The organism is Nocardia sp. NPDC056064 (assembly GCF_042266925.1).
Lineage (GTDB): Bacteria > Actinomycetota > Actinomycetes > Mycobacteriales > Mycobacteriaceae > Nocardia.
This window is the reverse complement of the sequence record NZ_JBHJWO010000001.1, coordinates 4871626-4928266: the sequence shown is the minus strand read 5'-3', so window position 1 is coordinate 4928266 and position 56641 is coordinate 4871626. Positions and strand designations below refer to the sequence as shown.

At 67.1% G+C, this 56641-nt stretch carries 58 protein-coding genes (2 of these 58 running past the window's edge); 28 read left to right on the top strand and 30 right to left on the bottom strand.

Going from position 1 to position 56641, the window contains the following annotated elements:
• Nucleotides 1–663, bottom strand: partial view of a glutamine-hydrolyzing GMP synthase gene (guaA, locus tag ACFC06_RS22815; protein WP_375934583.1) — the start only. 912 nt of this gene lie to the left of the window's left edge; only the first 663 of its 1575 coding nucleotides appear in the window; its start codon is at nt 661–663; the stop codon falls past the left edge of the window.
• Nucleotides 664–744: 81 nt separating this feature from the next.
• Here guaA and ACFC06_RS22810 point away from each other — a divergent pair, with 81 nt between their 5' ends.
• On the top strand, nt 745–1545 hold the full coding sequence (locus tag ACFC06_RS22810) for an alpha/beta fold hydrolase (RefSeq protein ID WP_375934581.1): 801 nt from the start codon (nt 745–747) through the stop codon (nt 1543–1545).
• On the opposite strand, the gene ACFC06_RS22805 is transcribed toward ACFC06_RS22810, so the two are convergent.
• Nucleotides 1542–2696, bottom strand: a complete 1155-nt coding sequence (locus ACFC06_RS22805) for a GuaB3 family IMP dehydrogenase-related protein (protein WP_375934578.1) — start codon at nt 2694–2696, stop codon at nt 1542–1544. The two genes, ACFC06_RS22810 and ACFC06_RS22805, sit on opposite strands and share 4 nt — an antisense overlap.
• A gap of 111 nt (nt 2697–2807) precedes the next feature.
• The gene (guaB, locus tag ACFC06_RS22800; RefSeq protein WP_278264994.1) at nt 2808–4352 is read right to left on the bottom strand and encodes an IMP dehydrogenase; all 1545 of its coding nucleotides are present in this window, start codon (nt 4350–4352) and stop codon (nt 2808–2810) included.
• A 219-nt stretch (nt 4353–4571) separates the two neighbouring features.
• Here guaB and ACFC06_RS22795 point away from each other — a divergent pair, with 219 nt between their 5' ends.
• Nucleotides 4572–4985, top strand: coding sequence for a DUF5319 domain-containing protein (locus ACFC06_RS22795; protein ID WP_022567296.1), 414 nt, complete (start codon nt 4572–4574; stop codon nt 4983–4985).
• A 120-nt stretch (nt 4986–5105) separates the two neighbouring features.
• Here the strand turns inward: ACFC06_RS22795 and ACFC06_RS22790 are convergent, their stop codons facing one another.
• From ACFC06_RS22790 to ACFC06_RS22780, 3 genes are all read right to left on the bottom strand, one after another.
• Complete coding sequence (locus tag ACFC06_RS22790) at nt 5106–6095, bottom strand: anti-sigma-D factor RsdA (RefSeq protein WP_375934574.1); 990 nt, start codon at nt 6093–6095, stop codon at nt 5106–5108.
• Nucleotides 6096–6204: 109 nt separating this feature from the next.
• Nucleotides 6205–6783 carry a sigma-70 family RNA polymerase sigma factor gene (locus ACFC06_RS22785; protein WP_278264992.1) on the bottom strand — a complete coding sequence of 193 codons (579 nt, stop codon included), beginning with the start codon at nt 6781–6783 and terminating at the stop codon, nt 6205–6207.
• A gap of 157 nt (nt 6784–6940) precedes the next feature.
• Nucleotides 6941–7684: a hypothetical protein gene (locus tag ACFC06_RS22780; RefSeq protein ID WP_375934571.1), complete on the bottom strand. Its 744-nt coding sequence runs from the start codon at nt 7682–7684 to the stop codon at nt 6941–6943.
• A 711-nt stretch (nt 7685–8395) separates the two neighbouring features.
• Between ACFC06_RS22780 and ACFC06_RS22775 the strand changes: the two genes are divergently transcribed.
• The 3 genes from ACFC06_RS22775 (at nt 8396) to ACFC06_RS22765 (ending at nt 9682) form a co-directional block, all read left to right on the top strand.
• Entirely contained in the window at nt 8396–8689 is a 294-nt protein-coding gene (locus ACFC06_RS22775; protein ID WP_278264990.1) for a WhiB family transcriptional regulator, read from the top strand.
• 125 nt (nt 8690–8814) lie between these two features.
• Complete coding sequence (locus tag ACFC06_RS22770; RefSeq protein ID WP_278264989.1) at nt 8815–9432, top strand: sigma-70 family RNA polymerase sigma factor; 618 nt, start codon at nt 8815–8817, stop codon at nt 9430–9432.
• A 1-nt stretch (nt 9433) separates the two neighbouring features.
• Entirely contained in the window at nt 9434–9682 is a 249-nt protein-coding gene (locus tag ACFC06_RS22765; RefSeq protein WP_375934567.1) for a hypothetical protein, read from the top strand.
• A gap of 63 nt (nt 9683–9745) precedes the next feature.
• Here the strand turns inward: ACFC06_RS22765 and groL are convergent, their stop codons facing one another.
• Complete coding sequence (groL, locus tag ACFC06_RS22760; RefSeq protein ID WP_375934564.1) at nt 9746–11353, bottom strand: chaperonin GroEL; 1608 nt, start codon at nt 11351–11353, stop codon at nt 9746–9748.
• 84 nt (nt 11354–11437) lie between these two features.
• Nucleotides 11438–11737: a co-chaperone GroES gene (gene groES / locus ACFC06_RS22755; RefSeq protein ID WP_110037083.1), complete on the bottom strand. Its 300-nt coding sequence runs from the start codon at nt 11735–11737 to the stop codon at nt 11438–11440.
• A gap of 361 nt (nt 11738–12098) precedes the next feature.
• Between groES and ACFC06_RS22750 the strand changes: the two genes are divergently transcribed.
• A complete protein-coding gene (locus ACFC06_RS22750) occupies nt 12099–13622 on the top strand; it encodes an Hsp70 family protein (protein ID WP_375934561.1) in 1524 nt (507 codons plus the stop codon).
• Nucleotides 13623–13679: 57 nt separating this feature from the next.
• On the opposite strand, the gene tsaD is transcribed toward ACFC06_RS22750, so the two are convergent.
• The 6 genes from tsaD to alr form a co-directional block, all read right to left on the bottom strand.
• On the bottom strand, nt 13680–14726 hold the full coding sequence (tsaD, locus tag ACFC06_RS22745; RefSeq protein ID WP_375934558.1) for a tRNA (adenosine(37)-N6)-threonylcarbamoyltransferase complex transferase subunit TsaD: 1047 nt from the start codon (nt 14724–14726) through the stop codon (nt 13680–13682).
• A 40-nt stretch (nt 14727–14766) separates the two neighbouring features.
• On the bottom strand, nt 14767–15261 hold the full coding sequence (gene rimI / locus ACFC06_RS22740; RefSeq protein ID WP_375935704.1) for a ribosomal protein S18-alanine N-acetyltransferase: 495 nt from the start codon (nt 15259–15261) through the stop codon (nt 14767–14769).
• 29 nt (nt 15262–15290) lie between these two features.
• Nucleotides 15291–15983, bottom strand: coding sequence for a tRNA (adenosine(37)-N6)-threonylcarbamoyltransferase complex dimerization subunit type 1 TsaB (tsaB, locus tag ACFC06_RS22735; RefSeq protein WP_375934555.1), 693 nt, complete (start codon nt 15981–15983; stop codon nt 15291–15293).
• Between the two features lie 65 nt (nt 15984–16048).
• Nucleotides 16049–16504, bottom strand: a complete 456-nt coding sequence (tsaE, locus tag ACFC06_RS22730; protein ID WP_278264982.1) for a tRNA (adenosine(37)-N6)-threonylcarbamoyltransferase complex ATPase subunit type 1 TsaE — start codon at nt 16502–16504, stop codon at nt 16049–16051.
• Nucleotides 16497–17555: an alpha/beta fold hydrolase gene (locus tag ACFC06_RS22725; RefSeq protein ID WP_375935701.1), complete on the bottom strand. Its 1059-nt coding sequence runs from the start codon at nt 17553–17555 to the stop codon at nt 16497–16499. Before ACFC06_RS22725 ends, tsaE begins: the two co-directional genes overlap by 8 nt.
• A gap of 11 nt (nt 17556–17566) precedes the next feature.
• Nucleotides 17567–18730 (bottom strand): alanine racemase, encoded by a 1164-nt coding sequence (alr, locus tag ACFC06_RS22720; RefSeq protein WP_375934551.1) that lies wholly within the window; start codon nt 18728–18730, stop codon nt 17567–17569.
• Nucleotides 18731–18793: 63 nt separating this feature from the next.
• On the opposite strand from alr, the gene ACFC06_RS22715 reads away from it, so the two are divergent.
• Genes ACFC06_RS22715 through ACFC06_RS22705 form a run of 3 tightly spaced genes read left to right on the top strand, consistent with a single transcriptional unit; the run spans nt 18794 to nt 20849 of the window.
• Nucleotides 18794–19105 (top strand): hypothetical protein, encoded by a 312-nt coding sequence (locus ACFC06_RS22715; protein WP_375934548.1) that lies wholly within the window; start codon nt 18794–18796, stop codon nt 19103–19105.
• On the top strand, nt 19102–20298 hold the full coding sequence (locus ACFC06_RS22710; RefSeq protein WP_375934545.1) for a WXG100 family type VII secretion target: 1197 nt from the start codon (nt 19102–19104) through the stop codon (nt 20296–20298). Before ACFC06_RS22715 ends, ACFC06_RS22710 begins: the two co-directional genes overlap by 4 nt.
• Nucleotides 20295–20849 carry a hypothetical protein gene (locus ACFC06_RS22705; protein WP_375934542.1) on the top strand — a complete coding sequence of 185 codons (555 nt, stop codon included), beginning with the start codon at nt 20295–20297 and terminating at the stop codon, nt 20847–20849. The genes ACFC06_RS22710 and ACFC06_RS22705 overlap by 4 nt, the downstream gene beginning before the upstream one ends.
• A 6-nt stretch (nt 20850–20855) precedes the next feature.
• Here ACFC06_RS22705 and ACFC06_RS22700 read toward each other — a convergent pair whose 3' ends face one another.
• Nucleotides 20856–22328, bottom strand: a complete 1473-nt coding sequence (locus ACFC06_RS22700) for an NAD(P)H-hydrate dehydratase (protein ID WP_375934539.1) — start codon at nt 22326–22328, stop codon at nt 20856–20858.
• 69 nt (nt 22329–22397) lie between these two features.
• Here ACFC06_RS22700 and ACFC06_RS22695 point away from each other — a divergent pair, with 69 nt between their 5' ends.
• The gene (locus ACFC06_RS22695) at nt 22398–22820 is read left to right on the top strand and encodes a cupredoxin family copper-binding protein (protein WP_375934536.1); all 423 of its coding nucleotides are present in this window, start codon (nt 22398–22400) and stop codon (nt 22818–22820) included.
• Nucleotides 22821–22856: 36 nt separating this feature from the next.
• Here ACFC06_RS22695 and glmS read toward each other — a convergent pair whose 3' ends face one another.
• Nucleotides 22857–24737, bottom strand: coding sequence for a glutamine--fructose-6-phosphate transaminase (isomerizing) (gene glmS, locus ACFC06_RS22690; protein WP_375934533.1), 1881 nt, complete (start codon nt 24735–24737; stop codon nt 22857–22859).
• Nucleotides 24738–24773: 36 nt separating this feature from the next.
• Between glmS and ACFC06_RS22685 the strand changes: the two genes are divergently transcribed.
• The 6 genes from ACFC06_RS22685 (at nt 24774) to ACFC06_RS22660 (ending at nt 33191) form a co-directional block, all read left to right on the top strand.
• Nucleotides 24774–25628: a dienelactone hydrolase family protein gene (locus ACFC06_RS22685; RefSeq protein WP_375934530.1), complete on the top strand. Its 855-nt coding sequence runs from the start codon at nt 24774–24776 to the stop codon at nt 25626–25628.
• Nucleotides 25629–25635: 7 nt separating this feature from the next.
• Nucleotides 25636–26724, top strand: a complete 1089-nt coding sequence (locus ACFC06_RS22680; protein WP_375934527.1) for a hypothetical protein — start codon at nt 25636–25638, stop codon at nt 26722–26724.
• Nucleotides 26725–26860: 136 nt separating this feature from the next.
• Complete coding sequence (locus ACFC06_RS22675) at nt 26861–27370, top strand: YbaB/EbfC family nucleoid-associated protein (protein WP_375934524.1); 510 nt, start codon at nt 26861–26863, stop codon at nt 27368–27370.
• On the top strand, nt 27367–27687 hold the full coding sequence (locus ACFC06_RS22670) for a hypothetical protein (RefSeq protein WP_375934521.1): 321 nt from the start codon (nt 27367–27369) through the stop codon (nt 27685–27687). The genes ACFC06_RS22675 and ACFC06_RS22670 overlap by 4 nt, the downstream gene beginning before the upstream one ends.
• A complete protein-coding gene (locus ACFC06_RS22665; RefSeq protein WP_375934518.1) occupies nt 27688–32079 on the top strand; it encodes a hypothetical protein in 4392 nt (1463 codons plus the stop codon). It abuts the gene before it with no gap.
• Nucleotides 32080–32153: 74 nt separating this feature from the next.
• Nucleotides 32154–33191 (top strand): hypothetical protein, encoded by a 1038-nt coding sequence (locus ACFC06_RS22660; RefSeq protein ID WP_375934515.1) that lies wholly within the window; start codon nt 32154–32156, stop codon nt 33189–33191.
• A 397-nt stretch (nt 33192–33588) separates the two neighbouring features.
• Here the strand turns inward: ACFC06_RS22660 and ACFC06_RS22655 are convergent, their stop codons facing one another.
• Both ACFC06_RS22655 and ACFC06_RS22650 read right to left on the bottom strand, forming a co-directional pair.
• Nucleotides 33589–33939, bottom strand: coding sequence for a hypothetical protein (locus tag ACFC06_RS22655; RefSeq protein WP_375934512.1), 351 nt, complete (start codon nt 33937–33939; stop codon nt 33589–33591).
• On the bottom strand, nt 33927–34205 hold the full coding sequence (locus tag ACFC06_RS22650) for a hypothetical protein (protein WP_375934510.1): 279 nt from the start codon (nt 34203–34205) through the stop codon (nt 33927–33929). Before ACFC06_RS22650 ends, ACFC06_RS22655 begins: the two co-directional genes overlap by 13 nt.
• 132 nt (nt 34206–34337) lie before the next feature.
• Between ACFC06_RS22650 and ACFC06_RS22645 the strand changes: the two genes are divergently transcribed.
• The 10 genes from ACFC06_RS22645 (at nt 34338) to ACFC06_RS22600 (ending at nt 45360) form a co-directional block, all read left to right on the top strand.
• Nucleotides 34338–37847, top strand: a complete 3510-nt coding sequence (locus tag ACFC06_RS22645; RefSeq protein ID WP_375934507.1) for a Helicase associated domain protein — start codon at nt 34338–34340, stop codon at nt 37845–37847.
• Between the two features lie 151 nt (nt 37848–37998).
• Entirely contained in the window at nt 37999–38541 is a 543-nt protein-coding gene (locus ACFC06_RS22640) for a DUF3558 domain-containing protein (protein WP_375934504.1), read from the top strand.
• A gap of 45 nt (nt 38542–38586) precedes the next feature.
• Entirely contained in the window at nt 38587–39093 is a 507-nt protein-coding gene (locus tag ACFC06_RS22635) for a hypothetical protein (protein ID WP_375934501.1), read from the top strand.
• Complete coding sequence (locus tag ACFC06_RS22630) at nt 39090–40256, top strand: hypothetical protein (RefSeq protein ID WP_375934498.1); 1167 nt, start codon at nt 39090–39092, stop codon at nt 40254–40256. The genes ACFC06_RS22635 and ACFC06_RS22630 overlap by 4 nt, the downstream gene beginning before the upstream one ends.
• Nucleotides 40253–41035: an ESX secretion-associated protein EspG gene (locus ACFC06_RS22625; RefSeq protein WP_375934495.1), complete on the top strand. Its 783-nt coding sequence runs from the start codon at nt 40253–40255 to the stop codon at nt 41033–41035. Before ACFC06_RS22630 ends, ACFC06_RS22625 begins: the two co-directional genes overlap by 4 nt.
• Nucleotides 41036–41240: 205 nt before the next feature.
• Complete coding sequence (locus tag ACFC06_RS22620; protein WP_375934492.1) at nt 41241–41582, top strand: hypothetical protein; 342 nt, start codon at nt 41241–41243, stop codon at nt 41580–41582.
• Nucleotides 41583–41603: 21 nt separating this feature from the next.
• Nucleotides 41604–41942 carry a hypothetical protein gene (locus tag ACFC06_RS22615; protein WP_375934489.1) on the top strand — a complete coding sequence of 113 codons (339 nt, stop codon included), beginning with the start codon at nt 41604–41606 and terminating at the stop codon, nt 41940–41942.
• A 4-nt stretch (nt 41943–41946) separates the two neighbouring features.
• Nucleotides 41947–43893, top strand: coding sequence for a hypothetical protein (locus ACFC06_RS22610; protein ID WP_375934486.1), 1947 nt, complete (start codon nt 41947–41949; stop codon nt 43891–43893).
• A 329-nt stretch (nt 43894–44222) separates the two neighbouring features.
• Nucleotides 44223–44999, top strand: a complete 777-nt coding sequence (locus ACFC06_RS22605) for a transposase family protein (protein WP_375934483.1) — start codon at nt 44223–44225, stop codon at nt 44997–44999.
• A 37-nt stretch (nt 45000–45036) separates the two neighbouring features.
• Nucleotides 45037–45360 carry an integrase core domain-containing protein gene (locus ACFC06_RS22600; RefSeq protein ID WP_375934480.1) on the top strand — a complete coding sequence of 108 codons (324 nt, stop codon included), beginning with the start codon at nt 45037–45039 and terminating at the stop codon, nt 45358–45360.
• A gap of 275 nt (nt 45361–45635) precedes the next feature.
• Here ACFC06_RS22600 and ACFC06_RS22595 read toward each other — a convergent pair whose 3' ends face one another.
• The 6 genes from ACFC06_RS22595 to ACFC06_RS22570 form a co-directional block, all read right to left on the bottom strand.
• Entirely contained in the window at nt 45636–46166 is a 531-nt protein-coding gene (locus tag ACFC06_RS22595) for a hypothetical protein (protein WP_375934477.1), read from the bottom strand.
• A 50-nt stretch (nt 46167–46216) separates the two neighbouring features.
• Complete coding sequence (locus ACFC06_RS22590; RefSeq protein WP_375934474.1) at nt 46217–46681, bottom strand: hypothetical protein; 465 nt, start codon at nt 46679–46681, stop codon at nt 46217–46219.
• A 20-nt stretch (nt 46682–46701) separates the two neighbouring features.
• The gene (locus ACFC06_RS22585; RefSeq protein ID WP_375934471.1) at nt 46702–47967 is read right to left on the bottom strand and encodes a type VII secretion target; all 1266 of its coding nucleotides are present in this window, start codon (nt 47965–47967) and stop codon (nt 46702–46704) included.
• A 102-nt stretch (nt 47968–48069) separates the two neighbouring features.
• On the bottom strand, nt 48070–48687 hold the full coding sequence (locus tag ACFC06_RS22580; RefSeq protein WP_375934468.1) for a DUF3558 domain-containing protein: 618 nt from the start codon (nt 48685–48687) through the stop codon (nt 48070–48072).
• A gap of 186 nt (nt 48688–48873) precedes the next feature.
• Nucleotides 48874–49182: a DUF6802 family protein gene (locus ACFC06_RS22575; RefSeq protein WP_375934465.1), complete on the bottom strand. Its 309-nt coding sequence runs from the start codon at nt 49180–49182 to the stop codon at nt 48874–48876.
• Nucleotides 49183–49272: 90 nt separating this feature from the next.
• Nucleotides 49273–49464: a PspC domain-containing protein gene (locus ACFC06_RS22570; protein ID WP_375934462.1), complete on the bottom strand. Its 192-nt coding sequence runs from the start codon at nt 49462–49464 to the stop codon at nt 49273–49275.
• A 146-nt stretch (nt 49465–49610) separates the two neighbouring features.
• On the opposite strand from ACFC06_RS22570, the gene ACFC06_RS22565 reads away from it, so the two are divergent.
• Together ACFC06_RS22565 and ACFC06_RS22560 are read left to right on the top strand one after the other, a co-directional pair.
• Nucleotides 49611–51251, top strand: a complete 1641-nt coding sequence (locus ACFC06_RS22565; RefSeq protein WP_375934459.1) for an ABC-F family ATP-binding cassette domain-containing protein — start codon at nt 49611–49613, stop codon at nt 51249–51251.
• 4 nt (nt 51252–51255) lie between these two features.
• Entirely contained in the window at nt 51256–51681 is a 426-nt protein-coding gene (locus ACFC06_RS22560; RefSeq protein ID WP_375934456.1) for a hypothetical protein, read from the top strand.
• Nucleotides 51682–51736: 55 nt separating this feature from the next.
• Here the strand turns inward: ACFC06_RS22560 and ACFC06_RS22555 are convergent, their stop codons facing one another.
• The 6 genes from ACFC06_RS22555 to ACFC06_RS22530 all read right to left on the bottom strand — a co-directional run.
• Nucleotides 51737–52087 (bottom strand): hypothetical protein, encoded by a 351-nt coding sequence (locus tag ACFC06_RS22555; protein ID WP_375934453.1) that lies wholly within the window; start codon nt 52085–52087, stop codon nt 51737–51739.
• 221 nt (nt 52088–52308) lie between these two features.
• Nucleotides 52309–53646: a phosphoglucosamine mutase gene (gene glmM / locus ACFC06_RS22550; protein ID WP_375934450.1), complete on the bottom strand. Its 1338-nt coding sequence runs from the start codon at nt 53644–53646 to the stop codon at nt 52309–52311.
• A gap of 164 nt (nt 53647–53810) precedes the next feature.
• A complete protein-coding gene (gene rpsI, locus ACFC06_RS22545; protein WP_375934447.1) occupies nt 53811–54329 on the bottom strand; it encodes a 30S ribosomal protein S9 in 519 nt (172 codons plus the stop codon).
• Nucleotides 54326–54769: a 50S ribosomal protein L13 gene (rplM, locus tag ACFC06_RS22540; protein WP_022567307.1), complete on the bottom strand. Its 444-nt coding sequence runs from the start codon at nt 54767–54769 to the stop codon at nt 54326–54328. The genes rpsI and rplM overlap by 4 nt, the downstream gene beginning before the upstream one ends.
• Nucleotides 54770–54946: 177 nt before the next feature.
• Nucleotides 54947–56263 (bottom strand): hypothetical protein, encoded by a 1317-nt coding sequence (locus ACFC06_RS22535; RefSeq protein ID WP_375934443.1) that lies wholly within the window; start codon nt 56261–56263, stop codon nt 54947–54949.
• An 82-nt stretch (nt 56264–56345) separates the two neighbouring features.
• Nucleotides 56346–56641 carry the end of an FHA domain-containing protein gene (locus ACFC06_RS22530; RefSeq protein ID WP_375934440.1) on the bottom strand. The gene runs 2248 nt beyond the window's last position, so the window shows 296 of its 2544 coding nt (coding positions 2249–2544); its start codon lies off the right edge, out of view; its stop codon occupies nt 56346–56348.

Sequence of the window (56641 nt, the reverse complement as noted above, 5' to 3'; positions counted from 1 at the left end):
CGCGTGCCCGTCGCCGATCTGCTCGCGCACACTCGCGATGAGCGACTCGGCGATATTGGCGGGGGTCCACTGCGGCGGGATGCCTGCCAGGTCGTGCAGGAAGCGGCTGAGCACCTGCTGGCCGTGCGGGGAGTGCAGCACCTCGGGGTGGTACTGGACACCGGCCAGGCGGCGCGCGCGGTCCTCGAACGCGGCGACCGGAGCGCCGGCGGTGGTGCCGGTGACCTCGAAGCCCGCGGGGGCGTCGGTGACGGCGTCGCCGTGGCTCATCCAGACCGGCTGGATGGTCGGCAGGCCGCCGTGCAGCACGCCGCCGTCGATATTGAGTTCGGTGCGGCCGTATTCGCGGGTGCCGGTGTGCGCGACGGTGCCGCCCAGGGCCTGCGCCATCGCCTGGAAGCCGTAGCAGATGCCGAACACGGGCACGTCCAGCTCGAACAGCCGGGCGTCGAGTTGCGGTGCGCCCTCGGCGTACACGCTCGACGGGCCGCCGGACAGGATCACGGCCAGAGGCTGCTTCTCGGCGATCTCCTCCACCGTGGTGGTGTGCGGAATGACCTCGGAGAACACCCGCGCCTCACGCACCCGGCGGGCGATCAGCTGGGCGTACTGTGCGCCGAAGTCGACGACGAGGACCGGTCTCTGAGTTTCTGCCACCGCCACAGTTTAGTGACGGCACACGACAGCCGAGCTGGCGGCCCATTCCTTGCGCGCGGGCCGGTGGGGCTGGCTATCCTCGTGCACGTGCCATTCGCCCGCGCGATCGATGCCGACATCTACTACGAGGACAGCGGTGGCACGGGGCCGGTGGTGTTGCTGGCCCACGAATTCTTCATGGACCGCACGATGTTCGCCTCCCAGCAGGCCGCGCTGGCACCGGAATTCCGCATCGTGGCCTGGGACGCGCGCGGGCACGGGCGCACCAGGGATCAGCGGCTGCCGTTCACCTACTGGACCGCCGCGCGCGACGCGCTCACCGTGCTCGACACCCTCGGGGTGGAACGCGCCGTCGTCGGCGGCACCGCGCAGGGTGGGTTCACCGCGCTGCGCACGGCGCTGGTCGCGCCGGAACGGGTCGCCGCGCTCATCCTGATCAGCACCGAGGCCCACGGCCCCACCCGGGAACAGTCGCGCGCCACCCAGCGCTTCCTCGACGAATGGCACGACCGAGGGTCGCGCAGAGAAGCCGCGGGCAGGCTCGCGGACTGGCTGATCGGCGACGACGACTGGTATCGCGGCATCTGGACCCGCCGCTGGGTCGGCGACGCCCACAACGGCCTCGACGCCGCCGTGGGCTGCCTGCTCGGGCGCGATTCGGTGCTCGACCGGTTGCGCGAGATCACCTGCCCCGCGCTGATCATCCACGCCACCCACAGCGGCATCACCGGGGACCGGGCGCGCACGCTGGCCGACGGGCTCACCGCCTCCACCTACGTGGAGATCGACGGAGCCCGCCTGGCCGTCACGATGACCCACCCGGAACCGGTGAACACCGCGATCGCGCGGTTCCTGCGCGACCGGGTCTCGCTGACGCCCGCGCGCTAGCGGACGCTGAGCCCGACCTTCTGGAATTCCTTGAGGTCGGAGTAGCCCGCCTTGGCCATCGACCGGCGCAGGCCGCCGACCAGGTTCAGCGAACCGAACGGGTCGTCGGAGGGGCCGTAGAGCACGCGCTCGAGGCTCGGGCGCGCGGCGGCGCCGTCGGGACCGTCCAGCCAGGACTCGTCGACCGGCAGGAACGAGCCGCGCGGCACCGAGGGGTGCGCGGTGGCCGAGGGCCAGTACCAGCCGCGACCGGGCGCCTCGGCGGCGGCCGAGAGCGGCACACCCAGCATCACGGCGTCGGCGCCGCAGGCGATGGCCTTGGCCAGCTGACCGGAGGTGGCCACGTCACCGTCGGCGATGACGTGCACGTAGCGGCCGCCGGTCTCGTCGAGGTAGTCGCGGCGCGCGGCGGCGGCGTCGGCGATGGCGGTGGCCATGGGCACGCCGATGCCGAGCACCTCACCGGTGGTGGTGGCGCCGGGGAAGGAGCCGTAGCCCACGATGACGCCCGCGGCGCCGGTGCGCATCAGGTGCAGCGCGGTGCGGTGATCGCTGACGCCACCGGCCACGACCGGCACATCCAGCTCGGCGATGAAGGTCTTGAGGTTGAGCGGCTCGCCGTCGCCCACGTGCTCGGCGGAGATGATGGTGCCCTGCACCACCAGCAGGTCCACGCCCGCCTGCACCAGCGCGGGGGTCAGCGCGCGGGCGTTCTGCGGGCTCACCCGCACCGCGGTGGTGACCCCGGCCGCGCGCACCTCGGCGACGGCGGCGGCCAGCAGATCGGGCTGCATCGGCGCGGCGTGCAGTTCCTGCAGCAGCGCGATCGCCTTCTCGTAACCCCCCTTGTCGACCAGATCGATGAGCTGGTCGATCTTGGACTGCACGTCGGCGTGCCGGGCCCACAGGCCCTCGCCGTTGATCACACCGAGGCCACCGCGGCGGCCCAGCTCGATCGCGAACTGCGGGGAGACGAGCGCGTCGGTGGGGTGCGCGAGCACCGGGATCTCGAAGCGGTAGGCGTCGAGCTGCCAGGCCAGCGAGACCTGCTTGGACGAGCGGGTCCGCCGCGAAGGCACGATGTCTACGTCATCGAGCTCGTAGGTACGACGGGCGACCCGCCCCATCCCGATTTCCACCATGTCACGCACAGTTGCTCCCTGTGTTCGGGCGCGCGTGTGCGCGCGTTTTCACGATCCTGAACGACCGCATGGCTGTGCGCCGGGAGCGTACCTCCCGGCGCACAAACGCATCTATTGTACTCAGCCGCGGCCGGTGTAGTTCGGGGCCTCGACGGTCATGGTGATGTCGTGCGGGTGGCTCTCCTTGAGGCCCGCGGCGGTGATCTGCACGAACTGGGCGTTCTGCAGGTGCTCGATGTTCTGCGAGCCGGTGTAGCCCATCGCGGCGCGCAGGCCACCGACGAGCTGGTGGATCACCTGGTTGACCGGGCCGCGGAACGGCACACGGCCCTCGATGCCCTCGGGGACCAGCTTGTCCTCGGCGAGCACGTCGTCCTGGAAGTAGCGGTCCTTGGAGTAGGACTTGGCCTGGCCGCGGCCCTGCATGGCGCCGAGAGAGCCCATGCCGCGGTAGCTCTTGAACTGCTTGCCGTTGACAAGGATCAGGTCGCCGGGGGCCTCGGCGGTGCCGGCGAGCAGCGAGCCGAGCATCACGGTGGAGGCACCGGCGGCGATGGCCTTGGCGACGTCACCGGAGTACTGCACGCCACCGTCGGCGATCACGGGCACACCGGCCGGCTTGCACGCGGCCACGGCCTCGAGGATGGCGGTGATCTGCGGCGCGCCGACACCGGCGACCACGCGGGTGGTGCAGATGGAGCCGGGACCGACACCCACCTTGACAGCGTCGACGCCCGCCTCGACCAGCGCCGCGGCGCCCGCCCGGGTGGCGACATTGCCGCCGACGATCTGGATGCGGTCGCCGACCTCGGCCTTGACCTTGGACACCATCTGCAGCACCTGCGACTGGTGGCCGTGCGCGGTGTCGACGATCAGCACGTCGACCCCGGCGTCGGCCAGCGTCATCGCGCGCGACCAGGAGTCCTCGCCGACACCGATCGCGGCACCGACCAGCAGGCGGCCGTCGCGGTCCTTGGTGGCGTTGGGGTACTGGTCGGTCTTGACGAAGTCCTTGACGGTGATCAGGCCACGCAGGCGGCCGTTGCCGTCGACGATCGGCAGCTTCTCGATCTTGTGGCGGCGTAGCAGGCCGAGGGCGGCCTCGGCGGTGACACCCTCCTGGGCGGTGATCAGCGGCGCCTTGGTCATCACCTCGTCGACGCGGCGGTCCTGGTCGACCTCGAAGCGCATGTCGCGGTTGGTGATGATGCCGACCAGCGCGCCGGTCTCGTCCACCACGGGCAGACCCGAGATGCGGAAGCGCGCGCACATGGCGTCGACCTCGGCGAGGGTGTCGGTGGGACGACAGGTGACCGGATCGGTCACCATGCCCGCCTCGGACCGCTTGACCGTCTCCACCTGGGCCGCCTGATCGGCGCCCGAGAGGTTGCGGTGCAGCACACCCATACCGCCGGCGCGGGCCATGGCGATGGCCATGCGCGCCTCGGTGACGGTGTCCATCGCCGAACTCACCAGCGGGGTGCGCAGGGTGATGTCACGGGTGAGCCTGCTCGAAGTCTCGACGGAGCTGGGGATGAGATCCGAGGCCGCGGGCAGCAGCAGCACGTCGTCGAACGTGAGGCCCAGCATGGCGATCTTGGTCGGATCGTCGCCACCCGTAGGAGGGCGCACCGCGATTCGTTCGCCCGGCACGGGATTACTCATTCGGATCGACCCCTCCTGGTCGTCGGAGCCACCGACGCTGGAGATGCAACGCGACGACAGCTGGAACGGGAACGCTTGGATGGTCGGTGAGAACAAAGTCGCCGACGCCTGCATTCCATGGTATCCGGCGGGTGTTTCGCCCTGCGAAGTGAGCCCTTCCGCAAAACTTGCCCGGTGCATCGCTGGCGCAGACCACCGAGTACTGCGTACCGTGGGGATGTGCGTGACCATCTACCACCTGGCCTGCCGCCGGATCCCTTCGCCGGAGACCCCTCCGACCCGTCTGCCGCGCTCGACGCTATCGAGCCCGGTGAGCCGCTGGATCCTCATGAGCGCCTCGCGGTCGAGGAAGATCTCGCGGACCTCGCCGTCTACGAAGCCCTGCTGGCCCATCGCGGGATCCGCGGGCTCGTCGTGAGCTGTGAGGATTGTCGGCAAGATCACTACCACGACTGGGACATGCTGCGGGCGAACCTGCTGCAGCTACTCGTCGACGGCACCGTCCGTCCGCACGAGCCCGCCTACGATCCCACCCCCGAGGCCTACGTCACGTGGGACTACTGCCGCGGCTACGCGGACGCGTCCATGAACGAGGCGTTCCACGGCGACGGATTCGACGGCTTCGACAACTGAGCACGCCGCTCGCGGCATCGCTCCCCCGCTCCGGTCACGCGTGCGCGGGGGACGATGCGCCGGGCACCCGGACACACGACGAAGGCCCCGAACCAGTGGTTCGGGGCCTTCGTCGTCGATTCAGGAAACCGGGACCGAGGGCGGCACCGGCAGATTGGTCACCGCGGGCGGTGTCTGCAGGGTCGGTGGCACCGTGGGCTGCGACGGCCGGGAGGTCGGGACCGCGGTCGGCACGGTGACCGGCGGCTCGACGACGGTCGTCGGCGGGTTGGTCGTCGCCGGGGCGGTCGGTTCGACCGTCGCCGGCGGCGGGGTGGTCACCGGGGGTTGCGTCGGCTCGACCGGCTTGGTCTCCGGGGCGGGCGTCTGCATGATCACCGGCGGCTCCGGATCAGTGGTGCCGGGCTCCGGCGAGGTGCCGGGACCGGTCGGCGCGACCGGGGCCGTGGTGGCCGGGTTGGGCGAGGGTTGCGGCTGCGCCGGCGACGGTGAGGTCGGCTTGGTCTCGCCGGGGCTCGACGGCACCGTGGTCGGCAACTGCGCGCCGATCTCCGGCGCCATCCGGACCAGCTGATCGCGCAGGATGTTCCACAGCGCGATCATCTCGTCGCGCTTGGCCTTGTCGTCGATCTGGCCCGCGGTGGCCGAGGCCTGCTCGAGGCGGGCCCGCGCCTGCTCCGCGTTGCCCGTGTCCAGCAGGCTCTGCGCGGCGGCCAGGTCGTCGCCGGCGTACTTCACGACCGTCGACTGGGCCTGTTCGCTGAACACGACCTCCTTGACCCGCCACAGCGGATCACCGGGAGCGGCATTGTAGGAGAACGCCGTGATACCGCCGAAGACCACGGCCAGCGCCGCGGCGGCTCCGAGGAGCGGGCGTACCAGACGTAGACGTCCGCGCGAGGATGCACCGACTCGAACCTGCCGCGCGCCGATCTCCTGGTTGACCGCCGCGAAGACGGTGTCCAGATCGGGGCCCGCGGGCATCGGTTCGGCCAACAGGTCGGCTCGCCAATCCGCGAGCAGCGACGCCAGCTGGAATTCTTCGGGGCTGTCGGTACGGACCGGTCCGTCGCTCGCGATCGCGTCGATCAGCGCATCGTCGCTGCGCACCGCCGCGATGTCGACCGGACCGGAATCACCGGCTTCCTCGGCGGCTGAGGGACCGCTGTCGTGCGACCCACGCCAAACCTTCCGGTCGCCTCGACCGCGCTCGCCATCCCTAGCCATACATTTCACCTGCCCTCGCCACTTGTGACTTCAGTTTCGCGAGTGCCCTGTGCTGGGCTACTCGTATCGCCCCCGCCGTGCTGCCCACAGCGGTTGCGGTCTCTTCTGCCGACAGACCCATGACCAAGCGCAGGATCAGGATTTCCCGATGTTTCTCGGGGAGCGTGGCCAGCAGAGTGTTCATCTGCCTGCTCGTCTCCGAGTCGAGAGCTCGCTGCTCCGGTCCCTGGTCGGTGGATATGACATCTGGTACTTCGGCCATCGCCTCCGCCTTGTTACGGGCGGCGTTGCGATGGGCGTCGGCGACCTTGTGCGAAGCGATGCCGTACACGAAGGCCATGAAGGGCCGACCCTGATCCTGATAGCGGGGCAGGGCGGTCATCACAGCCAGACAGACCTCTTGCGCAACATCATCCGCGGAGAGCTGCCCGCGCTCCGCGGCACCGATCCGAGCACGGCAGTAGCGAACCACCAACGGCCGGATCAGTTCCAGTACCTGAGCTAAAGCGGCCCTGTCGCCCTGCGCAGCCGCAGCGACGGCGAGGTCCAACTCTTCGCCCATATGCGTCATCGTCAGAGATTTTCCTGGCGTTACGAGTGGCGCGGTCAGATGTGACCGAGCTTCCACCGAAGTGGTGGAACGGAACTAACAATAGCGACCCTTCGATCCGTCGCCAGCCACCCTGCACCCTTCTGCGAAACCTCTCAGCAAGATCACCGGCGGCGCATCAGCGAGTCGGCAGGATGAAATCCCCGCCGAGCTCGCGGATTCGTGCCGCATGATCAGCGGCTTCGGCCGCGGCGGCCGCCGCGACGGGCGGTTCGGCGACACCGGCGCGCAGCATCGCGCAGGCCCAGCGCAGGGGCAGCAGGCCGTGGGCGGCGCAGTCGCGGTCGACCCGCGCGGCCTGCTCCGCCGCCGCGGCGAGGTCGCCGGCGGCGGCGGTGGACGCGGCCAGCAGCAGGGCCGATTTCACCCGGTGCCGGACCGAGGGCAGCGCCTCGGCGAGCTCGACGGCCCGCTCGGCGTCGGCCAGTGCGGGCGCCGCGGCACCGCCGGCGAGGGCGGTCTCGGCGCGCACCCAGTGCCAGCGCACCCGCGCGCGGGGCGGGGCCGCGGCCAGCAGGGGTTCGACGCGGCCGAGCAGGCGGTGGGCCAGGGCGAGTCGGCCGGTGCCGAGCGCGTCGGCGGCCAGGCCGGTGTAGGCGTCGGCCAGCGCTTCGGCGCGGGCGGGGCCGGTGGCACCGAGCGCGAGCGTGGCGGCGCGGCCGTCGAAGGCGGCGGCCGCGGCGTGTCCACCGAGCTGACGCAGCAGCGAACCGCGGGTGCTCTCGACCAGCGAGCGCGGGCCCGGATCGAGGGGGGTGCGGGCGAGCCACAGGAGGTCGGCCCTGGCGGCGGCGTAGCGCCCCTGCGCGCCCAGCGCGACGGCGCGGTGCCAGCGCGCGAGGGGGCCGGGCGGGTCCGGCAACTCCGCAGCGCCGCGACCGGGGGTCGCCCCGAAAGCCGTCGCAGCGAGTATTTCGGATCCGATATCCCCGGGTGAAGCCGTTGTCCGCACGCCGAGACTCTAGCCGCCGCCCCCGGCCGCGCGTTCCCGTGATATGCCCGGGTGGCCGCCGATCAGCTACCGGTCAGCTTTTCTTTCGTGGATCGATGTTGCCATCAGGTAAATCTCCGCCGGTGGCCGCCGCTGCCGCAAAGTCTCGAATTCACATGCGTTTCGCGCAATTAACCTCGGCGCCCCGTTTCGGCCATGTCGGCGGACCCCGCGCGGCGGGTCCACTGTGACCCGAGCCACTGGGTCCGGCCGTGCCGTCACGGACGAAACCCGGCCCTGACCGGCGCGACCTGGGGAAACGTCAGATTCCGCGGCCCGCGCGCCCGGATCGATCCATAGCCAACCGAACAGTATGGACGGAGTGAGTGTGAAATGTAAACAGTGCGCAGGTTAAATTTCAGCGATGCCGATTTGTGGAACCAATGCGCCGAACTATTGACGGAAATTCCCGCCTGCCCCTAACGTAGCTCACCGTCACGGTAGGCGCCGCGCGAAATTACAGCGACCCACACCGGGTGACACCGTCAGGCACCGTCGAGCCGGCCACCGCGAGGTGGCACCGAGACCTGCCGCACCACTCGCTCGACAACGCTGACGAGCTCGCACCACAAGGAGTTCACCATGCCCATGCCCACTCACCTTCCCGGCCCGAACGCCGACGTCTGGGATTGGCAGATGCGAGGCTCGTGCCGCGGCCAGGACTCCGCCGTCTTCTTCCATCCCGACGGCGAACGCGGCCGCGCCCGCACCGCGCGCGAGATGCGCGCCAAGGAGATCTGCCGGGCCTGCCCGGTGCTCATGCAGTGCCGCGCGCACGCCCTCAAAGTCAGCGAGCCCTACGGCATCTGGGGCGGGATGTCGGAGACCGAACGCGAGATGCACGCGCGCCGCAACCGGCGTCGTATGGCCGTCTAGATACTTCGGCAAATCAACTCCCATCCTCCCGGCCCGGCGCGCCGAATCTCTAGCAAACAGCTGGCACGCGTTCAAAGCACCCCCGGGCGAAGGGAGGTCATAGCCGCGGGCTAGATTCGTGACCGATGACACAGAATGGGTTCCGAAGCGAAGCCTTCCCACCGAGCGTGGATTCTGCGGTTACCGCACGCGCGGCCGAAGGAGTCGAGCTAGCTGCACTGTTGGAACGATGCGGCCTTGCCGACCAGCAAGCGTTCGCCGAACTGTACGACCGGACGTCGGCGCGCGTCTTCGGCCTGGTCCTGAGGGTGCTCCACGACCCCGGGTACGCGGAGGAGACCACGCAGGAGGTCTATCTCCAGATCTGGCGCACCGCAACGAGTTTCGACCCCACCAAGGGGTCGGCGGTGACCTGGCTGATGACGCTGGCGCACCGGCGCGCGGTCGATCGGGTTCGTGCCGAGCAAGCCCACACCCAGCGCGAAGTCGCCTACGGGATCCGGGTCCTCGGCAACGAGTTCGACGAGGTCACCGAGGAGGTGGAACGCAGACTCGAACAACAGGCCGTCCAGCGCGGGCTCTCGACTTTGACCGAGACCCAGCGCGAGGCGATCTCGCTCGCCTACTACGGCGGGCGGACCTACGCGGAGGTGGCACAGTACCTCGGCATAGGGTTACCGACCGTTAAGTCCCGGATTCGGGACGGATTGACACGACTGAAGAAAAGTTTGGGGGTGACGTGAGATGAACGAAGCCCAGATCGATCTCGCGCACACCGTCGCGCTCGGATTGATCGACGACGAAGACCATCACGCGATCCAGACCATCATCGATACCGACGACCCGGCACTCTGTACCGAGTTCCTGCGCGAGGTCCGCGACACCCGCGGCACCCTCGCGCTCCTCGCGGAGCTCACCGCCACCGCCCCGCCCCCGTCCCTGCGCACCCGTTTACTGACCGCGCTGGCCGAGGAACCCCCGGTAGCCAGCTAGCCATGAACGAGAAAGGCCCCCAGACCGCATCGCGATCAGGGGGCCTTCGTCGTCTCAGCTCACTCAGTGCGCGTGGCCGTGGCCGTGGTCGGCTTCTTCCTCGACCGGCTTGTCCACGATGGCGCTCTCGGTGGTGAGGATCATCCGCGCGACCGAGGCGGCGTTCACCACGGCGGAGCGGGTCACCTTGACCGGGTCGACGACACCGTCGGTGAGCAGGTCACCGTAGGTGAGGGTGGCGGCGTTGAAGCCTTCCTTGCCCTCGGCGACCTTGCTGACCACCACGGCACCGTCGAGGCCCGCGTTGGTCGCGATCCAGAACAGCGGCGCCTCGAGGCCCTTGCGGACCACCTCGACGCCGACGGCCTGGTCACCGGTCAGCGAGTCGCGCAGCTCGACCAGCGCGGTCGCGGCCTGCACCAGCGCCGAACCACCGCCGGGCACGATGCCCTCCTCGACCGCGGCCTTGGCCGCCGCCACCGCGTCGTCGACGCGGTACTTGCGCTCCTTGAGCGCGGTCTCGGTGGCCGCGCCGACCTTGATCACCGCGACGCCACCGGCCAGCTTGGCCAGGCGCTCCTCGAGCTTCTCGCGGTCCCAGTCGGAGTCGGTGGCCTCGATCTCGCGACGCAGCTGCGCGCTGCGGGCGGCGATGTCGTCCTCGGTGCCCGCGCCGTCGATGAGCACGGTCTCGTCCTTTGTGACGACGACGCGACGCGCCTGACCGAGCTGCTCGACGGTGGCCTCACGCAGGGTGATGCCCAGGTCGGGGTTGATCACGGTGCCACCGGTGACCACGGCCAGGTCGTCGAGGAACGCCTTGCGGCGGTCACCGAAGAACGGCGCCTTGACCGCGACGGCCTTGATCGTCTTGCGGATGGAGTTGACCACCAGGGTGGACAGCGCCTCGCCCTCGACATCCTCGGCGATGATCAGCACGGCCTTGCCGGACTCGGCGATCTTCTCCAGCAGCGGCAGCAGATCGGGCAGCGAGCTGATCTTGTCGCGGTGCAGCAGGATGTAGGCGTCCTCGAGGACGGCCTGCTGGGTCTCAGGGTCGGTCTGGAAGTAGGGCGAGAGGTAGCCCTTGTCGAACTGCACACCCTCGGTGATGACGAGCTCGGTGTGGGTGGTCGAGGACTCCTCGACGGTGACCACGCCGTCCTTGCCGACGGTGGTGAGCGCCTTGCCGACCATCTCGCCGATCTCCTCGTCCCGCGAGGAGACGGTGGCGACCTGGGCGATGGCCTGCTCACCGGAGACCGGGGTGGCCGCGGCCAGCAGCACCTCCGACACCTTGTCGGCGGCCAGCGCGATGCCCTGGCCGAGGGTGATCGGGTTGGCGCCCGCGGCGACGTTCTTCAGACCGCCGCGCACCAGCGCCTGGGCCAGCACGGTGGCGGTGGTGGTGCCGTCGCCCGCGACGTCGTTGGTCTTGGTGGCGACGCTCTTGACGAGCTGGGCGCCGAGGTTCTCGAAGGGGTCCTCGAGGTCGATGTCACGCGCGATGGTGACACCGTCGTTGGTCACGGTCGGGCCGCCGAAGGCCTTGGCCAGCACCACGTGGCGGCCACGGGGGCCGAGGGTCACCTTGACGGCGTCGGCCAGCTTGTCGACACCGCGTTCCAGAGCCCGGCGAGCCTTCTCGTCGAACTCGATCTGCTTGGGCATAGGGGATTCGCTCCTGTGTGAGAACGCGAGCCGCCCCGGGGTCGGTTGACGACGCCGGGGCGGAACGCGAATGCGGCGTTGGCCTTACTTGGTGACGACGGCCAGGATGTCGCGAGCCGAGAGGATGAGGTATTCCCCACCCTGGTACTTGATCTCGGTGCCGCCGTACTTGCTGTAGATGACGACGTCGCCTTCCTTGACGTCGACGGGGATGCGGTCACCCTTGTCGGTGATCCGGCCCTCGCCGACGGCGATGACGGTGCCCTCCTGCGGCTTCTCCTTGGCCGTGTCCGGGATGACCAGGCCGGAGGCCGTCGTCGTCTCGGCCTCGTTGGCCTGGACGAGGATCTTGTCCTCGAGCGGCTTGATGTTCACGCTCGCCACGTTGAGCCCTCCACTTTCAGGGGAATTCGGTCGTCCGGAACTGGTGTCCCGGACCGGGTTTCGGTCAGCTTGCGACTCTGCGCATCAGCCCCGTCGTCGCGGGTGCCGGGACCCCTGCCCAGTAGTCGGCTGGCACAAGTACAGCTACACAGTGCCGACTAGCACTCTATATGTGAGAGTGCCAGCGCTCAAGGCCGGGTTCTGCCAATGTCGCATTTTCGACACGCCCACACTCGCCAGTGATCTTCACATCGGTTGCAACAATCTGTAACGTTCGCATAACAGGCTGTGACAGAGTATGCATACGTTCCATTCGAGATGGTCGGCCACCGCGGAACCATCCGCTCGAAGGGAGGTGAACATGCGAACATCCCTCGGCATCTCGGCCGGGAACGAGGTGGTGTGCTCCGCACTGGTCGCCACCGGACCATCCGGCGAACAGCACTTCGACTACCGCGTCGTCTCCGCCGACGCGGCCCATTCCGATCTCGGCGACCTGGTGTCGTCCTCGATCGAGCTGATGACCACCCAGTTACCGGTCTCGGAGACGGCCGGTCTGATCGGCGAGCCGCTCGGGCGCTACTCCACGGGCGTGCACCGGCGCACCGAGTCCACCCGCACCCGTCCGCCGACCAGCGTCGCCGTGGCCTACCGCGACAAGGAACAGGCGCAGGCCATCCGGGCCGCCACCACCCGCCGCCGTGATCTGCGGCTGGTTCCCGAGGGCACCGCCGCGCTGTCCTACCTCCGCGAGACCGGTCTGCTCGACCGCTACGCCACCGTCGCCGTGATCGACCTCGGCGCGACCGGGCTCAGTGTCACCGTGGCCGACTACGCCGACGGTTCGGTGCTGCACAGCGAGCGCACACCCACCCTCTCCGGCAACGCCATCGACGAGCTCATCTACCACCACCTCGTCGACCTGCACTACGCCCGCCGCGGGGCCCGCCCCAACCGCGCCACCCTCACCAATCGTGGCCGCGCGGCCAAGGAACACCTCTCGATCGCGCCCGCGGTGACCATCGACCACGTGGCGGGTCAGCCGCTCAAGCTCACCCGCTCCGATTTCGAGGAGCTCATCGGCGGGCTGCTGCGCAATATCGCGCTGTTCTCCAGCTCGGTGTTCAGCCGCGCGCCCAGGTACCCGGAGGCTGTCGCGGTGATCGGCGGCTGCGCCAACATCCCCGCGGTGGTCGACACCCTCGGCGCCCGCCTGGACATGCCCGTGCTCACCGTGCCCGACCCGGAGGCGGTGATCGCCAAGGGCGCCGCGCTGGTCGCCGACGCGGCGGCACCGTCGGCCTTACCCGCGGCCTTACAGGGCGCCTCGCTGACCGACGTGCCCAGCGGCACCGTCACCAAAGTGGTCGGCACACTGGCCGGCGCGGTCGTGGTCGTCGGCCTGGTGATCGGCTACGGGGTGCAGGCCATCGCGCCCGACAGCACCGACGTCACCCCGGCGGGCACCAGCAGTTCCGTGCGTCAGTCCCCGTCCTCGCCGATGCCCGCTCCGGCGCCCACCCCGCAGAACGACGAGAGCACCGATCGGCCCGGCACCGCGCCCGTCCCGCCGGTCACCGGGGTGCCCGGCACCTCCGCGCCCACCACCACGGTCCCCGCGCCGACGACCACCCCGTCGACCCCCGGCCCGTCCGGTTCGCCGTCGAGCACCGCGCCCACCCTGCGTCCCGACCCGAACCTGCCGCAGATCCCCTACCCCGAGTCCCCGCTCGGGCCGATCGACAGCGGCTCGTCGCGCCCCGGCCAGCAGCGCCCCTCCACGCCCAATACCCAGTCGCCTGCCCGCAGCGTCCTCCCGATCCCGCCCGAGGTGGCACCCAGCGGAGTGGTGCCCAGCGAGGCGCTCCTGCAGCCGGTCGGCTGAGCAGCCTCGGCGCCGAAGTGCGGACCGATGGCACTCGGCAGCCGATCGGCGAACGTGTCAGCCGCGCAGCGCGCTCACCGACACCGGCAGACCCGGATCGGTCGCCACCGTCAGCTCGGCAGGCTCGGCTCCCGCCGCGATCACATGCGCGCCCAATGCCGCGATCATCACCCCGTTGTCCGTGCACAGCCGTGGCTTGGGCACGCGCAGGGTGAGTCCCGCTGCGGCGCAACGTTCTTCGGCCAGCGAGCGGATGCGGGAGTTGGCGGTGGCGCCGCCGCCGAGCACGATCGTGTCGACACCCACGTCGGTGGCCGCGCGGACCGCCTTCATGGTGAGCACATCGGCGACCGCTTCCTGGAAGGACGCGGCGATATCGGGGATCGGCAGTCGCTCGGGCGTGATGCCCTGGCGCTGCGCGGCCTCGACATAGCGGGCGACCGCGGTCTTGAGGCCGGAGAAGGAGAAGTCGTAGCGGGCGTCGCGCGGGCCGGTCATGCCGCGCGGGAAGGCGATGGCGTTCGGGTCGCCGTCGCGGGCGGCCGCGTCGAGGTAGGGGCCGCCGGGATAGCCGAGGCCGAGCAGCCGGGCGACCTTGTCGAACGCCTCGCCCGCGGCGTCGTCGACGGTGCTGCCGAGCTCGGTGATCGGCGCGCCCAGATCGCTGACCTGCAACAGGTGCGTGTGCCCCCCGGAGACCAGCAGCGCCACCGCGGGCGGCAGCGGGCCGTGCTCGAGGGTGTCCACCGCGACGTGCCCACCGAGGTGGTTGAGCGCGTAGAACGGCACGTCCCAGGCCGCCGCGTACGCCTTGGCCGCCGCGACCCCGACCAGCAGCGCACCGGCGAGGCCGGGCCCGATGGTGACGGCGAGCGCGTCGGGCTTGCTGATCCCGGCCGCGGCCAGCGCCCGGCGCATGGCGGGCACGATCGCCTCGAGATGCGCGCGCGAGGCGATCTCGGGAACCACACCGCCGAAACGCGCGTGCTGGTCGACGCTGGAGGCCACCTCGTCGGCGAGCAGCTCGAGCGTCCCGTCCGGGTGGCGCCGGACGATACCGACTCCCGTTTCGTCGCAGGAACTCTCGATACCCATGACGATCACGCCGACGCCTCGTTCCGCTTCATCCGCACTGCCGATCCGGTCACGACAGCACCTCGTCCTGTCTGCCGCGCGCCGCCCATTCGTCGGCCGCGGCCGTGAGTTCGGGGCGGCGCATGGTGTACGCGTCGGCGCCGCTGGGGTGGTAGTAGTTCTTGCGCAGCCCGATGATGTGGAAGCCGTGCTTGGCGTAGAGCGCGATGGCGGGCGCGTTGTCGGTGCGTACCTCCAGGAACACCGGGCCGCCGCGTTCGGCGGCGGTCGCCAGCAGCGCCTCCAGCAGCAGCGTGCCGATGCCGCCGCGATGACACTGCGGATCGACCCCGATCGTGTGCACCTCGGCCTCGGGATGCGCGGCGTCACCGAGCAGCGCGATGCCCGCGTAGCCGACCATGGCGCCGGACGCGTCGCGCGCGGTGATGTAGCGGTTGTGCGCACCGGCCAGCTCGGACCGGAACGAGACGGCCTGCCAGGGATCGTCCTCGGGGAACAGCAGGTGTTCGAGTTCGACGCAGCGATCGATGTCGTGCACCGTCATCGGCTGGATCCGGAACTCGGACACGGCGGTCACGCCCCGGTCCGGTCGAGGGTACGGAAGGCGTTCTCCACCGCGTCGGGCCTGCGCAGATACAGCGGCACCAGCGCCTCGGGCGCGGTCCCGGCCAGCAGCGCGTCGGCCGCCACGGTGACCAGCCCGGCGGGCGAGGGGGTCTCCACGGGCAGTACCGGCAGGTCGAAGTAGTCCACGTGCGCGGCCGACCCGGCGATCGCGCCCGCCTCGGGCACCGGCACGTCGGCGGGCTTGCCCACCTCGGGCCCGGCCACGCGCGCCCCGTCCAGGTATCGCGCCCAGTACACCTCGCGCCTGCGCGCGTCGGTGACCACCAGCAGCTCGCCCCGGCCGCGCGGCTCGTCGGCGGCGTCGGCGGCGATGGCATCGAGACTGCACACCCCGTGCACCGGTAGCCCCAGCGCGTCACCGAAGGCGGCGGCGGTGGCCATGCCCACCCGCAGCCCGGTGAACGGCCCCGGCCCGATGCCGACGACGACGGCGTCGAGCTCGGTGCGGCTCACCCCGGCTTCGGCCAGGCATTCCAGGATCTGCGGGGTGAGGACCTCGGCGTGGGCGCGGGCGTCGACCTTCACGCGGGCAGACAGCGTCGCCACGGCGGGCCGGGTGTCCGCGTCGGCGGCAGGTGACAGGTGCACCAATCCCGCTGTAACGGCGGGTGTCGCGGTGTCGACTGCTAGTACGAGCATGATTGTCTCAACAATACCGGGTGGTATCCGCGCTCGGCGCGCACCTGGCCACGGTGGTCGGCGAGTTATCCGATCCATTCCCAGATGGCTGTGCGCACATCGGATTCCGGTTCCCGGGCGAGTTGCACCCGCAGGTGCCGTTCGGACAGGTGCTCGACCACACCCTTGCCCCACTCCACGACGACGACCGCGTGGTGCAGGTCGGTGTCGAGGTCGAGCGCGTCGAGTTCGTCGAGGTCACCGGCGAGGCGGTAGGCGTCCACGTGTACCAGCGGCACCCCGGGCGAGCCGTCCGGGCGCTGTCCGGCCTTGTGCGCGCGGGCGATGATGAACGTCGGCGAGCTGACCCGGCCCGCCACTCCGAGACCGGCCGCGATTCCCCTGGTCAGAGCGGTTTTACCGGCGCCGAGCGGGCCGTCGAGGACCACCAGGTCGCCCGCGCGCAGGTTCTCGGCGAGTTCGCGGCCGAAGGCCTCGGTGTCCTCGACGGTGGTCAGGGTGCGCTGCTGGGGGTCAGCCACCGACGGCCTCCTCGCTGTGTCCGCCGGTCACGCCCGCGCGGGCGAGCAGCCGGTCGAGTGCGTCGAGGGTCACCTCGGGGAACTGCAGGTGCGGCATGTGCGCCGCCTCACGCACCCGCACCAGCTCGCTGTCGGCCAGCGCGGTGGCGAGCACCCGCGAGTTGCGGAACGGGATCACCAGGTCGTGCGCGCCGCCCAGCACCAGTACGGGCTTGCCCGCCAGCACCAGCAGCGCGGCCGATTCGTCGTGCAATTCAATCGCTTTCAGGAATTTCTCGATGGTGGCGACCGGGGTGCGGTCGATCATCATGGTGGTGAAGCGCGACAGGGTCGGGCTCACCGGACCGTGGAACGAGCTCACGTGCAGGATCGGCGTGATCAGCTGCTTGCTCGCGGTGCGGCTCACCTGCACCAGCGCGGGCGCGCTGCGCACCGCCATCCGGAATCCGCCGACCGCCGGATGACGCAGCAACTGCGGAATCCCGGTGGAGGTCACCTCGGCGGCCGCGGTGCACCACAGGCCGACCCCGATCACCCGGGTGGCGAACAGTTCGGGGAACTGCGCGGCCGCGGCCAGCACCGACATCCCGCCCAGCGAATGCCCGATCAGCACCACCGGTCCGCTGGGCGCGCACTCGCGCACCACCGCGGCCAGGTCGCGCCCGAGCTGTTCGACGGTGCAGCTGCCGGTGGCCGGGGTGCCGGAGCGGCCGTGTCCGCGCAGGTCGAAGAACACCATGCGCACCCGGGTGCCCCACTGCCGCGCCAGATCCCGGCGCTGGAAGTGGAAGGACTCCATGCTGTTGCAGAACCCGTGCACGAACACGATCGTCACCGCGGCCGAGTCGTCGCCGTAGGTGCGGGTGGCCAGCGAGACCCCGTCGTCGGCGAGGACGACGCCCGGCTCGTCGGAATCGATCAGCGCGAAGTTCTCGTCGCGGTACTCGTCGCGTTCGGCGGGCCAGCGCACCCGCGCCCCGATCCGGCGCAGGGTGTGCGCGACGGCGAGCGCGCCGAGCAGTCCGGCCGTGGCCAGTCCGCCGCGCAGCATCACCCGCCTGCTCACGAGCCCGCCCCCACGTAGCGCCGCACGGCCCGCCCGCGCGGGGCGCACACCACCTCGTAGTCGATGGTGTCCAGGGCCCTTGCCCAGTCGAGCGCGTGCGGATGCCCCGCGCCGCCGCCGAAGAGCACCGCCGTGTCGCCCGCCTGTACCTCGCCCGGATTGTCGCCCAGGTCGACCATGAACTGGTCCATGCACACCCGCCCGACATTACGGTGCAGCGCGCCGCCCAGCCACACCTCGAAACGCCCGCTCAGCGAGCGGAACACCCCGTCGGCGTAGCCCGCGGGCACCAGCGCGACGGTGGTGTCGCGCGGGGCGATCCAGCGGTGACCGTAGGACACGCCCTCCCCCGCGGCCACCCGCTTGACCAGCGTCACCTGGGCTTGCAGCGTCATCGCCGGTCTCAGCCCGAAGTCGCCGAGCTCGGGTATCGGCGAGAGCCCGTAGACCGAGATGCCGGGGCGCACGAGGTCGAAGTGCAGATCGGGCCTGGTCAGCGTGGCCGCCGAGTTCGCGATGTGCGCCTGCTCGGGTTCCAGGCCCTGCTCCTTGGCCTGCGCGAGCGCGGTGACGAACCGTTCGCGCTGCTCGTCGATCATCGGATGACCGGGCTCGTCGGCGTGCGCGAGATGGGAGAAGATCCCGCGCAACCGCAGCGTCCCCTGCTCCACCATCGTCCGCAGCGCGGCCAGGACCTGCGGATACTCCACCGCCGACACCCCGTTGCGATTGAGTCCGGTATCGACTTTGAGACTGACGATCCCGGTGCGTCCCACCGTCCGCGCCGCCCGCTCGACCGCCCGCAGCTGCGTCAGCGAGGACACCCCGATCTCGACATCGGCCGTGATCGCCGCGCCGAAATCGGCGTCGATCGTATTGAGCCAGCACAGAATCGGCGCCGTGATCCCCGCGTCCCGCAGCACCAGGGCCTCGGCGACCGTGGTCACCCCGAGTTCGGCGGCCCCCGCCCCCAGCGCGGCCCGCGCCACCGCCACCGCGCCATGGTTGTAGCCGTCGGCCTTGACCACCACCATCACCGCCGCGCCCCGCGCGTACTCGCGCAGCACCCGCACGTTGTGGGCAATGGCATCCAGGTCGATAACCGTCTCCACTTGCGCATTCACAACCCCTGATCCTGCCAGGACGACCCCCGTTCCCATTGCGCGGCCCGGTCGCCACCATTAGCGTTGCCGCCGAAGGGACCTATGGGGAAATGGGGAATCATGGCTGGCACTTCGGATTTGGATCTCGATCCGACACGGACCCAGGAGCTCGCGACCACGCTCGGCAAAGCCGAGTCGGAGATGGCCGCGGTGTTCGGCGCGGACACCGGTAGCGGGTCGGTGACCCTGGACGGGACGAAGGTCCCCGACGCGGTGACCGCGGCGATCGCGAAGGTCGCCAAGGCGTCGAAGACGCTGGTCACCGACTACGAGGCGCTGTCGAAGGCGACCTCGACCGCGGTGACGGAATTCCAGGCGAAGGACACGCAGAACGCGGGTGCGATCGACACCCAGCAGGCGGCCCTGGCATGAGCACGCTCGGAACCGACGAGTCCGAGGCGGTCGCGAAGGCGACACTCGGCAACCTCACCAAGACACAGGTGCTCGCCTGGCAGCCGACGACCTTGAACGCCCTGGGCGACGCGTGGTCGGCGCAGGCCCAGAAACTGACGACCTTCGACGACACCGAGTACCGCGCGGTCGACGCGAGCCGGGACTTCTGGACCGGCAGCGCGGCCGAGGCGATGCGGACCAAGCACGAGCAGATCCGCACCACCACCAAGACGTTCATCGCCGCGCTGCAGGACGGCGCGTCGGCCGCGCAGTCGGGCGCGAGCACCCTGGACGCGGCGAAGACGGCGGTGGCGAACGCGGTGCGCCAAGCCGAGGCCAACGGCTACGAGGTCGACGACGACGGCACCGTCAAGATCTCGACCAGCACCCACCAGACGCTGCTGTCGCAGCTTCCGGACGCGGCGTCGTACACCACGGCGGCGGGTGCGTTGCAGGTCGACGCCGACGCGTCGACGACGGCGACCAAGCAGGCCCTGGAGAACGCGCGCACGGCAGCGTCGTCGGTCGAGGCGGCGATCGAGAAGGCGTTCTCCGGTCTGCCCGAGGGCGATCCCGGCATTCTCACCGAGACCGCGCCGAGCCCGTCCTCGTCGTTGCAGGACAAGTACGGGGCCGACGCCGCCGCGCTGATCGAGAAGTCGCCGACACTGAAATCCCAGCTCGACTATCTCTCCGAGAACGGTGTGAACGTCACCTTCGGTGAGCCGGGAGCAGGCAGTTACACCCAGTACAACGGTGACAACAAGTCGATCGTGCTGGACGGCAATCTGAAGGACAACCCGCAGGCCCTCGTGCAGACACTCGCGCACGAGGCCGGACACGCCACCTACAATGGAAGCCTCAGCGGTGCGACCGTCGAGGATTGCGTGAACGCGCGACTCACCAACGAAGGCGCCGCCACGCTGAACAACATGGTCGTCCAGCGCGAGATCACCGCCAACGGTGGCGCCGATATCGGCGTCGCCGGCTACACCGACACCACCGGTCCGCAGTGGGAGCAGACCTTCACCGAGTACATGAAGACCACCGGCTCGCCGGAGGGCTACCAGAAGGCGATCTATCAGATCGGCCAGACCTATGGTGACAATCTGCGCCCGTCGACCGCGCCGAACATGACCTACCGCGAGTACTACACCCAGCAGTGCCGATGAGGCGGGCGACGCACTGGGTGCTCGCGGCCCTGTCACTGATCCTGCTGACCACCGCCTGCGCATCCGGCGACGACGACCGCGCGGACAACTCCCGGGAGGGGACGACCATGACCGATCGACCGACCGACCTCTGGCAGCTGATCAGTGCCGTCACGGCACAGGCGCCATTGACCAACGACAAACTCAACACGCTGCTCGGCACCCGTTTCGAGGGCACCGGACGGCACGACTCGGGCCCGACGACCGTCACCGACGGCCTCGAGCTGCCCAATGTCACCAATTTCAGCCGGGACAACGGCGACTGGGTGTTCTCCAGCCTCGACATCGGCACCGAGCCGTGCGTGGGGCTCGACGAGGTGAAGGCGCACTACGGCGATGTCGAGATGACGGCGGCGCCGAGCGGCCATTCCCTCGAGGAACGGTATCTGTGGACCTCCCAGCAGCCGTGGGGCGCACTGAATTTCGCCATCCGGGAGCGTGATCGCTGCCTGGTAGGGGTGAGCCTGTACACCGCGGGGGAATACAAGAACAAGCCGTTCCCGAAGGGCTGATCACGGCTACCGCCGCTCGCCCATCTCCCGCACCACCCGCACCGCCGCCCGGATGTGTTCCAGCAGCGGTGACGCCGAGATGGGCGCCGCGGCGGGCTGATCGTCGTAGGCGGCCAGGTTCGCCGCGAGCGCGTGCACCCTGGCCGCCGCCGCGGCCGCCCACTCCGGCGCTCGCCCTGCCGCCAGCAGCGCCCCCAGGATTCCCGACAGCACATCGCCCGCTCCGGCCGTCGCCGCCCACGAGCCACCCGCTTCGTTGACCGCGGTCGGCGCGCCTGGGGTCGCGATGATCGTCGCGCGCCCCTTCAGCAGCACCGTCACCTGCCAGTCGTCGGCCAGCCGCCGCACCGCCCCCACGCGATCGTCGCCGGGCGCCGCCCCGGTGAGCCGCGCGAACTCCCCGGCATGCGGGGTGAGCACCGTCGGCGCCGTCCGTCCGCGCACCAGCTGCGGCTCGTCGGCGAGGATGGTCAGACCGTCCGCGTCGACGAGCACCGGCAGGTCGCTCGCGAGCACCTCGGCCAGCCGATCCCGCGCCTCGCCGTCGGTACCCGCGCCGGGTCCGAACACCCACGCCTGTACCCGCCCCGTCTCCGAAATCTTCTTGCCGGCGATCACTTCCGGAAACCGCGCCAGCACTTCGGCATCGTCGCCGACATACCGCACCAGCCCGGACGTGGCGGCCACCGCCGCACCCGCGCACAGCACCCCGGCCCCCGGATACTTCGCGCTCCCCGCGCACACCCCCACCACACCCTGGCTGTACTTGTCGTCGGCCGCGCCCGGCACCGGCCAGCCCGCACCGATCGCCGCCGGTTCCCACTGCACCAGATCGGGCTCCGGCAGCTGCAACCCGATGGGCACCAACACGATTCGCCCACACCGCGGCGCGGCGAGCACGTGCACGGGTTTGTAGGCACCGAAGGTCACCGTCACCTCGGCGCGCACCGCCGGCCCGTCCACGGCCCCGGTATCCGGATCGACACCACTGGGCAGATCCACCGCGACGACCGGAACATCAACCCCCGCAACGATATCCGCCGCACCGGGACGCAGCGGCCCACGACCGGAGATGCCGACGATCCCGTCGAGCACCAGATCCACCCCGTCGAGCCGCGCGAGCACCCCGTCCACGGACTCGCGCCCGTCGACCACCCGTCCACCGGCCGCCCGCAGTGCCGCGAGCCCTTCCCGGTGCGCCCGTTCGGGATTCAGCAACACCGCCACCACGGCCACTCCCCGTCGCCGCAGAAAAGCACCGGCCCACAGCGCGTCGCCACCGTTGTCTCCCGAACCGACCAGCAATCCCACCGCCCGGCCCGCGACCCCACCGGTCCGCGCGCGCAATTCCCCCGCAACCACCGTCGCCAGCCCGTGGGCCGCCCGCCGCATCGGCATTCCCGCAGGCACCCGGGTGAACAGCTCCGCTTCCGCCGCCCGGACCTGGTCGGCGGTGAAATAGCCACGCCGGTCCGTCATCGTCGCCTCCCGGCCGCCCGCACGGGCCACGCCCGGCCCGTGATCGTTCGCAGACTACGCTCCGGAACCATGTCGATGGTTCGTCACCGCGCCGCGTCCGTCCGGGTTCTCACCGGAGCGGTCGTCGCCGCCACCCTGTTCACCGCCGGCTGCTCCGGCTCCGACGACTCCGCAACCAAGCCGACCCGCACCCCGCGCCCGGTGAACACCACCACCACGACGACCCACAGCGGCCCCACCGCCCTCACCGTCGACGTCTCCGGCATGAAGTACTCCCCCGCCGACGCCACCATCAAGGTCGGCGAAACGGTCACCTGGAAGTTCTCCGACAAGGCCCCCCACAATGTGCAGGGCATCGGCGACAAGGCGATGGGCATCAACAGCCCCATCATCGACAAGGGCGAATGGTCCTACACCTTCACCCAACCCGGCACCTACCGCTACCTGTGCACCCTGCACCCCGATATGCGCGGGTCCATCACGGTGGAGTGAACCGGTCGGCCGCGCACCGCGGCCGACCGGTCGGCATCACTCGACGGTGACCGACTTGGCCAGGTTGCGGGGCTTGTCGACGTCGTAGCCGCGGGCCTGGGCGATCTCGGCGGCGAAGACCTGTAGCGGCACCGTGGAGAGCAGCGGCTGGAACAGGGTCGGGGCGGCCGGGATCTCGATCAGGTCGTCGGCGAACGGGCGCACGGTGTCGTCGCCCTCCTCGGCGATGACGATGGTGCGGGCGCCGCGGGCCTGGATCTCGCGGATATTGCTCAGCAGCTTCGAGTGCAGCACCGCGCGGCCCTTGGGCGAGGGCATCACGATGATCACCGGCAGGCCCTCTTCGATCAGCGCGATCGGGCCGTGCTTGAGCTCACCGGCCGCGAAACCCTCCGCGTGCATGTAGGCGAGTTCCTTGAGCTTGAGCGCGCCCTCCAGCGCCACCGGGTAACCCACGTGGCGGCCCAGGAACAGCACCGTCGGGACGTGCGCGAGGTCGCGGGCGATGGCGCGCACCTGCGGCGCCGTCTCCAGCACCCGCGCGATCAGCTTGGGCATGCCTTCGAGCTCGGCGAATTCGCGGGCGACCTCGTCGGGGTACTTGGTGCCGCGCGCCTGCGCCAGCGCCAGGCCGACCAGATAGTTGGCCGCGACCTGCGCCAGGAACGCCTTGGTCGAGGCGACCCCGATCTCGGGCCCGGTGCGGGTGTAGATCACCGCGTCGGACTCGCGCGGGATCTGCGCGCCGTTGGTGTTGCAGATGGCCAGCACGCGCGCCTTCTGCTCCTTGGCGTGGCGCACGGCCTCGAGCGTGTCGGCGGTCTCGCCGGACTGCGAGATCGCCACCACCAGCGTCGAGCGGTCCAGCACCGGGTCGCGGTAGCGGAACTCGCTGGCGAGCTCCACCTCCACCGGCACCCGGGTCCAGTGCTCGATCGCGTACTTGGCCAGCAGGCCCGCGTGGTAGGAACTGCCGCACGCGACGACGAACACCTTGTCGAACTCGCGCAGTTCCTGATCGGCCAGGCGCTGCTCGTCCAGGACGACCCGCCCGCCGTGCTCGTCGATGACGAAGTGCCCGATCAGCGTGTCGGCGACCGCGGTCGGCTGCTCCTCGATCTCCTTGAGCATGAAGTAGTCGTGGCCACCCTTCTCGGCGGCGGCCAGATCCCAGTCGATGGTGAACGGCCTGCTGACCACGCCCTCGGTGTTGCCGGCGAAGTCGGTGACGACGTAGCTGTCCTTGGTGATCACCACGGCCTGGTCCTGCCCGAGCTCGACCGCCTCGCGGGTGTGCTCGATGAACGCGGTGACATCGGAGGCGATGAACATCTCGCCCTCGCCCACACCGACGACCAGCGGCGTCGACCGGCGCGCCGCCACGATCGTGTCGGGGTGATCGGCGTGGGTGAACACCAGCGTGAACGCGCCCTCGAGCCGCTGCAGCACGGCCAGCGCGCTGGCGGTGAAGTCACCCGCGGTGGGGCCCTCGGCGTAGGCGCGGGCCACCAGGTGCACCGCGACCTCGGTGTCGGTGTCGCTGAGCAGCTCGACCCCGGCGTTCTCCAGCTCGCGACGCAGCGGCGCGAAGTTCTCGATGATGCCGTTGTGGACCACGGCCAGCTTGCCGGTGGCGTCGCGGTGCGGGTGGGCGTTGCGGTCGGTCGGCGCGCCGTGCGTGGCCCACCGGGTGTGTCCCATGCCACTGGTCCCGCCGAACCGCTCGGCCCCCGCCTCGTCGAGTTCGGCCTCCAGATTGGCCAGCCGCCCGGCCTTCCGCTCGACCGCGATCGCGCCCTGACCGTCGAGGATCGCCACCCCCGCCGAGTCGTACCCGCGATACTCCATGCGACGCAACGCGTCGACGACAACGCCGAGCGCATCCCGGTACCCCACGTAGCCCACGATTCCGCACATGGTTCTCCACCCTACTGATCGGATACCCTTCTCGCCGTGTCGGTGTCTGTGAAGTCGCTCCTGAGCACCCTGTCCGCGCGTGGCCCCCACCGGGTGTTGCGGGGAAATCTGGGGATCGCGGGCCAGCCGGGTGTGGTGTACACGCCCGAGTCCGGGCTGAACCTGCCCGCTGTCGCGTTCGCGCACGGCTGGCTGACCAGCGCCGAGAACTACAAGAGCCTGCTCGAGCATGTCGCGTCCTGGGGTTTCGTGGTCGCGGCGCCCGACACCGAGCGCGGCCCGATCCCGTCCCACCTGGATCTGGGCACCGACCTGCTCACCACGCTCGACATCGTCAGCAAGGTGCGCCTCGGTGACGGCACCATCAGCGTGCGCCCCGACCGCCTGGCCCTGGCCGGGCACGGCATGGGCGCGGGCGCGGCCGTCATCGCCGCCGCCCAGCGCCGCGTCGCCGCCGTCGCGGCCCTGTTCCCCGCGCCGACCTCCCCCGCCGCCCAGAACATCGCCCCCGACCTCGACACGCCCGGCCTGATCCTGACCGGCGACGACCTCGACTCGGTCAGCTCCGATGCGCGCGCCCTCGCCGCCGCCTGGGCGGGCCCGTCACTGCTGCGCCGCATCGACGGCGCCTCGCACAACGGCATCGTCGAAGGCCGCCGCCTCTTCGCCGCCCTCGGCGCGGGCCGCTACGAACACAAAACCGAGAAGGCCACCCGAGCCCTCCTCACCGGCTACCTCCTCAACACCCTCCTCGGCGACAAGACCTACGCCGCCTTCGCCGACCCCACCGCCGAGATCCCCCACACGGCGGTCATCGACCCGACCGCCGAGGTCGAAGTGGAAGCCCCCAAACTCTCCATCGGAACGGTCGCCAAACTCATCCGCGGCTAGCTCCGCCATGGACAGGTGGTACGGCATAGTCCAGCGCATCCTCTACGTGATCCAGTTCAAGCCGGAACTGGATCAGGTGGTGGCCAGGCAGGTGGCCGAGAACCTGGTGACCCGGCCCTTCGACTACGTGACCGCCGAGGACGAGTACTCGGCGCTCGCCGAGGGCCTGCACCACCGGGCGCCGATGCCGAGCCTGATCTCGATCGTGCGCCAGAGCGAGGCCGACGTACGCGTCTTCCTGACGCGGGTCGTCGCGGAAATGGACGCGATGCGTCCCTGGCCGGTGCTTCCGTACACGCGGTTGCCACCGGAGTCCCTGCCCGGATTCCGCGACAGCCGCCCGCTCGCCCGCGTCGCCCTCACCGTCAACGCCATCGAGGGCCGGTTCGGCCGGATCTTCAACAAAGACAACGGCGAAGGACCGTTCCTGCTGCTGCGCTTACGATCCGGCGCGGACATCGGATTCTTCACCCCGTACTGGGATGACAGCCCTGACATCCTGCTGACCTGCGCGTCGCCCGACCACGATCCGCACGCCGTCCTGCGCGAACTCACCGACACCGGCTGCCTGGCCCCCGAGCACCTCTTCGACGAATCAGCCCTGCACCCCGACGCCACCCGCTACGCGACCACCCCGATGCACCCCGAATTCCACGGCGAGCACCTCCCGGGAAACCGCATCTGGAACGGCAACCAGGTCGACTACCTCGACCACGACGCCCGCCAGGCCTTCCGCCTCCACGGCTACAACGGCCTGCTCCACGGCCGCGACGGCACCCCCTTCGACACCACCACCGCCCACACCCTCTGGACCCCCACCGGCGGTCGCGCGATCTTCGTCATGGACCACAACGGCACCCTCTACTCCGCGCCCTTCCACACCCTCGGCCGCTTCCACCCCTCCAGCCTGCTGGCAGGCGCCCCGGTAGCCGCCGCGGGCGAGATCACCGCCTCCGCCGGCCGCGTCCTCCTGATCAGCGACCACGGCCGCCACTACCGCCCCCGCCGAAAATACACCCGCCAGGTCCTGGACAGCCTGCGCCGCCAGAGCCTGGCGACCGACGCCATCGAGCTCGAATTCCACTGGGACGAGTAGGGAATTCACCTACATAGCGCGCGAACCGAGCGACGGGCCACCTACAACTATGCCGCGATCTACGTCACACTACGCAACCGTTGGCGGATGCCTCGCGTCCAAACACGCGAGGACGCCTTCTACGAATCGAGGACCGATGGACGACTGGTCGACGCCCACCCGTGCCGAAAACAATGCGCTCCGCGCGCAGATCGATTCGATGCTCGACTCGTTCACGAAGGAAAAGGCAGCACTGCTGGACGCACGGTCCGAAACCACCGCGCCGACAACTGCCTGGTCGGCCGACGGCCTGGTCCGAGTGTCGGGCAACATCACCGGAATCTCCGACGTCCACATCGAGCCGGACGCATTCAAGCGATCGACCCCGGCCTCATTGGCCCGCTCGGTCGCGGAAGCGATTGCCATCATGACCAGCGAATCAGCGAAGATTCGAGAACAAGCGATCGCACCGCTCACCACCGGGATTCCGGACTTATCGGATCTGGTTCCCGGTGCGCCCAGCATCAAAGAGCTGATCGCCGAACTCACCCCGCCGCAGCAACCACCAGCAACGACCGAACCACCGTCCGCACCACCGCGCGGCCTGGTCGACGACAGTGATGACGAAGAAGGCGACTACTTCCGCAATCGGAGCTATCTGCGATGAGTTCACTCGACATCGACGCCGATGGACTGCGCAACACCCAACCGGCGTTCAACTCCGTGGCCACCGCGATCACCACGGCGGCGCAACAACTCGCCGCAGTCATCTCCACGGAGGGCGAATGCTGGGGCGGTGACGAAACCGGGACCGCCTTCGCCAAGAACTACACGCCCGGTGTGGATTCAGGCCAGAAAGCCGTAACCGGTTTGGCCACAACGATGTCCCAAATCGGCGAGAACATGGTAACCATCGCCAACACCTTCCAAGCGCAGGATACGACACGCGCGGGCGAGATCACCCAGGTCGAGGGAACGCTGTAGATGGGCATCGAGATACCCGACGAGCTGCAGTGGGTAGCGAAATACCTGCTCGGCGCGGGTGACTGGCCCGATGGCGACGAGACCGCCATGCGTCGGGTCGCGGATGGCTGGACAGCGATGGCGACCTCGCTCGACGCCATCGACGACGAGGCCGCGAAAGCACTCGGCAGCGCGCTTTCCGCCATCACAGAGGGCGAGACCCACACCTCGATCAGCAACATGCGCGACAAATTGCTGGTGGGCGACGAGGCGACATTCCTCGCAGTTCGGCGGTGGTGCACCACACAAGCCGAGATTCTCAACGACGGCGCCAACGACATCGAACACACCAAACTGGTCATCATCGGGACGATGATCATCACGGCCGTGGAGATCCTCGCCACCGCGTGGACCGGCGTCGGCCTCATAGCCTCCGCGGCGGTCAGGATCGCTGCCCAGGTAACGATCCGCATCGCGATCAAACAGCTGATCGCCCGCATGCTCACCCGCGGCGCCGCGAAAGCCGCGGCCCGGCTGGCACTGCGCGGCGCGGCTTTCGAGGCACTGGAAGAAGGCGGCACCGACCTGAGCGCCCGCCTGATCCAGGTCTACAACGGCGATCGGTCGATGACGAAGTTCGGCTGGACCGACCTCGGTCTGGCGACCTTCGGCGGTGCAGTTGGCGGCGCGGTCGGCGGTGTCCTCGGTGGTGGCACGGGCGCGCTCGGCGACGTCGCTTCTTCCACCGCGGGAAAGATGGCGGGCAAGGTCGTCGGCGGGGCGGTGACCGAACTCGGCGCCGATGTATCCGCACAGGTAGCCGCTGCCGGCGTCGGCGCGGCTTTCCTCGGACAGGAATTCAAACTCGACATCGGCGTGGACACGTTCACCAGCGCGGGCGCCGGCGGTGTCCATTCCGCCCTCGAGTCCGGAAGCCACGGTGGAACGACAACGGCGCCAACAGTTCCCGACGTCGGTAGCGAGATACCGAGTGCGACCAGCCCAGCACAAACCGACGCGCCCTCGGACAGCCCGACCACACCCCAATCCGAAAACGGCAATCCGGTCACACCGCCGAACCCGGAAAGCGATGACGGCGGAGCGACGACCGCTCCGGCATCCACGACCCAACCCGACGACGGAGCAACCGCGCCGCAGACCGCGCAGCCGGATACCGCCGCCGGCGCTCCATCCACCCCTAGCCCGGCCGACAACGGCTCGTCAGATTCCCCCTCGCCCGGAGAGACCACGAGCCGCGGCGACTCCTCGCCGGTTCCCCCGGACACCGACGGTTCTCCGGCGCCGCCCGCCCCCGACGAAACGTCTCCTGCCCCGAACCATGTCAGCGACAACGAGGTCCCCAGCACACCCCGCGACTCTCCGTCGAATCCCGGTTCTGCCGTCACACCGGACGTACCGACGACCGACCATTCCACCCCGTCGACGTCACCGCCTGCCGACCTGCCCACGACACCGCCAGAGACACCCAGCGATCCCGGCTCATCACTGGATCTGCCCACACAAGAAACTCCGGCACCGCCGACTACTTCCCCCATAGAACCCTCGAATGTCCAACCGTCGACCGACTCGCCGGACAACCCAGGACAACCGACCACGTCCACTGCGGATCCACAGCACCACCCCACAACGAGCGACGAGGCACTGTCGCCTGCTACGTCTACGTCCCCTGTGACGGCTGACCCCCACGAGGTGACATCGGCCCCACCGACAAACCTCACCGCCGAGTCTTCACAACAGCCTCCGTCAACGACGGCCGGCCCTGGTGTGAGCACCACCCCGGTACCAACACCTCTTACACCCAACCCGAGCACCCCGGCTTCCACCGACACGACAACCGCCGCCGTGGCGGCTGCACCGACCGCGCAAAGTAATTCGCTCCCGCCCGCGGCAACGTCCAGCCAGCCGGCACAGCCTCCGACTGTCTCGGCAACCCCGACACCGACGATCAGCCCGACTCCGCTACTGGCTACGCCGTCCCGTCGGCCCTCCACGAATCCAGCGGTTGCGCCGACAACAACCGCTGGGACACAGCCGATGCCACCTTCCGTCGCGTCGACTCCCTCCACCTCACAAATGGCTTCGATGCCACCGGCCCAAACGGGTGGTGCGGTTCGGCCACGCAATATCCACGACCTCGATGCGCAGGACGCGTGGGCTGAGGTTGTCTACGACCACATTCGCAGCACCGACGCGGACCTCGACCGGATCGTTGCCGGACTCGCTGAGACCAGGAGGGCCGACGGCTCAGTCGGCTTCACTCGTGCGGAGATAGAACAGATCAAGAATCACCTGTTCAGGGAAGTTCACCCGCTGACCCGGTACGACGAGGAGGGCCACGACATCGGAGTCGAGCTCCGACGGTACGAGGCCGACGCCGACATCGCAGAGGCGTGGATGCGAATGGCATTCGGCCGTGCCGAGGATGAAGACATAACCCTCCTAGAGCACGAACTGGCCGAAGCGGAATACTATGAACGTCATCCCGAATCGTCATATCGGGACGCTCACCAGTACGCGAACTCATTGTTCCCATGGGAAACAAATCCACACCGCCCAACTGGCGAGAACATTAACGAGTGGAGAGCATCTTATGGCGGTATATCTGGTCTTTCAGATGGAGTTGGAGACCGATCAGGAAGTGACGTACCGATTCGGGGGTGCGGACCACAAACTCGATCGGACCCTGACGATCAACAAGGCGGACTACTCGGTGACAGTGGCGGACGGGAGGTCCGACAAACTGGCAGTCAGGACAGCCGGCATGGTGATGAGCAGACACCGCCGGGACGGCGTATGGATGCGGACGGGCAACTTCCAGGCCTGAACAATCGTCCGCCTCGTCAATCCGGCGGCCGAAATGAGACACCCGACACCAGGCAGCACCCGGCAACCGACAGTACCGAATCGCGCCTACCACCGACCCGGTCACCGATTACGCCCGAGCAAGCCCACAACGCGAATCAAGCGCGCATGGCCCGCGATCACCTCCGCAGCCAGCAAGCAGACGGCGGCAGCCGGGCAGTCAGCGGCATCAATGGCGAGCGCAGATTCACTTGGCACCGATATATTTCCGCGCTCGGAGCCCCGGTTTCCGTACTACGAATCGGTGTCAGCTTCACTGGTGCCGAACATCTCGATCCAGCTGATCGAGCGGCACTGATCGAAGGCATCCAGTTCGCAGTCGACCTCATGCTCAACGGTGGATACAGACTCCCCAACGGGGATTGGGTCATGATTGACATCAGCCCTGTCACTGACCCAGCAGATGCAGATATGCAGATGAGCATCGGTGGTCCGACCTCTCCCGACCCAACCCATCCCGGTACCGACCCTTCCGAGATCATTGCTCAGGTTCGCGGTCAACTCGGCCTGGAGCCGACGACATCCCAGCAGTTGTCACCCCACGACCTACGCGAGGTCAGCGCTGCCATTGACCGTGCAGCCTTCGCACCCCCTCCAGCTCCATGGCCCGCCGCCACACCGAGCAGGACACCCGCCCCACCCGCAGCCGCACATCACAGTCAACCGCAGCCCGTCCGACCTGTCGATCTCCGCGCGCCGGAGTCAGCACCGCCCCCACATTCGCCTAACCTCAATCCACAACCACCCGCCTCGAACACTCCACTCGGACCGGATAGGGTTGATGCCACCCCCAACGCCCAACCGGACAATCACCCATGGGGAGTTCCGAACCCGAATCACCAACAATCCACGGGTACCCGGCGCCCCTTGTGGCGACGGCTCTTCGGGCTCCCGCCCCGGGATCGTGTCCCCGACAGCGAACCGGTCGCTGAGCATGGTTCGCAGCCGCCGGCAGCCGCTACTACACAAACCTCCCCTGACTACGACAGTTCGCCACCAACTGACATCGCCGAATTCGGCGCGACGCCATACAGCATGTCGCCCCCATTTCAGACCCAGCAGATGCAGCGTCAGTACGAAGGTGAACATCTACCCGGGAATCACCAATGGAGGGGCGTCGGCGCCGAGCAGGTCGAGTATCTAAGTCATGAGCAGAGACAGCAGCGTCGCGTAACGATCTTGAATGGCGTCATATACGCGGCACCCAACGTACCTTTCGACACCAGAAGCGGTAGCTCAGCATGGGGCGGGTCTGGTCGAGCCGTTTTTGTGATGGACCAGGAAGGGAACCTTTATGTATCGAACACCCATGAAGCGGGGACGTTTCACCATTCAAGTTTTCTCGCTGGTCAGCCAGTCGCCGCAGCAGGCGAGTTGGTAGTCATCGACGGTATCCTGCAGCTACTGACCGATTCCAGTGGCCACTATCGACCCGAACGTGGCCACACGCTACAGGCGATCAACCATCTTCGCAGCCTCGGAGTTATTATTGAACCCTCGCAAGTTAGACTGGAGGCGCCGCCACAATGAACAGAACACGTGAAATGGACGAGTGGAATGGACTACTTTCACGCATATTTTATGGCATACAATTCGAGCGAGAATTGAGTGACGAACTGGTTGCCAATATCGCAAATGCGCTGATAGTCGAGCCTATTGCCACCCTAACCCCCGAGGAAGAATTCAGGATACTCGCAAACGGACTATCGAAATCTTTTGCTACACCCACCCTGGTAGAAATGCGGCAGACCGGCGCCGAATTGCACGCATTCATCCGACGAGTAGTCGACAGCATGGAGGCAATGCGTCCGTGGAGCAATCCAGAATATATTCGCCTTCCTGCAGATGCACTGGCCGCCTTCGCAAGACCGCGCCCCATCGCGCGAATCAGGATACCCGTGCCGGGCGTCGAAGGCAGGCTCGCTCGAACATTCGAATACGGTAGCGAAGACGGCCCTTTTCTTCTGTTACGCCTTCGATCAGGTGCCGATATCGGATTCTTCTCACCGGTATGGCCAGGCAGCGACGATGTCATGGTAGCCAGCGCTGACAACGAGCGCGATCCTCACTCAATTCTGACAGAGCTGATGGATACCGGCCGATTCGAGGCCGACAAAGTTGTTTCATTGATCGAATCAGGACTCGAACTCAGCGGGTCGACCGCACGTTATCAAACTACACCGATTCAGCCGAGTTTCAGAGGGGAGCAGGAACCTGGAAACAAACTCTGGGGAGGGAAACACGTGCGGTATCTGACAGAGGAGGAAAGGAAGAATTTCCGGATCATCGCAAGCAACGGACTACTTTACGACGCCAAAGGAAATCTGTTCGACACGAGCTCGGCACGAACTTTATGGACCCCCACGGGAGGGCGAGCGATCTTCGCGATGGATCAATTCGGCATTCTGTACTCGGCGCATTATCACATACTCGGAGAGTTTCACCACTCGAGCCTCCTGGCCGGCGAACCTGCCGCTGGAGCCGGCGAAATCGCGGTAATGCAAGGCCAGGTCCACTTGATCAGCGATCACAGTACACATTACCGGCCGACCCGTAGGTTTACCAACCAGGTGGTCGAGAGCCTACGTCGACAAGGGTTGCAAGTCGCCGACCTTCAGATCGAATACCATTCGCCTGAGTAGCCGTGCCTCAAACGATAAACGTATCATCATTACGAGGTCTAGCAAGGGTACATGTTGTACAGTTTTACCCGCGAATATCTGGTCCAGCCTGACCCAAACTATCTGGATATTCAACGGCACGATATCGGTCAAGAACTGTGGCATGACATTTTACCTCCTGGATTCAGGCATTGGCGGTCTAATTGCCCGAGGTGGTCGAACTTCGCGAGTCCCTGTATGGCTCGTGGACGGTTCCAGACCTCGGACCGTCCCCCGGGGACTGGACAAGACTTCCACCGAAACCGGACTCCCGGGCAACTGCGGCTGATTCCTCCTCAGCTGAAACGCACCGTGCGGACTTCCAGGCCGGGAATCCGCTCGAAGTGGCGCGTGTTCGCCGTGGCCCCTCAACCGATACTCATCGCAGTCGGGGCGATGAGCACATCGTGGGCACCGATCTTCTGACCTCGGCAGACGAGGTCGGCCCACACCCGGCATGGATTCGCGCCGTCAGCAGGTCGAAAGGCTGTGGAGGGAACGCGGTGATCGCCATTTCCACGAAAGCCTCACGCCGGGCCCGCAATTCGGCTTTGGCGCGATGCACACCGTGCAGGAGCTTCGATGCCGTCACCGACGACATCGCCACGTCGTGATCGATACCGATCTGCTCCGCCAGCTCGTGCGCGACCTCGCCGATGTTGGATCCTCCCCTGCGCGTATGCGCCCGCTCGAGGTCGATGAAGACCGACGTGTCGATCAGGGTTCCCACGGGTCCTCCGCCAGCTGGCCTACCGCGTCACGGACAGCTTCCAGGTCGTCACCGAACTCGGGGTCGGGCGTCGCCGCCGACGTGAACAACCGCAACGCCTCGCTCATGGAACGCCCACGACGACGACCGTTCTCCGGGTACTCGTCGGGATGGACGATGACGTAGGCGGGACGGTCGTGACTGAGCACCACGACCCGCTCATGTCGGTCGACCGCATCCTTCGCCCGGCGGGGAAGACGCATCTCTTCGGCCCTGATAGTCGTCATAGCATCAGGCTACGAAGACCGTACATATCTGTACGGTTCTTCGCGCCAGCTCGCCACGGATAGGCTGCAACCGGAATGAAACGATGATTCGAGCATGCTGGCCGGAGCATCTCCGGTGATGGTGGGGTTGCTGTGAATTCGGAGCGGGGCTTGTGGCCGCATCAATCCGAGGCTGTCGAGAAGATCTGCGCATCCCTGGCTGGGCCGGGGCGAGCGACGGTGGTTTCCGCCTGCGGTACCGGAAAGACGATCGTGGGCGCCGAATCCTCGCGGCGAATCGCGCCAGAGGGTCGCGTGTTGGTGCTGGTGCCCACGTTGGAATTGCTGGCTCAGACCGCGCACGCCTATGCTGCGCACCTCGGCGCCGCCGCGGGCGTGATTGTCGGAGTATGTGGCGACCAACAGGTGACCGACGCCGCTGAGCGGGTGCGCGCCGAACTGGGCGACCTGGCCGCCCCTGTAACCACCGACCCGCAGCGGGTCGCCGAGTTGGCCGGTCAGCGAGGCCGGCTGACGGTGCTGGCCACCTACGCCAGTTTGCCGGTTATCCTCGCGGCACACGCGGAGCACCACCTAGAGCCTTGGACGCTGGCCGTGATCGATGAGGCCCACCGCACTGCCGGTGTCCGGGGAGCGTGGGCGCAGGTTCATATGGACACCTCACTACGCGCCGAGCGCAGGCTCTATCTGACCGCGACGCCACGGATCATGGCGGCCGGGGGCACCGACACGGTGTCGATGGACGACGAATCGGTGTTCGGACCCCAGGTGTTCCATCTGCCATTCGCGCACGCCATCGAATCCGGGCTGCTGGCGGACTATCGCGTCGCGGTGGTGACCGTCACCGATACCGAAGTCGCCGCACTCACCGCACACGAGAGACTGGTCACGATCGATGGGCGTGCGGTCCCGGCTCGGACCCTCGCTATGCAGATCGCCCTGTCGAAAGCGATCCGTGACTATGGTCTACGACGCGTGATCACCTACCACGGGCGAGTGGCGAGTGCGCGCAAGTTCGCGACCGGATTGCGGACAGCGATCGAGCTGATGCCGGTGCACGAGCGCCCACCGCACCCGGTGCGAGCGCACTGGATCAGCGGCGAGACCACGCCGAAACACCGCCGCAGAACACTGGCACACTTGCACGATCCCGGCGCCGACACGGTTGTCGTATCCAATGCGCGGGTGCTGTCCGAGGGCGTGGATGTCCCGGCGTTGGACGCGGTGATGTTCGCCGACCCGCGCGATTCCGCGACCGACGTGGTCCAGGCTGTCGGGCGGGCACTGCGCCGCGGCGACAACGACGGCAAAGTCGCCACGATCATCGTGCCGATCTTCCTCGCCGAAGGCGAAAGCCCTGCTGCCGCGTTGTCGGGCTCGGAATTCGACACTGTCTGGCGAGTCGTCCGGGCTCTGCGCGCACACGACGAACGGATCGCCGACTATCTGGACAATCGACGTCAGAACATGTGGCGACGCGCGCGTGATCAGGATTCTGTCGACAAGGTGCCGCTGTGGATGCAGGTCGACGGAGTACCCGCGCAGGTCGGCCACGAGTTCTCGGAATCGATCATGCTGCGCACCGTGGAGGCTACGACATCGTCGTGGTGGGAGAACTACGGTGCCCTGCTGGCCTTCCATCGCGAGCACGGACATGCCGACGTCGCCGCTGGGTACCGCACCAGCGACGGGCGTGGCTTGGGACAGTGGCTCTCGGACTGCCGGAAGTCCTATCGGGCCGGGCTGCTGTCGGCCGACCGGATCGCGCGCCTGGAAGCCCTCGGCGTCGACTGGCGGCGCCGCACCGGCTATGACCGTTCCGAAAGCTGGCAGCTCGGTTGCGACGCGCTGCGCGCGTTCCATGCCGAACACGGACATTCGCGGGTCCCGGACGACTACGTCACCGAAACGGGATTCAAGTTCGGATTGTGGATGAGCAACCGCCGCGCCGATCACCGCGCCGGACGGTTGCGTCAGGAACGAGTCGAGTTCCTCGAGTCCTTCGGTATGGATTGGCATCCGGCGGATACCGCTCGGGCCGCGTCGTGGGAGTCGGGTCTGGCCGCACTACGCACCTATCACGCCGCGCACGGACACGCGCGAGTACCGTACCCGTACCGCACCCCCGACGGGCTCTATCTCGGCAAGTGGGTATCGCTGCGGCGCAAGAACTACCAGAACGGAAAGCTGGCAGCGGACCGCCTCGCGGCACTGGATGATCTCGACACGAACTGGAAGGAAAAGCCGACCAGGGCAACCAAACCCGAGCGGCCGGGACCGGCCCGGCAGGAGACTCGGCAGTGGCAAGTCGGCACGGCCGCGTTGCGCGAATACAAGGCTGTCAACGGGAATCTCGACATGCCGGGCAGCTACGTCACCGAATCCGGTGACCCGGTCGGGAAATGGCTGATCGGATGGCGCACCGAATTCCGATCCGGCAAACTCTCCCCCGACCGCGCGCGTGTACTCACCGAACTCGGAGTCCAGTTCGAGCGCCGCGCGCCCGGCCACCGGCGATGGTCCCAGTGGGAGCAGCGCCTCGCCGAGCTCGTCGAATTCGCCGCGATCCACGGCCACGCCAACCCGACCGAGGCCTATGTGACACCAGCCGGATATCGCCAACTGTCACATTTCGTGGGCCTGTGCCGCCGTGCCTACCGCGAGGGTGAACTCAGCCAGGACCAGGTGACCGAGCTCCGCGAGGTCGGTGTCGACCTCGATCGGCAGCGGTCCGGCCGCAAACGTGTCTCCGAGATGGCCGACGACACCGACGCGCTGCCCCGCAAGGGCTGGGCCCGCGGAATCGCTGAACTCGCCGCCTACCTCGAGGAATACGGGACCTCCGAGGTTCCGCACACCTTCGTGACACGCGATGGCCACCGGCTGGGTCCATGGCTGTCGACTCAGCGGCGTCGTCACCGCGACGGCGCACTCGAACCCGACAAGGTCGAGCAACTTCGCTCGCTCGGCATCGACCCAGGCAATCGACGCCGACGCGACCCGCGCCTCGACGCGATGTGGGAGCGGGGCCTGGCCAGCGCGCGAGCGTTCCACGCCGAGCACGGGCACCTCGACGTCCCCAACAACTACCGTGCCGCCGACGGGCATTTCCTGGGCAAATGGATGCAACACCGCCGCACCGATTGGATGAACGGTGAACTGTTACCCGAACGAGTGCGGCAGCTCGAATCGCTCGGCATCGAATGGCAGCCCCGTGACGCCGCCTTCCGAACCGGATTCGAGGTATTGCGCGCCTACCGCGACGAACACGGCCATTGCCGAGTCCCCGACAAACATGTCACCAGCGCGGGCTTCCGCCTCGGGAACTGGTTACGTGGGACCCGACAGCGCTACCGAGATGGCGTGCTGCCCCCTCAGCGCGTGCGGGAACTCACCGAACTCGGCGTCGAATGGGACCCGCTAGCGGCCCGATGGGAGCGGGGCCTGGCGGCGTTCGCCGCGTTCCGAGCAGAGCACGGCCACAGCCGCGTCCAGCAGCGCTTCGTCACCACCGACGGGTATGCGCTGGGCAACTGGATCAGTATCCAGCGCAGATCCTTTCGCGAAGGAACCTTGTCCACCGATCAGGTCGCCGCGCTCGACGCCGTCGGGATGGACTGGGGTTCTTCCCGGACACGATGAAGCGTTGTCGGTACCGGGTGCCAATGTCAGGCGAGCGGACTCCCCCACGCCGAACCGGTCCGGTAAGGTCGGGGCCGATTGGGGCGGGGAGTCCCGACGGGGTACCGGGGGCCGGTAGAAGGGAACTTTGAGGATGAGTCGTGGATCGATGGTGGCCACCGGGCTGGTGATCGCTGGCGCACTGTTAGTGGGCGGATGCGGGACCGACCATGCGAACACGACCACCGCAAGTCCGACCTCGACCGACGTGCCGCTGCCCACCGGGTTCGATGGATGTGACCTGCCGCAGTCGGTAATCGATGCCGAGCAGCTCAGAAAAGGGCGTGAGGACAACGGCTGGAATGTTTCGGGTACAGCCCGCAAGTGGCTGGGCTGTACATGGACCCAAAGCGATGGATTCACAGCCAACATCACGGTGACCACCATCACTGGACAACAGATTCGCGAGAGCCCGAGTACCCAGTGGACCGTTGGCGAGCAATCGACGATCGCGGGCCGTGCCGCGATTACCTACTGGCTGCCTGCACGCAATCCGGCTCAAGACTGCACAATCAATGTCGAGATGAAGGGCGGCGCGATGGAGATTAGCATCATGAATCCCTCGTCCGCTCGGAAGTCCAGGGATCGAAACGCCTGTGATATTGCGACCACACTGGCCGAAATGCTGGCGCCCACGATTCCGGCGGACAGTTGAGTATGAGAACCGGAAAGTTTTACGCTTCGGGGAGGGAGCACCACAATGGCTGATGCCACACCACTGGCAGGCTTGATCGAGCAGGCAAAGTCCGGGAACCTTAGTGTCGGGTTCAGCGATAGCGTGACGGTGAACGCCGACGAGTTCGCTTACATCGAACGTGACTGCGAAGCTTTCAAAACCAAGATTCGAGAACTTCAGGATGCCGCCCGACAAATATCTAGCCGCGAGAATTGGGGATTAGGCGAGAAGACAGACCGTCTGAACTCCGCGCATATCCTCGTCCGCCGATTCCGTGGCAAGGCCGCCACCGTCGACCCTGCCACGGACTCAGACAATAACGTCTGGGACATCCTCGAACAACACTACAAGATCGTCGACGATCTCCAAATCCTCCATCGCACAATCGCCCAGACATATCGCGACACCGACGCCGCCTTCGCCGCCGAGTACGACCGCCTGATGGCGAACATGCCCGCCAGCCCGATTAGCGCGGCCCAGTCGGGCAAGACCCAGCCCGGCACCACCATCATCGGACTGGGGCAGTCATGACTTTCACCAACGAGCAACCGAAGATCGGCGGCGCGAAGGAAGTGGCGAACAACTTCGAGCACTCCGAGATCTACCAGGCGTTCAATCCCCTCGATCCGACTCTCGCGCAGACCGCCGCTAGCGAATATACAAAACTGTCCGATGGCTGGAGCAACGCGGTGGAATACTTCGCCGCCCGAATCAAGCATTCCAGTTCCGCGGCTTGGGAAGGCAACGCGGCCGAGGCATCCAGAACCGCGATCACGAACTACACGACCCGCGCGCTGGACCTGTCACCCGCGTTGAGCGCACTCGCGACCCAAGTAACCCACGTCGCTGACGCCATCTCCAAAACCAAGGAAGGCGTGGACTCGCCGAATACAACGCGCAACGGCTACGACATCGGCGGCAAGATCGCCGACTGGTTCACTGATGGCCCACGGCGGCAGCAGAACATCGATGAGGCTCGCACCGAAGCCCGCGAAGCGATGGATCAGCACTACATCACGAAATTCGGCGAATCGGATGCACTGATCCCGGAGTTCCCCACACCGGTGAGCCCGACCGATCCGTTGTACACCTATACCCCCGGTAACGACCCGGATGACACCGGGTCCGGTGGCGGTAATCCGTCTGCCACCAAACCTTCCACCACCGGCGATCCGGACACCGAAGATCCCGCCACCACCGAAGATCCAGCGACCACCGAAGATCCGGCGAACACCGACGACGATCCAGGTGACGACTCGGATGACGATTTGAGCGGCGATTCCGGAACCCCGGACGATTCGACTCAGCCAAGCTCGGTCACACCGGAGACACCGTCGACCACACCCGCCGGTACCAACCCGGCAGGCTCCCCCAGTTCCCCCGGGTCGCCCGGCGGAGCGGGGTCGCCAGGCGGTGGTTCACCATCCACTCCGACCGCGCCTGGCAAGGCGATACCCGGAACACCGAGCATGCCGGGGACCACAGCCGCCGGCGTCAGTGGAGTCGCCACGAGCAATGGCCGCGGTATGACCGGTATGGGCGGAATGGGCGCCCCCGGCGCTCGCGGCGGTGGGAACGACGACGAGACCACCCATGAGATTCCGGAGTGGCTGAAGAACATGGAGAACACCGCGGAACTGCTCGGTGAGCAGCCCAAGGCGCTTCCCGGCAGCGTGATCGGCGTGGACGAATGACCGAATGGATCTGGGAGCCAGACGATTTCGCGGCGCTGTGGTACAGCCCCGGCCGCGATCGGTTCCCCGCTCCTCTGGGCTACACCAGTCGGTTGTCGACGGCAGCTGCCGCCGATAAGCACCGCGCGATGGTCTTCGGCCGATACGACGTGGACGAACGTGAACTGATCGAACTCGCGTTCCACACCCTCACCACCGCACAACTGCGGATCGTCATCATGGGCGAGTCCAACGCCATCGGCCGCGGGGTCACCAAGGAGTACCGTGTTGTCGGCGCCCGCACTCCCCACCGCGCCGTGCTCCTCACCCAGACAGCGACCATGGAAGGGGTAGAGGAACGGATCCGCTGCCGCCTGCTCCGCCCGGAACAGCTTCCCGGTCGGCTGTCCTGGATCATTCCCGAATGCGCTGCGGGAGCCACCGTCGCCGACACGTTCCACATCGAAGACCTCTCGGCGAGGAACACGAACAGCTGGTCGGTCACACCCGGTCAGCGATTCGACAAGCTGGTCAAGCGGCCCCGCAACGGTGCGGGCTGGGCAGAACTGCGCACGGGCGACTTCTCCAGCCGCGGCGAGCCCTGGTCCACCGCACGATGGTTCGACTTCACCGACGATGGGCGCTACCTCCTGCAGCTCAACCATGAACACCTGAAGGTGAGCCCAGCCAGCCCCAACGATCTGACCGGGCTCTTCACCGGTTGGATCGAGAGAGGCCTCGACCGCCTCCGCGATGACGAGCAGCAGGCCTATCCCACACCGTGGGACAGAGCGGTGTGATCGGTCCACCCATCAGCGACAGCCTCGCCAGGGAGGGATTCGGATGGAACCGAATCCCTCCCCGCCGCGTCCAAGGTAGTAACCGACTCTAAACCGACAGGGGGTATCCGGTGACCTTCCCGATCACGGCCAGCCATCTACCGTCCATCACCACAGACTGCATCCGAACAGACTCCACGTGCGGCGAACGGCAGGGTGAGCCCGCATGAACTGGCTCGCCAGAATCGAGAGCATCACCGACGAACACATCGCTGCGGCACGTCAGACCGAAGAGCGCGTCGCGCAGGTTCAGCGCGAAGCCGAGGAGGCGACGCAGCGGATCGGTGAGCGCGTCGCAGCGATGGGATTCGGGCCTGAGACCGCCGAGGAGCAGGCGGCTCGCGAAGCACGCGAGGAACGGGACCGTCTGATGTACGAATACCGCATGCGAACGCAGCCAACGGAGTCCCCGACCCGCCAGCGGGAGGTCTACGTGCAGCCGACGGATTGGACCGACATCGACGAAGCCCGCGCCGAAGGATTCGGACGCAACTCGTGGCTTGTCTAGCTCACCTAGAAGGGGGTCACCGTGAGTGATTACTTGAACATCAACTCGGATACCGTTCGTGCGCAGGGCGCGACGTTGCAGAGCACCGCAACGGAATTGTCGACGGCCGCCGGTTCTTGGGGGAATATGTTCGACAAGGACGACTTGGGCAGTGAATACACGGCCGAGGCGACAGCTATCGTCACAGGGTTCGAGCACACCGTCACCGCAGTGAAGAACTGGTCGAACGCATGTTCCGCATTCGGAGATGCCCTGACCAACAGCGCAAACAGTCTGCAGTACACAGACTCCGAGTTCTCGGGCGCTATCAACAAGGTGTCATTCAATGATAAGGGCGATCTGACGGCAGGGGGGAAGTAGGGTCATGGCGGACGATTCCAAGCTCGGATTGGGCGAGGGGAATGCCGGAGACTGGGTCACCGTCAATGGCACGGGCAGGGATAGGTCTGCCGTATGGGCGGGCTACGGAGCCCACGATGCCAGTGACCTCGGAATAAACGACTCGATAGCCTCCGATTCAGGCGCTTATAACATCGCCTATGACGCAGATGCAATTTTGCGCACCGGCGGGACCAATGTCGACCTCAGCCTAGTCTATGGGACCGGGATGCGACAGGATGTTCTCCATTGGTTCCACCTAGTACAGGCGCGGTACGAGTTCTCCGCCCAAGGCGGCGAGTCCGCCTCTGGCATTTCACTGGAATCCAACTCAGCGATTGATGAAGCCTACTTCAAGCAGGCCGGAATGAAGCTGAACAACCTTGTCGGTGCCGCCCAACGAATAACAGCACAGATGCCAACCATCAATACGGCTCAAGCCGACCAGGAAAAGGTTGTCAATACCCTCGACGGAGCATGGCAAGGCACCAGCGGCACGGCAGCGAAAAACAAGCTGAGCAAGCTGAACAACTGGTCCGATGAAGCATCGACCGAAATCGGACAGCTGCCCGGCGTGCTCAACGGCGCGGTCGACGGAATAAAGAGCTGTCTCCAGCGAAAGGCGAATGCCTTCGGCAAGCTCGCCGGCGTAACCAAGATCAACGGCGTCGAAATGACAAACGGCGACAGCGGCGGCCGAGGTATCAATCTCCGCGGTGACGATGATGCCGCAGCAAGCAACGACGATGTTTCAATGATCCTGAACTACGCTGCACGAAGTGGAATCGGCGATACAGTACGAGCTCGAATTCAGGTACTCGCCGATTCTGGGGTATTCGGACAGAATCGTGGCGGCCTGAAACGATACATGGGGCATGACGCCCCACAGGGAGACACCCGGGCCGAGAAGAGGAGGTTCGACGATCAGGCGCAGGCGCTCTGCGAAGAATGGCGCAAGCATTTCTGGGAGAGCGCGGAAGGATATTTCCGGGCATACACGAATCTCTGCACTGAGACGGATGCCGCGGTGAAGGCATATCTCAAGGTCGTCACTGACGCACTCAACAATGTCGAGCATCTCTCCACGCCTCCGGCTCCGGAATCGAAACCCACAACTCAACCAAGCCCCGACACGCCCGGTACGACACCTGCTGGCACCACCGGCTCTCCGAACAACGACGACACTTCGGCCGGCGGCGCTCCCGACACGACCGATGATGATGATGACACGAAGCCCACTACGACGAAGCCGACAACAACCGACGACACCGATGATGACGACGACACCTCCACCGACCTGAGCAGCCTGCTATCCACGGTCTCGAGTGGACTGTCGACGCTGAGTTCGGTGGCAAGTGAGCTGTCGAGCCTGGTGTCCGGGTCATCGACCTCGGCCGAGTCCATCGCCGAATCTCTCGGCACCGGTTTGACTTCACTCGGAACGTCGATCACCAGCGGTATCGAACAACTCAGCAGCTTGCTCAGCGGCAACGGTTCCACCGAATTCACCATCGCTGGAACCACTCTCAGCCTCGAGACCGGCGAGGATGGACAGCTCAAGCTAACGACAACCGACTCGGCGGGCACCGCCCACGAGTACGGCCTCACTCTGAACGAGAACGGCGTCCCAGTGGTCACCGACAACACGGTGACAGAATCCCCCGCCACCGGCGAACCGTCATCGTCCTCGGGCCAAGGCCCAGCCGGCCTCGAAGACTCCGGAGCTACCTCCAGCACATCACCGAACCCCACCGGCTCACTCAACGCGAAAGGCCAAGCAGCCGAACACAACCCCGAAAACTACGTCAGCGCCCCGTCTTGGACAGCCCAAGGCGAGCACGACAACGAACACTGGTCCTCCATCCCCGGTAACGATCAGCAGCCGAACCCAGGTGGTACAGGCGCCGAATTGGCTGAAGCGGGTCCGCTCTGAAATACCGGGATATGACAAGGAACGAAAGCCTTCGCGGAGCGGACCCGCTTCAGCCAATGGAAACCGGTCACGGGGAAAACCCTCCTGTCCGTGGATAGATCGCCGGTAAACGCGCGGGGATCGAATGAATGACAGCCGTAACGGGCCGCGGTCCTCGGCTGTCGCGGCAGCGTGGTGGATGAGTTCACGGATCGCGTAATGAACCTTTTTCATCCTGCCGCTGAACCATGGTGCCCTGCAGGCTGATTGGTGTCTCCTCGACATGCGAACTGGCGAAGCCCCTGGTAGGAGAGCAATCACCACAACCGCTCGTCCAGCAGAGGCTTCCCTTGTTGTTCTACCGTGCCGCACTGCCGTTGTCATCGGCGACCCTGCATTTCGTCGCCGCCGTGATCCGGCGTCACCGCAGCGAGATCGGGTCACGCTGGCGGGCACTCGATCCAGGCCAACAAGCGATGCTTGTGCTGGTCTACCTGCGCAAAGGCGAACCGTTCACCGATCTCGCGGCCGGGTTCGAGATCTCTACGAGCACCGCCTGGCGCTACGTCGAGGAAACGACCACGCTGCTGTCAGCACATGCCCCGGGGTTGCGCTCGGCGTTGAGGAAGGCCAAAGCCGCAGGTCACAGCTATCTCGTCCTGGATGGCACCGTGATCGCGATCGACCGAGTCGCCGCAGATCGTCCGTTCTACTCCGGCAAACACCGGTTACACGGGATGAACGTGCAGGTCCTGGCCTCGCCCGAAGGCGAGATCGTGTGGCTCTCACCAGCGTTACCCGGCAGCGTCCATGACAGTAAAGCTGCCTGGATCTGGCAGATCGTGACCGAGTTGGTCATCGGTGGCTGGATCGTATTGGCGGACAAGGGCTATCAAGGCATCGCGGGAGTCCTCACCCCGTACAAGGGCCGGAACAAGCCTGCCTCGCAGAAGCTGGCCAACCGTGCTCACGCCCGCCTACGCGGCCGCGGCGAGCGGGCGTTCGCCCAGCTCAAGGTATGGAAGATCCTGCGGAAGCTGCGTTGCTGCCCGGACAAGACCACCCAGCTGGTCAAGGCGATCGGCGTTCTTCAAGAACACGAGCTTCACGCCGCTGCAGCAGGATGAAAAAGGCTCAGTGAGCCTGGCAGCGTAATCACACCCCGTGTCCAACTTCCGGGGTCAAGGCCCGGGAACGCAATATACGTCGAAGGAATTCGACACCTACTGCCGGCGGAAGGGCATTCGGAGGTCGCTCGGCCGGACCGGCTCTTGTTTCGACAATGCCGTGTCGGAATCGCTGTTCGCGACCTATAAGAAGGAGTTGATCCATACTCGTCCGTGGCCGTCGGTCGAGTCGGTTCGGCGGGCGACGTTCGACTGGGTCGAGAACTACTACAACACCCGACGGAGGCATTCGGCGCTGAATTATTTGACACCGCGAGAATTTTCGTTAGGGTACAGAGAAATCAGTCAGATCGCGGCTTGAGCCCGTGTCTACCGAAACGGGGACACTCCACGCATCTGGTCGAATACTTCGCTATCGGCATCTTCCCCGGCTGGATCCCCGGAGGCTTGTTACTCACGGTCCTGTTCTTCTTCAATCAGGCAAGGCCCGCATGGCGCGCACGCCGCACCGAGGACCGGAGATCGGTCGCGTTCCGCGCCCACCCACGCTTCCTCGAACGGTCCGCCGCGGATACCTGATAGCGACCTGTCATCTCGTCGGGACTGCGGCGCTCGTCGAGTCCGCTCTGGTTGCGCTCACCAGATGTCGGCCCACACCGGCCGCTTGGGAATATCGATAAATGCGGCGTTCTTGTGCACCACCACGGGAACAGTAGCCCCGACTGCTAGCCGCTCCGCCAGAACCCGGGCTTTTGCCTCACGGAACTGGGGAAAGAAGTACTGCTTCTGTATGCGAACGTCGGCGCCGTAGTCAGGGTGTGGACACTGCACCATCACCTGCACACGCCACAGGTCGAAATTCAGCGGGCCCTGGCTGTCCCTGCGCTGCAGCTCCGACTCGACCACGACGGCATTCACCGCGGTACCAACCCCATCGAGGTAATAGCGACGCAGCCGCCACACCCCGGCGAGGACGAGCATCCACGCCCAGACCCCCAGCACAACACTGGCGGGAAGGACCAGCGCCATGGCGACTTTCGAGTCTGACCACCTAGCTATCGTCACCCCGATATTCAGTGCCCCCGCCATGAAGAGCACCGACGCGACAGCGACACCCAGCGTCCACACCAACGACATCGGGCCGATCAACTTCTGCGACGCCGACACCTCATACTCCTCGAACTAGTCAGCTGCCTGTTCTTCCTGACATCGGCGGTTCAACGCCAACGGCGTTCGCCCGGGTACTCATCGAAGTCGTCGGGCCAGTCACTGGGTCCGACTATGGTCTCACCCGTTCGCGGCCGCTGTGTGGGCGGCCAGGGCTGAGCCGGCGGCGAGGTAGGCGTGGATGGCGGCTGCTCAGGGGACCACTTCCAGACAAAGAGCGATGAACTCTTCATCTCGGCGACTTCCGGCGGAACCGGCCTGGCAAGGACCTCGATGTCGCACCACCGGCATTCGCCGCTCCGCACCCGCTCCGCGAAGTCTTTGAGAGCCGGTGACGCTGAATCCATGCCTGCAACCATGGATATGAAGTCCTCGTTGACCTCGGTGGCGCCGTCGAAAAGTTCGTCGACATCGATGTTGGCGAGACGTATGGTCGCGGTGCGCAAATTGTCGACCGCATCCATCACCTTTCGAGCGATCGCCTCGACTTCGGGATCGAGATCAGGCTCGCGCATACTTCCCCATTGCGGCCTCGTCATGACGCATTCCCCCAGGGCGAAGCACCGGTACCGACGTCATAGGATTGCGTTGGCCTGTTCACCATATCGCCGTAGTGGGCAATCTGCTCGATATCCTTGCCAACAGCAGCCACGCGGGTAGCATCGTCGATCTTCTTCGTCACAGGCGCGATGGTATCTTCCAGCTTCTGTTGCGCTTTATCCTTAAGCTGGCCAACGGGATCCTTGATTATGTCAAGTAGCTTCTGAAATGCTTCGGCCAGCTCCCTGATCTTGCCGACAACATCGATAGCAGCGTTGACAAGAACACCGATATCGTACACCAACTTGGCGATCTTGGCGGCCCCAAGACCCGGAACAGCTGTTGACAGGATATTCGCGACCGATTTCAGTGCACCCTTGATATCATCGAAGTCGACATACTTGTTCAACATCCCCCACATCTTCTCGAGAATGAACTTGATGCCGTCCCTGATCATGTCGGCCACTTCGCCCGCACAATCGCTGACAACCCGGCCGACTGGACCTTCCCATTTCATCGCCGCAATTTGCTTGGTGGCCCAGCCATTGAATGCGACAGCGGCACTTCCATCCCAGTTGGGTTTGTTGTCGGCCCCGGTACCATCGATCCGACGCAACCCAGACTCGAGGTTCTTTCCGCATATTTCAAGCCCATTGCCTGCCGATTTATAGACCTCGCCGAGTCTGCGAATCTCAGACCAATTTCCCGGGATCGGCTCCAAACATTTGACCAACGGATCATACTCGGTGCCCGCTGCACGTGTAATGCTCTTGATGGACTCGTTCACGCTGCCGAGCACTGGAAATACCTCAGAGATCAGACCGGCGAGTTCTTCTTTGTTCGCCGCTGGGGATTCGAGTTGAAAGGATTCCGGCTTGGCATAACTGACAGCGCCGACATACTGCGCGGTCGTCCCGACCTCCTCGACGTTGTCGCTCCCCGGGATGCTCGACTCAGTATGCGCATTCAATGCTGCGTACGTCTTCTGATCCTGATCGTGATACATCCACGCCGCCTTGTTCAACTCTGTAGCTGTGCCTTGAGTCGTGGTGGCGAGCACTGAATGTCGCTGTGACATCCATTCAGCGGCCGCATTGATAGGCGTTACCAGAGTGTCGATAATCGGTCCGTGAAGCCAATCTGCGGCGCGTCCTTCTTTTGCCACGAAGTCGGAAGCCGACTTGGCATCCGCCGCGATCAGAGAAACCAAATTGCTCAGACCAGCGATTTCGCTGGGATTTGCCGCGAAAGTCTCAACCATCCAAACACTCCCTAACTCAATTCGTATCAGTGGGTCAAGGCCGGTCTCGTTGCGCTCGAACCCCCGACCCTGCGCGAAGCAAGACCTGTTGACCAGAAGGCACTACGTGCCGAGCGACTCCCCGAAAGTCTCAGCAACCACACGGATCTGATCACATGCCGACGGCGTGGGAACAGGCCCGGGATAGGCGATCAAGCTGACGGTAAACGTTCCGTCTGCCGACCTCACCGATGCCGAACAAGCACCGCTGTTCTCCGGAGTTCGGTACAGCACAGCCTCCCGACCTGCTACCGGGTTGGCATCGAACACGCTGTGACCGGGATTCTTACGGATGTCGTCGAGGGTGAGATCGCTCGAGGTCACAGCAACGATGCCCGTAGGGAATTGCTCGCCGTCAACGACTGTCTCACGCCAGAATTGACAGCCAATCCTGGTGAACGGCATGGAAACGCTTTCGGCCGAGTATCTTTCGCGGGTTGCTGGGTCGAACCCAGCACGGCTGACCAACTCGTCGCCGACACTCACACATGGATCGAGACGAACTTGGGTGGAGCCTGTTTGCGTCGGCGCAGGTGGAACGCTCACCTTGATGGCAGGCGCGGAGCCTGCGGGTGCCGTTGCCGAAGTCGACGCGGCCGCATCATGATCAACAGAGTCCTCGGCGCATCCGACCAACGTCGCGGCGCCCACCAAACAGCCAATGGCGAGACTTTTTCTCATTATCGAAACCCTGATCGTCGAGGTCGGCGGACATCCCGCGCGTGGCGAGACGGTTGCGATCATCGCAGACGCAGCGCATCGCTGTCTTCCGGGACCTCGATCTACACCGCGTCGATTTTGTACCCGGCCGACAGCACAACAGACTACTATCGACAGATCTGTGATATTTCCCACTGGCGCGTATGGTCAGCGCTCCAGGTTGCCCTGGTCGGTCCGGCGCCACTCCGAGGTTCCGTCGGGGTGGCGGTGGTACTCCCAGGCCGCGTAGTCGCCGTCGCCCTCGACGACGGTGACGTGGTCGGCGAAGCCGTCGTGGTCGTAGTCGGACCAGATGCTGGTCGAGTCGGGGGTGGTGTCGGTGATCGAGTCGACGACACCGTCACCGTCGAGGTCCTGGCTGGGATGGTGCAGTTCGACGGGGCCGAGGTCGCTCAGTGGCGAGTGGGCGTCGATATCGGGCAGGCCGAGGCCGGGGATGTCGCCCGAGGTGACCATGACTCCTCCTCAAACGGAAAACTCGCGGATGACGGCGGCGGATTACCCACCATCCTGTCATCCGCGAGCAGCCCGCGGGAAGTTCGGCCCCTACTTCTTCGGCATGATCAGCCACAGCACCAGGTAGAGCAGGAACTGGGGGCCGGGCAGCAGGCAGGACAGGACGAAGAGCAGGCGGACGACGTTGGCGTTCCAGCCGAAGTACTCCGCGATCCCACCGCAGACGCCTGCGATCCAGGAGTCGCTGGTCGAACGGGTGAAGCGGCGGGCGGGGGCGGTCATGATGGGCGCCTTCCTGTGGAGCGGGTGATGACTCCACTGTGCCGCGCGGTGGGTGGCGGCCGCATCGGTAGCAGGACCGATACGCACCCTGATTTCCGCGCGCCCCGGCCTCAGGGTCGCACCCCGAGACAGGCAGAATCATGGCGGTGAGTGCCACCTTGCAAGCGACCGGTCTGTCCGCGGGCCATGCCGAGCGGACCTTGTTCGCCGACCTCGATTTCACCCTCGCCCCCGGCGATGTGATCGGGCTGGTCGGGGTGAACGGCGCGGGCAAGTCGACGTTGCTGCGGATGCTGGCGCAGCGGTCGCCGGGCGAGGGCGCGATCACGTTGAGCCCGCCGGACGCGACGGTCGGGTATCTGGCGCAGGAGCCGGAGCGGATCGAGGGCGAGACGGTGCTGGAATTCCTGGCCCGGCGCACCGGTGTCGCGCAGGCGCAGCGGGTGATGGACGACGCGGCCGAGCGGCTCGGCGAGGGCGGGGACGACGACTACTCCCCGGCGCTCGAGCACTGGCTGGCGCTGGGCGGGGCCGATCTGGACCAGCGGGCCGAGGAGGTGGCCGCGGATCTGGGGCTCACCGACGGGCTGGCGAGCGGGCTGGCCACGCCGATGACGGGACTGTCCGGTGGGCAGGCCGCGCGGGCGGGTCTGGCCTCGGTGTTGTTGTCGCGCTTCGACATCCTGCTGCTCGACGAACCGACCAACGATCTCGATCTGGACGGCCTGGACCGGCTGGAACGCTTCGTCGCGGGCGTGCGGGTGCCGCTGATGGTGATCAGCCACGACCGGGAGTTCCTGGCGCGCACCGTGAATCAGGTGCTGGAGCTGGATCTGGCCCAGCAGCAGGTGGGTCTCTACGACGGCGGCTACGAGGCGTATCTGGCCGAGCGGGAGATCGCGCGCAGGCACGCGCGCGAGGCCTACGACGAATTCGCCGACACCAAGGCGGGTTTGGAGGCGCGCGCGCAGATGCAGCGCAACTGGCTCGAGCACGGCGTGCGCAACGCCCGCCGCAAGGGCAAGGGCGACTCGGACAAGATGGGCCGCAAGACCCGGGCGGAGTCCACCGAGAAGCAGGCCGCCAAGGCCCGCCAGACCCAGCGCCGGATCGAACGGCTCGACGTGGTCGAGGAGCCGCGCAAGGAGTGGGAGCTGCGGATGGAGATCGCGACCGCGCCCCGCAGCGGCGCGGTGGTGGCGACGGCGGCGAACGCGGTGGTGCGCCGCGGCGAGTTCACCCTCGGCCCGATCACCACCCAGATCGACTGGGCCGACCGGATCGTGCTCACCGGCGCCAACGGTTCGGGCAAGTCGACCCTGCTCGGGGTGCTGCTGGGCAAGATCATCCCCGATTCCGGCACTGCCGCACTGGGTTCCGGCGTGCGGATCGGCGAGGTCGATCAGGCGCGCGGGCTGTTCCGCGGGCCGGAGTCCCTGGCCGACACCTTCGGTGCCGCCATGCCCGACTGGCCCGACGCCGACGTGCGCACGCTCCTGGCGAAATTCGGCCTGCGCGGCCCGCACGTCACCCGGGCCTGCGACACCCTGTCCCCCGGTGAGCGCACCCGGGCCGCGCTGGCGCTGCTGCAGGCGCGCGGGGTGAACCTGCTCGTCCTGGACGAACCGACCAACCACCTGGACCTGCCCGCCATCGAGCAGCTCGAACAGGCCGTCGAATCCTTCACCGGCACGCTGATTCTGGTGACGCACGACCGCCGCATGCTGGATTCTGTTCGCGCGACCCGCCGCTGGCACATGGCCGCGGGCACGCTCACCGAAGGATAGAACGATGGACCTGGGGATCGATACCCGTCTCACCCTGCTCGTCACCGGGCTGATCTTCCTCAGCGCCCTGCTGCTGGGGGTGTGGAAATACCACGGTATCCGCACCTCGCCGACCGGCGCGGCGCACGTGTATGTCGACATCGCGCACCGCGCGGCGCTGATGTACTCCTTCGCCGGGGTGCTGCTCGCGGTGTTCACCGAGCTCAGTGCCTGGCCGACGGCGGTGAACCTGATCGCGGATCTGGTGGTGCTGGCGTTCTTCGCCGGCGCCATCGCCAGCTATGTCCTGCACGGTGCGCGTCGCGATACCACCGATCAGTTCGCCGGGGAGGTCCCTGCCGCGCTGCGGCTGTCCATGTACGGGCTGATCGTGGGTGAGGTCGGCGGCTTCCTCGTGCTGTTCACCGGTTTCCTCGCCGGCCAGTTCTGAGCACGAAGCCGGACGCAGCGGGGTCGGCCCACGGCGCCCTGCCGCCGGCCTGTGGTCAGAATGTTTGCACCACAACCGGTTCCGGGGCGCCGAACAGGTCGACATCGGAACCGAGCTTGGCGCCGATCAGGCCCGCCAGCGCGGTGGTCAGCAGGACCACGACGACCGTGATGAGCGAACGCGAGCGCGGTACCCGGGGCGGGGCCTGGCTGGTGCGCGGCGGCTGCGCGGGCGCCGGCTCGTAGAACTGCTGGCCGTAGCCCTCGTCGCGGATCGGCACGGTGTGCGAATAACCCTGCGGCACATCCCGGCAGCCGGGTCGACCGCAGGCGCCGCCGCAGCGGTGCGGCTGGTCGGCCTCGCCGTACTCGTAGTACTGACCACCGTAGTTGCGAGCAGGCAGCATGACCCGTCCCCCTTCGAATAGTGCTGCGCGCCAAATCATCCGCCTGCGCCTAGCAGCACACGCGCCACGAGCACACAGGTCCTGATGGCGTACGCCGATAGTAGATGGGCCTGCCCGGACACGCCACCGGGTCGTCCGGCGTCAGCGTGCGATCCGGCCGCGCCCGAACGACGTCACGCGCGCGACGCGACAGAACGCACGACGACGCCGGCCGGATCGGCTCAGACGGCCGCGACCCGCTTGGCCAGATCGTCGGCGAGCTGATGCGCCTGCTCGGGATCGGTGGCCTCCACCATCACCCGCACCAGCTGTTCGGTTCCGCTGGGCCGCAACAGGACCCGGCCCGTCTCGCCGAGAATCCGCTCCGCCTCGGCGACCGCCTCGCGCACCTCGGGCGCCGCGGCCACGGCGGCCTTGTCGCTGACCGGCACGTTCACCAGCACCTGCGGCACGGTGGTCATGATCGAGGCCAGATCGGCCAGGGTGCGGCGGGTCTGGGCCATCCGCGCCATCAGCCGCAGGCCGGTGAGCACACCGTCACCGGTGGTGCCGTAGCGCGGGAACACCACGTGCCCGGACTGCTCGCCACCGAGACTGTATCCACCGCGGCGTAGTTCCTCGAGCACGTAGCGGTCGCCCACGGCGGCGGTGATGACGCTGATCCCGGCGGCGCGCAGGGCGATGTGCAGGCCGAGATTGCTCATCACGGTGGCGACGAGGGTGTCGCCGACCAGCTCGCCGGATTCGCGCATGGCCAGCGCCAGCACGGCCATGATGGCGTCACCGTCGACGATCTCACCCGCGGCGTCGACGGCCAGACAGCGGTCGGCGTCGCCGTCGAGGGCGATGCCCAGGTCGGCACCGTGCTCGCGGACCGCGCGCTGCACCGCGTCCAGGTGGGTGGAGCCGCAGCCGTCGTTGATGTTGAGACCGGTGGGTTCGGCGTTGATCGCGATCACCGTCGCGCCCGCCTCCCGGTAGACCTGCGGGGCCACCTCGGCGGCCGCGCCGTGCGCGCAGTCGACCACGACGGTGAGCCCGGACAGATCCTGGCCGGTGGATTCGAGCAGGTGCTCGACATAGCGTTCGTGGGTGCCCTCGACGGTGTAGTCACCGCGCACCCGGCCGATGCCCGCGCCGGTGGGGCGCACGGTGACGCCCTCGGTGATCAGGGCCTCGATGCGCTGTTCCACCGCGTCGTCGAGCTTGTGCCCGCCCGCGGCGAAGATCTTGATCCCGTTGTCGGGCATGGGGTTGTGCGAGGCGGAGATCATCACGCCGAAGCACGCGTCGTAGAGGCCGGTCAGGTAGGCCACGGCCGGGGTGGGCAGCACGCCCACCGAGAGCACGTCGACACCGGCCGAGGTCAGGCCCGCGGTCACCGCCGCTTCGAGCATCTCGCCGCTGGCGCGCGGATCGCGGCCGACCACGGCGACCGCGCGCTTCTTGCCGCGCGAGAGCACCTGCGCCGCCGCACCGGCGACACGCATCGCCAGTTCCGGGCTCAACGATTCGTTGGCGAGTCCACGAACTCCGTCGGTGCCGAACAGCCGTCCCATAAAACCCTCTACTGGTAGTAGGTCCCGAATACAGCACGAGAGCAGGCGACCAGCGGTGCTGGCAGCCTGCTCTCGCACACGTGCGCCGCCGGCCGTGGCTCAGCCCCGCTCTCGCGGGGAGCATACCCAGGGTATGCGAACGACCGTGGCCGGCAGTGCGTAAATCAGCGCTTCGAGTACTGAGGCGCCTTACGGGCCTTCTTGAGGCCGTACTTCTTGCGCTCGGTGGCACGCGGGTCACGCGTCAGGAAGCCGGCACGCTTGAGCGCGGGGCGATCCTCCGGGGTGACCTCGATCAGCGCGCGGGCGATGGCCAGACGCAGAGCGCCCGCCTGACCCGACGGGCCGCCACCGACCAGGCGAGCGTAGATGTCGAAGGACTCGACACGCTCGACGGTGACCAGCGGGGACTTCACGAGCTGCTGGTGCACCTTGTTCGGGAAGTAGTCCTCGATGGAGCGGCCGTTGAGCTCGAAGTTGCCCGAACCGGGCACCAGGCGCACGCGGACGACGGCTTCCTTACGGCGGCCGACGGTCTGCACCGGGCGATCGATCACGATCGGCGCGAACTCGGTCTCTTCGACGTACTCGGCTTCGTAGCCTTCGCCGTCTTCCACGACCTCGACGACGGCCTCTTCGGCCACGTCGAACTCTTCGTTGGCGAACTCTTCAGGAGCGGTCACTGGGCCACCTGCTTGATCTCGAACGGAACCGGCTGCTGCGCGGCGTGGGGGTGGTTCGGGCCTGCGTAGACCTTCAGCTTGCCCGCGATCGCGTTACCCAGCTTGTTCTTCGGGATCATGCCCTTGACGGCCTTCTCCACGAGACGATCGGGACGGGTCGCCAACACCTCGCCGACAGTGCGCGACTTGAGGCCGCCCGGGTGTCCGCTGTGGTGGTGGATGAGCTTGTCCTGCTTCTTGTTGCCGGAGATGGCAACCTTGTCCGCGTTGATGATGATGACGAAGTCGCCACCATCGACGTGGGGTGCGTAGGTCGGCTTGCCCTTGCCGCGCAGCAGGCCAGCGGCCTGCACGGCGAGACGGCCGAGGACTACGTCAGTGGCGTCGATGACGTACCACTTGCGGGTCACGTCACCCGCCTTGGGGCTGTACGTAGGCACAGTCGTTCCCTGTCTGTCGTCGGTGTTGCCAGCCACGGGTGTGGATCGACACTGCCCCGGCGGCTGGTGGAGACCCGGGACTTCGAGGAGACGCCGATCCGCGAACGGTTCGGCGTTCCACACGCCAGCGAGCCACGATACCAGTCGCGCATCACCGACCCACAATCGGGCGAGCGGCTAGATGACCACCGGCGGTCCGGGGTCGGTCGCGCCCGCGGTGCCGGGGATCAGGTAGCGCAGGGTGTCGATGCCGGGGGCCACGCAGGCGCGGTCACCGATCAGGGTGGCGCCCGCGGTGGCGATGCCCTCCGGCGGGACGGTGTTCGCGTACGGGGTGAACGCGCAGGTGCTCGCGTCGGCGGCCGTGACCACCTCGGCCTGCCAGCCGGTCGCGGCCAGGGCGAGCGCGCCCGCCACCGCCGGGGCGCCGAAGAAGCCCTTCTTCACCTTGCCGATGAGCTTGCCGCGGCGGTCGTCCTCGTCGTCGAGGGCGTGCCGGGGGGCGCTGTGCGGCGGCTGTGCGGGCGGACCCGCCACGAAACCGGCCGGGCCGGGCGGCTGGGCCGCGGGCGGCGCCGACGGCTGCGCGCCCCAGCCCACCTGGGCGGCGTAGGCCGCGCCGGGGTGCTGGGGTTCCTCGTAGTCGTCCTCGTCGAACGGCTCGGTGACCAGCAGATGCGCGGCGCCGAGCACCAGTGCGTGCATCGGATGGTCGGCCACGTGCAGCCGCTGGCCGAGGTGGTTCTGGAAGGCCAGCCGCAGCGCGTCGTTGAAGCAGACATTGCCCGCCAGCAGCACCGTCGAGGTGTCGGCGCCGATCGAGCGGGCCGCGGCCATGGCCTCGATCACCACATTGTCGGCGGAGCGGGCGTCGCGCAGTGCCTCGGCGCTCACCGAGACCTCCACCGACTCGGTGGGCTGCTCGTCGTCGCCGTGCACCGCGACCACCAGCAGTGTGCGGCCGTCGGAGTACACGCCGGTGGCGCCGACACCGGTACGGTGCCGCTCGCCCGGCGGCTGCACCAGCCCCAGCGCCCGCACGTAGCCCGACAGCGCGACGCTCTCCGGCAGCGGTTCGACGGTGACGTCGAGCTGCTCGACCAGCGCCGCGTACACCTCGACCTTCTCCTCCGGCCAGCTGTCCGGATACGGCAGCGCCACCAGCTGCGGCTTGCCGCGCAGGTACTTGCCGATCGCGGCGAGCGGGTTGTAGAGCCGGGCCCGGAACACCAGTTCGGCGGGCCAGGTCGCCCCGGCGATCACGATCTGCGGGTGCCCGAGGATGTCGCGCACGTCGGCGATCGCCATCCCCAGGTCGGGTCGCTGCCGGTCGACACCGGCGGTGTGCAGCCTGCCCGCCGCGTCGGCGAGCAGATAGGCAGGCGGGGTATAGGTGCCCTCGACCTGAACCGGGCGGATCGGCGTGTCTCCGCCACCGGCGGCGACGGACACCACATCCCACCCCAGGTGCAGGGCGCCAACTCGAACGGTCACAGGCTCAAGTGTGCCCGGTCGGCGCACGACACGCGCAGCGTGCCCGCGGATAGCCCTCTGACCTGCCTCATGCCCGCCTCGCTCATGCCTGGGACTTCTTCAGCCGCAGGCGCGTCCAGGTGATCGCCGCCAGCACCGCGGTGATCACGACGACCATCACGATGTCGAGGATCCAGATGCCGATGGTGTGCTTCCAGAGCGGGTCGTCCTGGGCGCCCCAGAAGATCGTCGTCAGGTCGACGGTCGAGGCGCCGGCGGCGTAACCCCAGCGGGCCGGGAACAGGTAGGACACCTGCTCGAGGCCGACGCGGTCGGTCACCGGGATCAGGCCACCGGCCATCACCAGCTGCACCATGATCATCACCACGAGCATCGGCA

What these genes read in the sequence shown, in the direction of transcription:
- guaB (WP_278264994.1), bottom strand. Translation starts at nt 4,352, where the DNA reads ATGAGTAATCCCGTGCCGGGCGAACGAATCGCGGTGCGCCCTCCTACG.
- ACFC06_RS22785 (WP_278264992.1), bottom strand. Translation starts at nt 6,783, where the DNA reads ATGACGCATATGGGCGAAGAGTTGGACCTCGCCGTCGCTGCGGCTGCG.
- ACFC06_RS22775 (WP_278264990.1), top strand. Translation starts at nt 8,396, where the DNA reads ATGCCCATGCCCACTCACCTTCCCGGCCCGAACGCCGACGTCTGGGAT.
- ACFC06_RS22770 (WP_278264989.1), top strand. Translation starts at nt 8,815, where the DNA reads ATGACACAGAATGGGTTCCGAAGCGAAGCCTTCCCACCGAGCGTGGAT.
- ACFC06_RS22765 (WP_375934567.1), top strand. Translation starts at nt 9,434, where the DNA reads ATGAACGAAGCCCAGATCGATCTCGCGCACACCGTCGCGCTCGGATTG.
- groL (WP_375934564.1), bottom strand. Translation starts at nt 11,353, where the DNA reads ATGCCCAAGCAGATCGAGTTCGACGAGAAGGCTCGCCGGGCTCTGGAA.
- ACFC06_RS22750 (WP_375934561.1), top strand. Translation starts at nt 12,099, where the DNA reads ATGCGAACATCCCTCGGCATCTCGGCCGGGAACGAGGTGGTGTGCTCC.
- rimI (WP_375935704.1), bottom strand. Translation starts at nt 15,261, where the DNA reads ATGACGGTGCACGACATCGATCGCTGCGTCGAACTCGAACACCTGCTG.
- tsaB (WP_375934555.1), bottom strand. Translation starts at nt 15,983, where the DNA reads ATGCTCGTACTAGCAGTCGACACCGCGACACCCGCCGTTACAGCGGGA.
- ACFC06_RS22725 (WP_375935701.1), bottom strand. Translation starts at nt 17,555, where the DNA reads ATGCTGCGCGGCGGACTGGCCACGGCCGGACTGCTCGGCGCGCTCGCC.
- alr (WP_375934551.1), bottom strand. Translation starts at nt 18,730, where the DNA reads ATGGGAACGGGGGTCGTCCTGGCAGGATCAGGGGTTGTGAATGCGCAA.
- ACFC06_RS22715 (WP_375934548.1), top strand. Translation starts at nt 18,794, where the DNA reads ATGGCTGGCACTTCGGATTTGGATCTCGATCCGACACGGACCCAGGAG.
- ACFC06_RS22710 (WP_375934545.1), top strand. Translation starts at nt 19,102, where the DNA reads ATGAGCACGCTCGGAACCGACGAGTCCGAGGCGGTCGCGAAGGCGACA.
- ACFC06_RS22705 (WP_375934542.1), top strand. Translation starts at nt 20,295, where the DNA reads ATGAGGCGGGCGACGCACTGGGTGCTCGCGGCCCTGTCACTGATCCTG.
- ACFC06_RS22700 (WP_375934539.1), bottom strand. Translation starts at nt 22,328, where the DNA reads ATGACGGACCGGCGTGGCTATTTCACCGCCGACCAGGTCCGGGCGGCG.
- ACFC06_RS22695 (WP_375934536.1), top strand. Translation starts at nt 22,398, where the DNA reads ATGTCGATGGTTCGTCACCGCGCCGCGTCCGTCCGGGTTCTCACCGGA.
- glmS (WP_375934533.1), bottom strand. Translation starts at nt 24,737, where the DNA reads ATGTGCGGAATCGTGGGCTACGTGGGGTACCGGGATGCGCTCGGCGTT.
- ACFC06_RS22680 (WP_375934527.1), top strand. Translation starts at nt 25,636, where the DNA reads ATGGACAGGTGGTACGGCATAGTCCAGCGCATCCTCTACGTGATCCAG.
- ACFC06_RS22675 (WP_375934524.1), top strand. Translation starts at nt 26,861, where the DNA reads ATGGACGACTGGTCGACGCCCACCCGTGCCGAAAACAATGCGCTCCGC.
- ACFC06_RS22670 (WP_375934521.1), top strand. Translation starts at nt 27,367, where the DNA reads ATGAGTTCACTCGACATCGACGCCGATGGACTGCGCAACACCCAACCG.
- ACFC06_RS22665 (WP_375934518.1), top strand. Translation starts at nt 27,688, where the DNA reads ATGGGCATCGAGATACCCGACGAGCTGCAGTGGGTAGCGAAATACCTG.
- ACFC06_RS22650 (WP_375934510.1), bottom strand. Translation starts at nt 34,205, where the DNA reads ATGACGACTATCAGGGCCGAAGAGATGCGTCTTCCCCGCCGGGCGAAG.
- ACFC06_RS22635 (WP_375934501.1), top strand. Translation starts at nt 38,587, where the DNA reads ATGGCTGATGCCACACCACTGGCAGGCTTGATCGAGCAGGCAAAGTCC.
- ACFC06_RS22630 (WP_375934498.1), top strand. Translation starts at nt 39,090, where the DNA reads ATGACTTTCACCAACGAGCAACCGAAGATCGGCGGCGCGAAGGAAGTG.
- ACFC06_RS22625 (WP_375934495.1), top strand. Translation starts at nt 40,253, where the DNA reads ATGACCGAATGGATCTGGGAGCCAGACGATTTCGCGGCGCTGTGGTAC.
- ACFC06_RS22620 (WP_375934492.1), top strand. Translation starts at nt 41,241, where the DNA reads ATGAACTGGCTCGCCAGAATCGAGAGCATCACCGACGAACACATCGCT.
- ACFC06_RS22610 (WP_375934486.1), top strand. Translation starts at nt 41,947, where the DNA reads ATGGCGGACGATTCCAAGCTCGGATTGGGCGAGGGGAATGCCGGAGAC.
- ACFC06_RS22590 (WP_375934474.1), bottom strand. Translation starts at nt 46,681, where the DNA reads ATGCGCGAGCCTGATCTCGATCCCGAAGTCGAGGCGATCGCTCGAAAG.
- ACFC06_RS22585 (WP_375934471.1), bottom strand. Translation starts at nt 47,967, where the DNA reads ATGGTTGAGACTTTCGCGGCAAATCCCAGCGAAATCGCTGGTCTGAGC.
- ACFC06_RS22580 (WP_375934468.1), bottom strand. Translation starts at nt 48,687, where the DNA reads ATGAGAAAAAGTCTCGCCATTGGCTGTTTGGTGGGCGCCGCGACGTTG.
- ACFC06_RS22575 (WP_375934465.1), bottom strand. Translation starts at nt 49,182, where the DNA reads ATGGTCACCTCGGGCGACATCCCCGGCCTCGGCCTGCCCGATATCGAC.
- ACFC06_RS22570 (WP_375934462.1), bottom strand. Translation starts at nt 49,464, where the DNA reads ATGACCGCCCCCGCCCGCCGCTTCACCCGTTCGACCAGCGACTCCTGG.
- ACFC06_RS22560 (WP_375934456.1), top strand. Translation starts at nt 51,256, where the DNA reads ATGGACCTGGGGATCGATACCCGTCTCACCCTGCTCGTCACCGGGCTG.
- ACFC06_RS22555 (WP_375934453.1), bottom strand. Translation starts at nt 52,087, where the DNA reads ATGCTGCCTGCTCGCAACTACGGTGGTCAGTACTACGAGTACGGCGAG.
- glmM (WP_375934450.1), bottom strand. Translation starts at nt 53,646, where the DNA reads ATGGGACGGCTGTTCGGCACCGACGGAGTTCGTGGACTCGCCAACGAA.